The 57671-nt window shown below is 72.0% G+C and carries 48 protein-coding genes and 1 tRNA gene (1 of these 49 running past the window's edge); 33 read left to right on the forward strand and 16 right to left on the reverse strand.

Annotation, left to right across the window (positions count from 1 at the left end; all coding sequences use genetic code 11):
- The 8 genes from EAO73_RS23805 to EAO73_RS23840 all read left to right on the forward strand — a co-directional run.
- A partial coding sequence (locus tag EAO73_RS23805) for an ArsR/SmtB family transcription factor (RefSeq protein WP_147973615.1) occupies window positions 1-300 on the forward strand: 300 nt, incomplete at its 5' end.
- A gap of 149 nt (window positions 301-449) precedes the next feature.
- Window positions 450-1163: a C39 family peptidase gene (locus EAO73_RS23810; protein WP_147973616.1), complete on the forward strand. Its 714-nt coding sequence runs from the start codon at window positions 450-452 to the stop codon at window positions 1161-1163.
- The gene (locus tag EAO73_RS23815; RefSeq protein ID WP_147973617.1) at window positions 1160-2158 is read left to right on the forward strand and encodes an alpha/beta hydrolase; all 999 of its coding nucleotides are present in this window, start codon (window positions 1160-1162) and stop codon (window positions 2156-2158) included. The genes EAO73_RS23810 and EAO73_RS23815 overlap by 4 nt, the downstream gene beginning before the upstream one ends.
- Before the next feature lie 322 nt (window positions 2159-2480).
- The gene (locus EAO73_RS23820; RefSeq protein ID WP_224756423.1) at window positions 2481-4373 is read left to right on the forward strand and encodes a sensor histidine kinase; all 1893 of its coding nucleotides are present in this window, start codon (window positions 2481-2483) and stop codon (window positions 4371-4373) included.
- Between the two features lie 7 nt (window positions 4374-4380).
- On the forward strand, window positions 4381-4815 hold the full coding sequence (locus EAO73_RS23825; RefSeq protein WP_147973618.1) for a roadblock/LC7 domain-containing protein: 435 nt from the start codon (window positions 4381-4383) through the stop codon (window positions 4813-4815).
- Window positions 4816-4817: 2 nt separating this feature from the next.
- Window positions 4818-5189 carry a DUF742 domain-containing protein gene (locus EAO73_RS23830; protein WP_147973619.1) on the forward strand — a complete coding sequence of 124 codons (372 nt, stop codon included), beginning with the start codon at window positions 4818-4820 and terminating at the stop codon, window positions 5187-5189.
- Window positions 5167-5910 (forward strand): GTP-binding protein, encoded by a 744-nt coding sequence (locus tag EAO73_RS23835; protein WP_147973620.1) that lies wholly within the window; start codon window positions 5167-5169, stop codon window positions 5908-5910. The genes EAO73_RS23830 and EAO73_RS23835 overlap by 23 nt, the downstream gene beginning before the upstream one ends.
- Complete coding sequence (locus EAO73_RS23840; protein WP_147973621.1) at window positions 5907-6494, forward strand: GAF domain-containing protein; 588 nt, start codon at window positions 5907-5909, stop codon at window positions 6492-6494. The genes EAO73_RS23835 and EAO73_RS23840 overlap by 4 nt, the downstream gene beginning before the upstream one ends.
- On the opposite strand, the gene EAO73_RS23845 is transcribed toward EAO73_RS23840, so the two are convergent.
- The 5 genes from EAO73_RS23845 to EAO73_RS23865 all read right to left on the reverse strand — a co-directional run bounded on the left by EAO73_RS23845 (window position 6495) and on the right by EAO73_RS23865 (window position 14635).
- On the reverse strand, window positions 6495-8417 hold the full coding sequence (locus EAO73_RS23845; protein WP_147973622.1) for a DUF2264 domain-containing protein: 1923 nt from the start codon (window positions 8415-8417) through the stop codon (window positions 6495-6497).
- A gap of 28 nt (window positions 8418-8445) precedes the next feature.
- Window positions 8446-10854: a polysaccharide lyase 8 family protein gene (locus tag EAO73_RS23850; protein ID WP_147973623.1), complete on the reverse strand. Its 2409-nt coding sequence runs from the start codon at window positions 10852-10854 to the stop codon at window positions 8446-8448.
- 49 nt (window positions 10855-10903) lie between these two features.
- Window positions 10904-12298 carry a M60 family metallopeptidase gene (locus EAO73_RS23855; RefSeq protein ID WP_147973624.1) on the reverse strand — a complete coding sequence of 465 codons (1395 nt, stop codon included), beginning with the start codon at window positions 12296-12298 and terminating at the stop codon, window positions 10904-10906.
- A gap of 157 nt (window positions 12299-12455) precedes the next feature.
- Window positions 12456-13550: a LacI family DNA-binding transcriptional regulator gene (locus EAO73_RS23860; protein ID WP_147973625.1), complete on the reverse strand. Its 1095-nt coding sequence runs from the start codon at window positions 13548-13550 to the stop codon at window positions 12456-12458.
- A 95-nt stretch (window positions 13551-13645) separates the two neighbouring features.
- Window positions 13646-14635, reverse strand: a complete 990-nt coding sequence (locus tag EAO73_RS23865; RefSeq protein ID WP_147973626.1) for a hydroxyacid dehydrogenase — start codon at window positions 14633-14635, stop codon at window positions 13646-13648.
- A gap of 340 nt (window positions 14636-14975) precedes the next feature.
- Here EAO73_RS23865 and EAO73_RS23870 point away from each other — a divergent pair, with 340 nt between their 5' ends.
- From EAO73_RS23870 to EAO73_RS23905, 8 genes are all read left to right on the forward strand, one after another.
- Window positions 14976-15995 (forward strand): ABC transporter permease, encoded by a 1020-nt coding sequence (locus EAO73_RS23870; RefSeq protein WP_147973627.1) that lies wholly within the window; start codon window positions 14976-14978, stop codon window positions 15993-15995.
- Window positions 15996-16077: 82 nt separating this feature from the next.
- Entirely contained in the window at window positions 16078-16938 is an 861-nt protein-coding gene (locus EAO73_RS23875; RefSeq protein WP_147973882.1) for a carbohydrate ABC transporter permease, read from the forward strand.
- A gap of 48 nt (window positions 16939-16986) precedes the next feature.
- Window positions 16987-18660 carry an extracellular solute-binding protein gene (locus EAO73_RS23880; RefSeq protein ID WP_147973628.1) on the forward strand — a complete coding sequence of 558 codons (1674 nt, stop codon included), beginning with the start codon at window positions 16987-16989 and terminating at the stop codon, window positions 18658-18660.
- Entirely contained in the window at window positions 18657-20123 is a 1467-nt protein-coding gene (locus tag EAO73_RS23885; RefSeq protein WP_147973629.1) for a M1 family metallopeptidase, read from the forward strand. The genes EAO73_RS23880 and EAO73_RS23885 overlap by 4 nt, the downstream gene beginning before the upstream one ends.
- The gene (locus EAO73_RS23890; RefSeq protein ID WP_147973630.1) at window positions 20120-22315 is read left to right on the forward strand and encodes a right-handed parallel beta-helix repeat-containing protein; all 2196 of its coding nucleotides are present in this window, start codon (window positions 20120-20122) and stop codon (window positions 22313-22315) included. Before EAO73_RS23885 ends, EAO73_RS23890 begins: the two co-directional genes overlap by 4 nt.
- A 119-nt stretch (window positions 22316-22434) precedes the next feature.
- Window positions 22435-22508, forward strand: a tRNA-Pro gene (locus EAO73_RS23895).
- 215 nt (window positions 22509-22723) lie between these two features.
- Window positions 22724-24205, forward strand: coding sequence for a DHA2 family efflux MFS transporter permease subunit (locus EAO73_RS23900; protein ID WP_147973631.1), 1482 nt, complete (start codon window positions 22724-22726; stop codon window positions 24203-24205).
- Window positions 24206-24313: 108 nt separating this feature from the next.
- Window positions 24314-24916, forward strand: coding sequence for an HAD family hydrolase (locus EAO73_RS23905; RefSeq protein ID WP_224756424.1), 603 nt, complete (start codon window positions 24314-24316; stop codon window positions 24914-24916).
- A 10-nt stretch (window positions 24917-24926) separates the two neighbouring features.
- Here EAO73_RS23905 and EAO73_RS23910 read toward each other — a convergent pair whose 3' ends face one another.
- A complete protein-coding gene (locus EAO73_RS23910) occupies window positions 24927-25985 on the reverse strand; it encodes a LacI family DNA-binding transcriptional regulator (protein WP_147973632.1) in 1059 nt (352 codons plus the stop codon).
- A gap of 254 nt (window positions 25986-26239) precedes the next feature.
- Between EAO73_RS23910 and EAO73_RS23915 the strand changes: the two genes are divergently transcribed.
- The 4 genes from EAO73_RS23915 (at window position 26240) to EAO73_RS23930 (ending at window position 31368) form a co-directional block, all read left to right on the forward strand.
- On the forward strand, window positions 26240-27613 hold the full coding sequence (locus EAO73_RS23915; protein ID WP_147973633.1) for an extracellular solute-binding protein: 1374 nt from the start codon (window positions 26240-26242) through the stop codon (window positions 27611-27613).
- A 22-nt stretch (window positions 27614-27635) separates the two neighbouring features.
- A complete protein-coding gene (locus EAO73_RS23920) occupies window positions 27636-28571 on the forward strand; it encodes a carbohydrate ABC transporter permease (protein WP_147973634.1) in 936 nt (311 codons plus the stop codon).
- A gap of 2 nt (window positions 28572-28573) precedes the next feature.
- Complete coding sequence (locus EAO73_RS23925; protein WP_147973635.1) at window positions 28574-29473, forward strand: carbohydrate ABC transporter permease; 900 nt, start codon at window positions 28574-28576, stop codon at window positions 29471-29473.
- Between the two features lie 71 nt (window positions 29474-29544).
- A complete protein-coding gene (locus tag EAO73_RS23930; RefSeq protein ID WP_147973636.1) occupies window positions 29545-31368 on the forward strand; it encodes a glycoside hydrolase family 2 protein in 1824 nt (607 codons plus the stop codon).
- Window positions 31369-31428: 60 nt separating this feature from the next.
- On the opposite strand, the gene EAO73_RS23935 is transcribed toward EAO73_RS23930, so the two are convergent.
- Both EAO73_RS23935 and EAO73_RS23940 read right to left on the reverse strand, forming a co-directional pair.
- Entirely contained in the window at window positions 31429-33156 is a 1728-nt protein-coding gene (locus EAO73_RS23935) for an RICIN domain-containing protein (RefSeq protein ID WP_147973637.1), read from the reverse strand.
- A gap of 144 nt (window positions 33157-33300) precedes the next feature.
- On the reverse strand, window positions 33301-34041 hold the full coding sequence (locus tag EAO73_RS23940) for a GntR family transcriptional regulator (protein ID WP_147973884.1): 741 nt from the start codon (window positions 34039-34041) through the stop codon (window positions 33301-33303).
- A gap of 167 nt (window positions 34042-34208) precedes the next feature.
- Between EAO73_RS23940 and EAO73_RS23945 the strand changes: the two genes are divergently transcribed.
- Complete coding sequence (locus EAO73_RS23945; RefSeq protein WP_147973638.1) at window positions 34209-35198, forward strand: Gfo/Idh/MocA family oxidoreductase; 990 nt, start codon at window positions 34209-34211, stop codon at window positions 35196-35198.
- 81 nt (window positions 35199-35279) lie between these two features.
- Window positions 35280-36725, forward strand: a complete 1446-nt coding sequence (locus EAO73_RS23950) for a glyceraldehyde-3-phosphate dehydrogenase (RefSeq protein ID WP_147973639.1) — start codon at window positions 35280-35282, stop codon at window positions 36723-36725.
- A gap of 57 nt (window positions 36726-36782) precedes the next feature.
- Here the strand turns inward: EAO73_RS23950 and fusA are convergent, their stop codons facing one another.
- From fusA to EAO73_RS23965, 3 genes are all read right to left on the reverse strand, one after another.
- Window positions 36783-38864 carry an elongation factor G gene (gene fusA, locus EAO73_RS23955; RefSeq protein ID WP_147973640.1) on the reverse strand — a complete coding sequence of 694 codons (2082 nt, stop codon included), beginning with the start codon at window positions 38862-38864 and terminating at the stop codon, window positions 36783-36785.
- Window positions 38865-39166: 302 nt separating this feature from the next.
- Complete coding sequence (locus EAO73_RS23960) at window positions 39167-39481, reverse strand: hypothetical protein (protein ID WP_147973641.1); 315 nt, start codon at window positions 39479-39481, stop codon at window positions 39167-39169.
- A gap of 103 nt (window positions 39482-39584) precedes the next feature.
- Complete coding sequence (locus tag EAO73_RS23965) at window positions 39585-40511, reverse strand: DUF2510 domain-containing protein (protein WP_147973642.1); 927 nt, start codon at window positions 40509-40511, stop codon at window positions 39585-39587.
- 189 nt (window positions 40512-40700) lie between these two features.
- On the opposite strand from EAO73_RS23965, the gene EAO73_RS23970 reads away from it, so the two are divergent.
- The 4 genes from EAO73_RS23970 to EAO73_RS23985 all read left to right on the forward strand — a co-directional run bounded on the left by EAO73_RS23970 (window position 40701) and on the right by EAO73_RS23985 (window position 43808).
- Window positions 40701-41462 (forward strand): class I SAM-dependent methyltransferase, encoded by a 762-nt coding sequence (locus EAO73_RS23970; RefSeq protein WP_147973643.1) that lies wholly within the window; start codon window positions 40701-40703, stop codon window positions 41460-41462.
- An 11-nt stretch (window positions 41463-41473) separates the two neighbouring features.
- A complete protein-coding gene (locus EAO73_RS23975) occupies window positions 41474-41869 on the forward strand; it encodes a DUF4440 domain-containing protein (RefSeq protein ID WP_147973644.1) in 396 nt (131 codons plus the stop codon).
- Between the two features lie 40 nt (window positions 41870-41909).
- Window positions 41910-42950, forward strand: coding sequence for a S66 peptidase family protein (locus tag EAO73_RS23980; RefSeq protein ID WP_147973645.1), 1041 nt, complete (start codon window positions 41910-41912; stop codon window positions 42948-42950).
- 108 nt (window positions 42951-43058) lie between these two features.
- A complete protein-coding gene (locus EAO73_RS23985) occupies window positions 43059-43808 on the forward strand; it encodes a FadR/GntR family transcriptional regulator (protein ID WP_147973646.1) in 750 nt (249 codons plus the stop codon).
- Between the two features lie 28 nt (window positions 43809-43836).
- Here the strand turns inward: EAO73_RS23985 and EAO73_RS23990 are convergent, their stop codons facing one another.
- A complete protein-coding gene (locus tag EAO73_RS23990) occupies window positions 43837-45513 on the reverse strand; it encodes an L-lactate permease (protein WP_147973647.1) in 1677 nt (558 codons plus the stop codon).
- A 198-nt stretch (window positions 45514-45711) separates the two neighbouring features.
- Between EAO73_RS23990 and EAO73_RS23995 the strand changes: the two genes are divergently transcribed.
- From EAO73_RS23995 to EAO73_RS24005, 3 genes are read left to right on the forward strand one after another with little or no spacing between them, the layout of a single operon-like run.
- On the forward strand, window positions 45712-46479 hold the full coding sequence (locus EAO73_RS23995; protein WP_147973648.1) for a (Fe-S)-binding protein: 768 nt from the start codon (window positions 45712-45714) through the stop codon (window positions 46477-46479).
- On the forward strand, window positions 46476-48014 hold the full coding sequence (locus EAO73_RS24000; protein WP_147973649.1) for a LutB/LldF family L-lactate oxidation iron-sulfur protein: 1539 nt from the start codon (window positions 46476-46478) through the stop codon (window positions 48012-48014). Before EAO73_RS23995 ends, EAO73_RS24000 begins: the two co-directional genes overlap by 4 nt.
- Window positions 48011-48643: a LutC/YkgG family protein gene (locus tag EAO73_RS24005; RefSeq protein ID WP_147973650.1), complete on the forward strand. Its 633-nt coding sequence runs from the start codon at window positions 48011-48013 to the stop codon at window positions 48641-48643. The genes EAO73_RS24000 and EAO73_RS24005 overlap by 4 nt, the downstream gene beginning before the upstream one ends.
- A gap of 66 nt (window positions 48644-48709) precedes the next feature.
- Here EAO73_RS24005 and EAO73_RS24010 read toward each other — a convergent pair whose 3' ends face one another.
- A complete protein-coding gene (locus tag EAO73_RS24010) occupies window positions 48710-50239 on the reverse strand; it encodes an amino acid permease (RefSeq protein ID WP_147973651.1) in 1530 nt (509 codons plus the stop codon).
- Between the two features lie 58 nt (window positions 50240-50297).
- On the reverse strand, window positions 50298-51284 hold the full coding sequence (locus EAO73_RS24015; RefSeq protein WP_147973652.1) for a hypothetical protein: 987 nt from the start codon (window positions 51282-51284) through the stop codon (window positions 50298-50300).
- A 330-nt stretch (window positions 51285-51614) separates the two neighbouring features.
- On the opposite strand from EAO73_RS24015, the gene EAO73_RS24020 reads away from it, so the two are divergent.
- The 3 genes from EAO73_RS24020 to EAO73_RS24030 are packed head-to-tail and all read left to right on the forward strand — an operon-like array spanning window position 51615 to window position 55688.
- Complete coding sequence (locus EAO73_RS24020; protein ID WP_147973653.1) at window positions 51615-53048, forward strand: FGGY family carbohydrate kinase; 1434 nt, start codon at window positions 51615-51617, stop codon at window positions 53046-53048.
- 7 nt (window positions 53049-53055) lie between these two features.
- Window positions 53056-54480 carry an NAD(P)/FAD-dependent oxidoreductase gene (locus tag EAO73_RS24025; protein ID WP_147973654.1) on the forward strand — a complete coding sequence of 475 codons (1425 nt, stop codon included), beginning with the start codon at window positions 53056-53058 and terminating at the stop codon, window positions 54478-54480.
- Complete coding sequence (locus EAO73_RS24030) at window positions 54477-55688, forward strand: NAD(P)/FAD-dependent oxidoreductase (protein WP_147973655.1); 1212 nt, start codon at window positions 54477-54479, stop codon at window positions 55686-55688. Before EAO73_RS24025 ends, EAO73_RS24030 begins: the two co-directional genes overlap by 4 nt.
- A gap of 12 nt (window positions 55689-55700) precedes the next feature.
- Here EAO73_RS24030 and EAO73_RS24035 read toward each other — a convergent pair whose 3' ends face one another.
- Both EAO73_RS24035 and EAO73_RS24040 read right to left on the reverse strand, forming a co-directional pair.
- On the reverse strand, window positions 55701-56096 hold the full coding sequence (locus EAO73_RS24035; protein ID WP_147973656.1) for a hypothetical protein: 396 nt from the start codon (window positions 56094-56096) through the stop codon (window positions 55701-55703).
- Window positions 56097-56183: 87 nt separating this feature from the next.
- Window positions 56184-56672 carry a DUF309 domain-containing protein gene (locus EAO73_RS24040; protein ID WP_147973657.1) on the reverse strand — a complete coding sequence of 163 codons (489 nt, stop codon included), beginning with the start codon at window positions 56670-56672 and terminating at the stop codon, window positions 56184-56186.
- 110 nt (window positions 56673-56782) lie between these two features.
- Here EAO73_RS24040 and EAO73_RS24045 point away from each other — a divergent pair, with 110 nt between their 5' ends.
- Window positions 56783-57671, forward strand: the 5' portion of a protein-coding gene (locus tag EAO73_RS24045) for an ATP-binding protein (protein ID WP_147973658.1). Its footprint extends 1745 nt past the window's final position; 889 of the gene's 2634 nt are visible here — the first part of the coding sequence; the start codon lies at window positions 56783-56785; its stop codon lies beyond the right edge, outside the window.

Here is a 57671-nt window from a genome sequence, read left to right on the forward strand (position 1 = left end):
CACCACACCCCCGACTGGTGCCTCCCCGCCCGTGGCGTCCGCCCCGCGACCGGGTCCGGCCCCCTCGGACCGCTGCTCGGCCACACCCGCGCCGGTGTCCTGCGTGCGACCCGCACCGGCTGCTCGACCCTGGAGGCGGCGCGGCTCCTCGATGTGACCCACCCCGCCGTCAGCCAGCACCTGAACGTGCTCCGGGCGGCGGGCCTCGTGACCACCGTGCGCCGGGCCGGTCGGTCCTTCCACGTCGCGACCGCCGAAGGGCGCGCCCTGCTGGCCGCCGAGGACCCGCCCGCGGTATGACGGCACGTCACCTGCGGTCGTAAGCCTGGGCTTTCGTTCCTTGCGGGCTCCACGGTGACGGCACCACGCTGGGGCCGGAAACACGGCCGCGCGCCCAACCGCGCGGCCGCTTCGCACCCAAGGCCCGTCCCCCACCCTCAGGAGCCTTCATGCGCAGGAGACTTGTGTCCGCCGCCGTCGCCGCGGTCGCCCTCGGAGCCCTCGTCCAGCCCGGCACCGCCTTCGCCTCGTCCACCCCGCACATCAGCCCGGCCGCCGTCACCGCCCACGGATCATCGTCCGGAACGGCCGTCGTCAGCGGGCACAACAGGCCCGGCACCCGGCTCACGGTCGACGCAGGATCCACCGCCACCGCGCACTGGCTGGACATCGACTACCAGGTCCAGCAGACCGGTTACTGGTGCGGTCCGGCCGCCACCCGTATCGCGCTCTCCGCCCGCATCGCCCCGCCCAGCCAGTCCGACCTCGCCTGGCAGCTCGGCACCACCGTGAACGGCACCGACCACATATCCCAGGTCACCGGCGTACTCAACGCCAACCTCGGCGGCGGCTGGTACGAGACCAAGGAGATGCCGAACGACCCGCCGACCCAGGCCCAGCGCGACCTGCTCTGGTACGACATCGTCTTCGACATCGACCGCAACTACCCGCTCGTCACCAACATCGTGGCCCCGCCCGGCAACCAGCCGCCCGGCTACCCGTCGAACCAGACGATCTACCACTACTTCACGGTCATCGGCTACGACGACGCCGACCGCACCGTCCTCATCGCCGACCCCGCCTCCTTCAGTGGCAACCAGATCTACTGGCTCTCCTTCGACCAGCTCGCCACCCTGATCCCGCCGAAGGGCTACTCCGCATGACCCCCCGAGCGAACGACCGCCCCAGCCGCAGGAACGTCCTCAGGGCAGTCGGCGGACTCTCCGCCGCGACGGCCCTGGGCGCCGCCGGCCTCCTCGCCTCCGCCTCGCCGGCCGCCGCGGCTGGCGACGGATTCGGCCTGCGCATCGTGGACCGCAACGAGAGCGACCCGCGCATGCGGTACTACCGCTTCGCGACCGACGCCATCGGCTGGAACCCGGGCGTCAACGTCCTGCTTCCCGACGGCTACCACACCAGTGGCCGCACCTACCCGGTGCTCTACCTGTTCCACGGCGGCGGCACCGACCAGGACTTCATCACCTTCGACCGCATGGGCATCCGCGCCTGGACGGCCGGCAAGCCGATCATCGTCGTGATGCCCGACGGCGGACACGCGGGCTGGTACTCGAACCCGGTCAGCTCCAACACCGGCCCCCGCAACTGGGAGACCTTCCACATCGCCCAGCTGCTCCCGTGGATCGACGCCAACTTCCGTACGTACGCCGAATACAACGGCCGGGCCGTCTCCGGGTTCTCCATGGGTGGGTTCGGCGCGCTGAAGTACGCGGCCAAGTACTACGGGCACTTCGCGTCCGTGAGCGCGCACTCCGGCCCGGCCAGCCTGCGCCGGGACGCCGGACTCGTCACGCACTGGGCGAACGTCTCGTCCGCCGCGCTCGACCTGGCCGGCGGCTCGGTCTACGGCGTTCCGCTGTGGGACGAGGCCCGGGTCAGCGCCGACAATCCCGTCCAGCGCATCGAGAGCTATCGCAACAAGCGGGTGTTCCTGGTCGCCGGCACCAGCCCCGACCCGGTCAACTGGTTCGACCAGGCCAACGAGACCCAGGTGCTCGCCGGGCAGCGCGAGTTCAGGTCCCTGCTCGGCAAGGCCGGGATCCCGCACGAGTGGCACGAGGAACCGGGCGGGCACTTCGTACGCCCCGCCCTCTTCCGGAGCGATCTCGACGGAATCATCGCCCGGCTCCGCAAGGCGTAGCGCCTGCGCACCACGGCGGACGAGCCCCCTCGACCCACGTCGAGGGGGCTCGTCCGCGTACGGGGGCCGCGGTCGCCCCGGAATCGGGTCCGTGGGAATCGGTCGCCCGTACGAGTGCTCATACCAGAGCGGGACGGATGGCGGGCAAGTTCCACAACTGCCCATCACGGCCACACTTCTCGCGACTACCGTGTGTGGCCGGTGATCAACGGTGGGCTCATATTCTCCGGGCCTGCCCGGCCGATGACCCGAGAATGCCCGACCACCGTAGGCGCCACCACATGAACGCAGATGCCTGGGGCCCCACGTACCGAGGACGCTGATGTCTCAACTTCGCGCACCCGACGCGCGACCGGAACGACGAGAGGGCGGGCGGCACGGCCGACCGGGCGCCCGTTCCCACTCGGCCGCGGCCAGACCGCGCGCCGCCCGCCCGTCCCCCGAGGCGCGCATACGCCCCCAACTCCTGCGCACCGCCGTGCTGCCGGCCCTCGCGGTCGCCCTCGCCGGCGCCGCGGCCGTCATCTTCACCGCCCGCGCGGGCCACGCCCGGCCGTCCACGGAACTCTGGATCGCCCTGGGCGCCGCCGGCGCGCTGGCGGCCGCCGCGGTCGTCGCCGCCTTCCTGGCCGCCAACCGGGCCGCCACCACCGTGTTCGGCCGCTGCCTCGCGCTCCGCCGGACCAGCGCCCAGGGCCAGGCCGAACTGCAGCGCGTCGTGGAACAGCTGCGCAACGGCGAGCCCGTGCCCGCCCGGCGCGCCCCGCAGCCCACGCCGCCCGGTGGCGACCCCTTCGAACTGCTGGCCCAGGAGCTGGGCCGCCAGCAGGAGGCGGCCGTGGCCGCCGTCGTCGACGCCTCCCGGCTCTCCGAGGACGGCGGCGGCGGCGAGGACCAGAAGGTCGAGGTCTTCGTCAACCTCGCCCGCCGCCTCCAGTCGCTCGTGCACCGGGAGATCCAGCTGCTCGACGAGCTGGAGCACGAGGTCGAGGATCCGGACCTGCTCAAGGGCCTCTTCCACGTCGACCACCTGGCCACCCGCATCCGCCGCCACGCCGAGAACCTCGCCGTGCTCGGCGGCGCGGTCTCGCGCCGCCAGTGGAGCAACCCCGTCACCATGACCGAGGTGCTGCGCTCCGCGATCGCCGAGGTCGAGCAGTACCCCCGGGTCAAGCTCGTCCCCCCGATCGACGGCACCCTGCGCGGGCACGCCGTGGCCGACGTCATCCACCTCCTCGCCGAACTCGTCGAGAACGCCACGGTGTTCTCCGCCCCGCACACCCAGGTGCTCCTGCGCGCCCAGCACGTCACCGCCGGACTCGCCCTGGAGGTGGAGGACCGCGGACTCGGCATGCCCGGGGACGAGCAGAAGCGGATGAACGCCCTGCTCACCGACCCCGACCAGGTCAATGTCTCCCGCCTCCTCCAGGACGGCAGGATCGGCCTGTTCGTGGTCGCCTCGCTGGCCCGCCGGCACGGCATCGCCGTACGGCTGCAGAGCAACATCTACGGAGGCACCCAGGCCGTCCTGGTCCTCCCGCAGACCCTGCTCGGCGCCGACGACGACGCCTCCGCCCGCACCGGCGAGACACCGGTCCCGCCCACCGGGCCCGTACACCGCCCGCCGCCCCTGGAGGAGGGCCCGGCACCGCGCGACCAGGCGCCCGCCCCCGAGCCGGAGCGCCGCCCCTACGTCCCCAGCCAGCAGCCCCGCCCGCACCGGGCGCCGCAGCAGCCGTCCCGGCAGGACGAGGCACCGCCCCTTCCCCTGCGCGCCGAACGCGTGGACCGGCCGGCCGAAGACGCGCCGCCCGCGATCCGGCCGGGGGAAGGCACCGCACCGCAGCCCGTACCGGAGGCCGCCGCGGACCGGCCGCTGCTCCCCAAGCGCGCCAACCAGGAACACCTGGTCCCGCAGCTCAGGGAGGCGCCCGCCCCGAGGTCCGAGGACGAGCCCGTCCTGCACGACCCCGGGCTCGTCGCCGCGTTCCGGCGCGGCATCGACCTCGCCGAGGCGCGCGCCGAGTCCGAGGCCGAGCCGGAGACCGCGCCCGACGCGCCGGCCGGTGCCACCCGCACGACGACGGCCGCGCAGCTGGGAGCACCGCCCCGGCCGCTCCCGGTCCGCGGTCCGGCCGCGCCCGTGCAACTGCACGGAGCCGGGGCGTACCCCGGCGACCACGACCCACTCGCAGCGAACCCCACCAAGGAGTAGATGCACCATGGCGACCGATATGCCGTCCGGTCAGGTCTCCGACCTCGACTGGCTGCTGAGCGGCCTGGTACAGCGCGTGCCGTACACCCGCAGCGCGGTCCTGCTCTCCGCCGACGGGCTGGTGAAGTCCCTCCATGGCATGGATGACGACAGCGCCGACCACATGGCGGCGCTGGCGGCCGGCCTCTACTCGCTGGGCCGCAGCGCCGGTGCGAGGTTCGGGGACAACGGAGAGGTCCGCCAGGTGGTCGTCGAGCTCGACTCGACGCTGCTGTTCGTCGCCACCGCCGGCTCCGGGACATGTCTGGCGGTACTGGCCGGCCGCAACGCCGACGCCGCCGTGCTCGGCTACGAGATGGCCATGCTGGTCAAGAGCGTGCGGCCCTATCTCATGACCCCGGTGAGACAGGCGGCCGGGACGCCGGGCGCCGTGGGGCTGTGAGCATGGCGCTCACCCAGGACGGGCCGCTGCTCGACGACGCGGCGGGCCGCCTCATCCGCCCCTACACGGTGAGCAACGGCCGTACCCGTCCCACGGCCGTGCTCGACCTGCTCTCCCTGGTGATGGCCACCGGCTCCGTCCCGCAGGCCCATCTCGGCCCCGAGCACTCGGTGGCCCTGGGGCTGTGCGAGGGCCCCACATCGGTGGCCGAGATCGCCGCACACCTGAGGCTGCCCGCCGTCGTGACCAAGGTCCTTGTCTCCGACCTGGTCGACTGCGGCGCCGTCACCGCCCACGCGCCCGCCTTCCATGACACGCCCACCGACCGACATCTGCTGGAGGCAGTGCTCGATGGCTTACGACGACAGCTCTGACGGCTACGGCCACGGGGACGGCACCGGCTATGGCTACGGCTACGCGGACGACGGCTCCGGCGGCGGGCACGCACAGGAGACCGCCACCGCCGAGTACGCCGCCGCCCCGGCCGCGGCCGTCCCGTCGGAGGGCTTCCCCGTCGCGCTCAAGGTGCTGGTGGCGGGCGGCTTCGGTGTCGGCAAGACGACGTTCGTCGGCGCCGTCAGCGAGATCGCGCCCCTGAGCACGGAAGAGCTGCTGACCCAGGCGAGCGCCGCGACCGACAGCCTGGAGGGCGTCGAGTCGAAGACCTCCACCACCGTGGCGATGGACTTCGGCCGCATCACGCTCGACGACCAGCACGTGCTGTACCTGTTCGGCACACCGGGCCAGGAACGCTTCTGGTTCATGTGGGACGAACTCTCGCAGGGCGCGCTGGGAGCGGTGGTCATCGCCGACACCCGCAGACTGGAGGAGTGCTTCGCGGCCGTCGACTTCTTCGAACGGCGCGGCATCGGATTCGTCGTGGCCGTCAACGAGTTCGACGGTGCCTTCCGCTACGGCCCCGAGGAGGTACGTGCCGCGCTCGACCTGTCCCCCGAGGTGCCGGTCGTGCTGTGCGACGCCCGCATGGCCAGCTCCGGCACCGGCACCCTCGTGACCCTGGTCCAGCACCTCATCAACGCCACCGACGCCGCCGTGCCGCTGTCCGGTCACGCCGGATACGGGGTCCGGCCGTGATCCCGCACGCCGCCGGGCGGCTGCTGCTGACCCCGGTCGACAGCGAGGCGCCCGTGCGTACGCGGCGGCTGCGCAGCCTTGACCTGGGGGAGCGGGACGACGCCTCGTTCGACGACTTCGACGCCTTCGCCGACAGGGTGGCCGAAGTGACCGACGTGCCGTTCTCGATGGTCAACTTCATCGACGGGAACCGGCAGTTCTACGCGGGACTGCACACCCCCGCCGGTACCCGAAGGGGCGCGGACCTGGGCGCCACCGCCGCGGGCAGCGGCCGCAGCGGGCGGTACGTGGCCCTCGACCACGGCTACTGCCCGCACGTGGTCGTCCGGCGCAAGGCGCTGGTGCTGGAGGACGTCTGCGACTACCCCCGGTTCGCGGGCAACCCGGTCGTCGACGACATAGGCATCCGCTCCTATCTGGGGGCACCGCTCATCGACCGCACCGGCATCGCGCTGGGCGCCGTCTGCGCCGTCGACACCGTGCCCCGCCCCTGGGGAAGGGCGGGGCTCGACACCATCAAGTCCCTGGCGCAGGAGCTCGTCGGGCACCTTCACCTCAGGGAGGACAACGCCTTCCGGTTCTGATCACACCTCGACCGTGCGGCCGTCCAGGAAGCCCAGCGCCACCGCGTCGCCGTCCACCCGCACCCGTACGACGGTGCGCAGCGCCTCCGGGTGGACGGCGTCGCGGGACAGCACCACGAGCGTGACATGGACGCTCCGGCCACCCCGGTGGGGAGCGCCACGCAGATACGGGACGGCCGAGTGCGGTCCGTACGCGTTGGACTCGACGTCGCGCGCCACCGCGGCGTCCTCGGGCCCGCCGTCCCAGCCGTACAGCCCCACCACCGCGCTGGACAGTCCCTCGGCGGTACGGGCGAGTGCCCAGCCGGGGCCCGACGAGGCGAACGGACTCGTTCCGTGCGCGACCGCGTGACCGCCCTCGCGGACCACCGCGCCCTCGGGCGCCTCGACCCGGTGCACCCGGATCTCCCACGGCCCGTGCAGCACGCTCGTCGTCCCGATCCTGTACGTGTGCTCGTCGCCCGGCAGCCGTGCCGTCGACCAGGAGGCGGCGACGCGGTCCTCGCAGCGCACGGGGTGGATGCGGCGGCGCCGGGACGGGGTGCCGTCCGGGGCCAGCAGCGCCAGATGGTTGTCGATGTTCCGGGCGAAGGCGTGCGGCGCGGACTCCGGGGCGGTCGCCGTCGAGTACGCCAGCTTCGCGTAGTGCGGGTCGTCCTCGCCCGCCCCCGCGTCCGGGTCGGTGTCGCCCGCTTCCGGGAGCGGGTTGTGGTCGCTGCCGTGGTTGACCAGCCGGACGATCCCGTCGTGCCGGGTTCCGTGCAGCAGCCAGCCGGGCGCGGGCAGCGCGGTGTACGTGTCGGACTCCTCGACGGGCAGCGGGAGTTCGCGCGCCGTCCACACCGCGTGGTCGGCCGGGAGCAGCAGCCCGAGGAAACCCTTGCTCGCCCAGTACGGCGACGCGGGACCGGAGTACGGCTGCGTGGCGGGCAGGAACGTGTCGTACCAGCCGAGCGTCAGCAGCCCCCGCTCGTCGGGCACCCCGCGCTCCGCGAAGTGCCGCAGCGCCCCGGAGGCGAGGCGTCGGGTGAGCCCCGGCGCGAGCGGGGTGCAGTCCGCGAGCGCGCCCATCCAGACCGGGGCCAGCGAGGCGAAGCGGTAGCAGAGCGACCGGCCCTGGTGGACCGGGGAGCCGTCGGCCCCGAAGAAGTGCGGGTAGTCCTCCAGGAAGCGGCTCAGGCGCTCCCGGTAGACGGCGGCCCGGCCGCCGTCGTTGTCCGGGCCCGCGATCCGCGCCCACAGCAGCGGGTACAGATGCATGGCCCAGCCGATGTAGTAGTCGAAGTTGCGCCCGCTCCCGTCCGTGTACCAGCCGTCACCGACGTACCAGTCCTCGATCCGGTCGAGTCCGCCCTCGATGTCCGACCGGCTGTGCGGGGCGCCGACCGACGCCAGGAACTGTTCCGAAACCACCTGGAACAGACGCCAGTTGTTGTCCCAGGTCCTCCCGCCGACGAAGCCCGATAGCCAGTCGACGACCCGCTCCTGGACCCGGGCGTCGAGCCGGTCCCAGATCCACGGCCGGGTCTCGTGCAGCGCGACCGCGACGGACGCCGCCTCCACCATCTGCTGCGAACAGTCCGTCAGCCGCGGCCACGCCTCGCCGCTCGCCTGGTCGGTGCCGGCGGCGAGCCCCGCCGCGTACCGTTCGGTCAGGGCGGGGTCGACCGCCCCGCCGGCGCCCGCGATCCGGCAGGCGGCGAGCAGGAACGACCGGGCGAAACCCTCCAGCCCGTCGGACACGACACCGGACCAGCTGTTCCGGCCGGGCAGCCGGTACTGGGCGAAGCCCGGTGTCGCGTACGGCGTCAGCGCCTCCAGCATCCGGTCGGCGGTCGCCTCCCAGTGCGCCCGGGTCCAGCCCGTGCGGGACGACAGGATCCGGTCGGTGGGCGGCAGGTGCAGATGCGGGGCGACGGACATGTTGGTGCTGCTCCTGTGTTCGGTGGTTCTACTGGACGAGTTCGGCGTGGTGGGTGTGGCCCCGGGTGCCGTCGACGGCGACGGTGAGCAACGGCCTGCGGCCCGGGGTGAGTTCGACGGAATCGTCGGTCTCGGTCGCCTCGCGGACGGCGAACGGCAGGCCGACCGTGACCGAGGTCCCCGTGCGGCCCGGGTCGGCGACCGCCACGGAGACCCGGCCGCCGCGCCGCCGCACCAGGACCGTCGCGGGACCGGAGGCGGTGATGCCCGCGGCCGTACCGGCGGCCCAGAAGTGCACAGCGGTCAGACCGGTCCTGCGGTCCTCCACGGCTTGGGCGGTGGCGTCGTTGGCGACGATCCGCACCGGCCGGGACGCCGACCACACCGCGGTCGCGGCGGCCGAGGCACCGGGCAGCAGCACATAGGCGTACCCGGCGCCGGCGGGGGAGGTGCCGTGGTCGAGCCAGAGGGTGAGGTAGCGGCGGGTGACGGGGTCGGTGCTGCCGCCGGTGTCCGCGCCCGTGTCGATGGCCCGCCAGGTGCCGGTGCGCTCCTCGCGCAGGGTGCGCAGGGCTGCGCCGCCGGGCAGCACATAGCCGCCGACGCCCTCGATATGCGCCCACCGGGCATGGCCGGCGGTGCCGTTACGGCCGGGGATGCCGTCCACGAGCAGCCGGTTGCGGCCGTCCGCGCCCAGGTTGCGGTTCTCGATGACGGTCTCGACCGGGCGGCCGTCGCCCGAGGTGATGCCCGCGCCGAGCGCGACGACCGTGTTGTCGAGCAGAAACCACGTCTTCCTGGCCCGCAGGGTGCTGCCCGGGGCGCCGATCAGCTCCATCGCGGCGGCGCTGTAGCGGCCGTCCAGCGTTGCGCCGCCCGCCACAGCGTTCGACGGCCGGTAGGTGGAGGTGCCGGCGCCGGTGCCGAGGTCCTCGCGCGGTCGGGTGTCGACCGTGGTGCCCGGGAGGCGGTACGGGTCCACGGTCGGCCAGAAGCCGTCGTTGTACTGCCCGAGGTCGTCGCCGTCGTAGAGGTACGTCATGCCGTCGCCGGTGTACCAGCCGTGCAGGTTCTCGCCGTTGCCCGCCTCGTACGCGGAGATGCGCTTGGAGGACAGCGAGAGGGTGCAGGCCCAGCCGGAGCGGCGGTGCACGACTCGGTCCATGTCGGCGAAGACGAAGCTGCCCGTGGTGCGGGGTGCGGGGCGGATGCCGCCCTCGGCCAGGACCGCCTTCGCCAGGGCGAGTTGGGGCAGGGTGGCCAGCGAGGTGAACGGGGTGGTGCGGTTGCGGGTGAGCCAGCCCTTGACCAGCGAGCGCCAGCGCTCCGCCAGACCCTCGGGGGCCCCGGTCGCCAGGAGCAGGATCGCCGCCACGGCAGAGGCCCCGTCGCGGTGGTCGCCGGCCCGCTCCCGGGAGATCGCCCGGCCGCGCACCGCGTCCATCATCAGCCCGTCGAAGATCACCGGAACGAAGCTGCGCTCCACGGCCTCGTACATCACCGACACCTTGGGGTCCGTCACGGCCCACGGGGAGCCGGCGAGGAGAGAGAGCAGCCAGGCGCCGCCGCCGAGCAGGACGGTGCCGTAGGAGCCGGTGTACGCCACCTCGGAGTGCTGGACGAACGAGCCGTCCTCGTAGAAGCCGTCACCCGAAGTCGTATGGCGGAAGAGGCTGTTGCGGCCGGAGTCGCGTACGTCGGAGAGGGCGTCGCGCGCCGACGCCACCTTGTCCGCGTCCTTGCCGAGAAGTCCGCGCAGCGCCACGATCACCGCCTTGTCGGTGCGGTTGGCACCGGTCTCGGGCAGCGTGGGGGAGTTGGTGCGGCGGTCCGCGTCGGGGCAGAACCGGTCGACGACCGCCAGGTAGTCCGCGAGATCGGCGGCCGGCAGCCGCTCGCGCAGCAGCACGCAGCAGTCCATCAGCGCGCGCGGCGCCCCGATCTCCCAGAACCACCAGTTCCCGGTCTCACGGGCCGAGGGGTGGTAGGCCGTGTCGTACGCGAAGCGCAGCGCTCCGAGCAGTGCTTCTGCGGTCTCCGCCTGTCCGGAGAGGGCGGTCCCGGGGGTGGCCCAGGCGACGGCGATGGTGCGCAGCCGGGTGTAGCTCTGGCCGAAGTTGCCCGGATCGGTGAGCGGCGAGAGGTCGGACCACAGGGCGGTCCGCCCGGCGCCGCGGTCCAGGCTCTCCCACAGCGCCCCCGCGGTGCTGTCCAGGGCGGCGACACCGGCGGCGAAATCGGGATCCGCCGGGTCGAACGCGCCTCCGGTGAGCAGCGTCCCCGCCCGGCCGAGGAGCCCGTCGAAGTCGTCGCCGGTGATCTGCCCCGACTCCTGTGTTCCGTTCCCCGCCGCCGCCCGTGCCGGGGCCGCCGCCAGGACCGCGGACGCGGTGGCACCGCCGCTCGCGGCGAGAAGGGTCCTTCTGCTCACCTGCATGATGACTCCTCTTCCTTGCTCTCGTCTTCCTCGTCCGGTCGTCGCGTGCTCAGTCGGAGAGTGTGCTCGGGTCGACGGGCGGCTGGGGGAGGTTCAGCGCGGCGAGCTCGTCCCGGCCCGTGGCGTCGATGGGGAACGCCCAGGTGTTCACGAAGAAGTCGCTCAGGTCGTACCCGGCGATCCGGCTGGAGTAGGTGGCCAGGGCCCGGTAGCGCTTCGCGTCCTCGGTGTAGTCGGACTGCGGGTTCTCCTCGCGGACCAGCTTGTGCAGGCGCGGCCAGAAGTCCTCCCCGAACGCCAGCTCCAGCTGACGCAGCGGCACCAGCTTCTCGTACGCCCCGAAGGACTTCTCGTAGGTGAGTCCGGGTGTGCCGAACTTGGCCCGCGAGGTCTGGAATACGGTCAGACCGGTCGCGGGATCGACCGTGAGCAGGTTCGACGGCTGCTTCAGGGTGCGCTGCGCGGCCAGCGAGTAGATGTTCACGGTGACCTCGGTGAGGCCGCCCGGCTTGTACGCCATCTGCTGATGGAGGTGGCCGAGCTCGTGGTAGAGCCCCCAGCCCCGGGTGCGCAGGCCCTCGACGGTGGTGGCCCGGTCCAGGTAGGCACGCGGGAAGCCGTTGTAGCCGTGCGTGGCGTAGGCGCCGACACCGGAGGGCACCTTGCTGACCTCGGTGAAGTGATACGGCCCCGCCTTGCGCCGGTGCACCGGCTTCGAGCCGTCGAGACCGCTGATCCGGGCGTGCGAGTCCACGATGGTCTCGACCAGCCGGAGCAGCGCCCCGTGGTCCTCGTCGCGGTACAGCAGGGCGCCCTCGCGCGTCAGCGTCATGATCGTGTGAGGGGCGTGCAGCTCCACCCAGGGCGACACGGTCAGCGTGTCCAGCTGGTGCTGGTAGTCCGCGTCGCTGGTGCGGCCCAGAGTGAAGACCGGCATCGGGACCGCGCCGGACCGGAACAGCACGCCGGCCCGCTCGCCGCGCCCGGTGAGCGTCAGGTAGACCGGGCCGCCGTGCGGGTCGGTCACCGTGTTGGCGCCGGCGGTCAGCGGATAGCTGCGGGGTTCGGTGACCTCGCCGTAGTAGTCCCAGGCCCCGATCCACAGCGTGGGCACCAGGCCGTCGTGCGGCTGGACGGTCAGCGAGAGCGCGGTCCCGGCGGGTACGTACAGGCCGGTCGGCTGGAACTCCGAACCGCGCAACGCCTGGGCGAGCCGCAGCCGTTCCGCCTCGGCGGCGGGGCATCCGGTGACGGTCACGGACACGGGGCGTCCGACGGGCCGGCCGGTCGCTGGCCCGGCGTGTGCGGTGGTCGCGGTGACGCCGAGGGCCACCGCCGCTCCCGCGCCCGCCGCCGCGGCGAGGACGGCGCGGCGGCCCACGGAGGAGGCGGCTTCGTCGGTGGGGGAGGCGGCCGGGGCGACGGAGTGGCTGGGCTTACGCATGCGGAACTCTCCCTGCAGTCATGAACGAGGGGCGAAGGCGTGCGGAACGGTGGGGGTGCTCCGTCAGCATGTAAGCGGTTGCTGTCAGCTCGCAAGGGGAGTCGGGAAGTTACTGTGATTTTCTATGGCCAACTGCGGACAGGCGGGAAGTAACCGGTCACCTACGGCTGGTTCTGCCGGAGCGGGGGGCCACGGAATCGCGTACCACGATGTGGGTGCCGAGTCGCAGCGCCCCGGTGGTCGGCTCCCGCCAGTCGTCCTCGTCCCCGCCGGACACGGCGAGCCGCACCGCCTGGCGGCCCATCTCCTCCAGCGGGACATGGACGGTGGTCAGCCGCGGGCGCAGTTCCTGGGCGACCGGGATGTCGTCGTACCCCACCAGCGAGATGTCCTTGGGCACGCGCAGACCGGCCTCCTCCAGGGCCTGGGCTGCGCCGGCGGCGACCATGTCGTTGGCCGCGAACACGGCAGTGAACTCCGGTCCGTCCCGCAGCAGTTCGGCCATCCGCCGGTAGCCGAAGTTGCGGCTGAAGGCGCCGGGCTGGGCCAGCTCGGGATCGACTGCCACGCCCCGCAGCTCCAGGGCGCGGCGGTGGCCGGCGAGCCGGTCGCGGGTGGTGGAGAGCTTGGGCGGGCCGCCGAGGTAGAGGATGCGCTCGTGCCCCTGCATCAGCAGATGGTCGGTGATGGCGAAGGCGCCGCCCTCGTTGTCGTACTCCACGGCGGCGGTCGGCGCGGCCTCGCCCAGCGGTGGCCGGCCGCACAGGACCAGCTTCGAGCCGCCCGCGTCCAGCTCGCGCGCCCGGCGGGCCAGTTCGGAGGTGTAGCCGCGGTCCGCGATGGAGCCGCCGACCACCACGACCGCGTCGGCCCGGCGCTCGTGCATCAGGTCGATGAAGGCCAGCTCGCGCTGCGGGTCGCCCTGGGTGCAGCAGACCAGGCAGAGCCGCCCGCCGAGCGCGGCCTCCCGCTCCACCCCGCGCGCGATGTAGGCGTAGAAGGGGTCGATGACCTCGTTGACGATGATGCCGACGGTGCGGTTGGAGACGCCGGCCAGGGCGCGGGCATGCGCGTTGACCACGTAGCCGAGCTCGCGCATGGCCGACTCGACGCGTTCCCGGGTCGCCTCGGCGACGGGGTAGTTCCGGTTCAGGACGCGTGAGACGGTGGCGGTCGAGACGCCCGCGCGCCGGGCGACATCGGTGACCGTCGCGCGCCGCTGTCCGTCCCCGGCCGTGCTCTGCCGGCGCATCCGGCTCACCCCCTGATGGCTGTTGTGTGACGACGAGCCTAGTGCCGGGGCGGGCGGTGTCCGCCGCGGCACCGGAGCCCGCGGCGGAAGCGTGGTCACGCGATCCTCCCCAGGTCCGCCCGGTGCACGGGATGCCCGAAGGGCTCGCCCCGCGCGTACCGTGCCAGCTCGTCGACCGCTAGCGCGCCGAGCCGGCCCACCTCGTTGCCCTGGGCGCCCGCCAGGTGCGGGGTCAGGAACACGTTGGGCAGGTCCCACAGCGGGTGGCCGGGCGGCAGCGGCTCCGGTGAGGTCACGTCGAGGACCGCGTCGAGCCGGCCGCTCACCAGGTGGGGGGTGAGCGCCTCGGTGTCCACCAGCGGGCCGCGCGCCGTGTTGACGAGCAGGGTCCCGGGGCGCATCAGGCCGATCCTGCGGGCGTCGATGATCCCCCGGGTCTCGGGCGTGTCCGGGGCGTGCAGGCTGACCACGTCGCTGGTGGCCACAAGCGTGTCCAGGTCGACCGGGGTCACGCCGAGCAGGGCGGCCTCGGCGGCGCTCACGTAGGGGTCGTGGAGCAGCACGTCCGCGTCCAGCGCGTCGCGCAGCAGCTCGATCACGCGGCGGCCGATCCGGGAGGCGCCGACCACGCCTACGGTCAGACCATGGGTGCCGAGCCAGTGGTGGCGGTCCAGGTCGGCGGCGGTGCGGTGGGTGCGGCGGGCACGGTAGAGCCCCGCGAGCGGGAAGACGCGCTTGGCGCCCATGATGATCGCGGCCAGGGTGAACTCGGCCACCGGTACGGCGTTGGCCGCGGCGGCCGAGGAGACGACGATCCCGCGGTCGAAGGCGGCCGGCGACAGAAACGTCTTCACCGTCCCGGCCGCGTGGACGACGGCCCGCAGTCCGGGTGCCCGGTCCAGCAGCGCCGTGTCCACCGGGGGACAGCCCCAGCCGGTCAGCAGCACCTCCGCCCCGGACAGTGCCCGGACGGCGGCGGGGGAGTCGAACTCGCTGATCACCGAGGGTTCGAGCAGCTCGGCGGTCTCTTCGAGCCGGGACCGGACGGCGGGCGGGAAGACGTCGTCCAGCAGACCCGTGCTCATGACCAGGACCGTGCGCGGCCGCCTCCCGGGAGGGCCCGCTGCATCGGTGCCGGGACGGGCCGGTGCCTCTTCGGTGGTTCGCACCCTGCCTCCGGGTAGTAATCGCGTTCTATGGAATGACCGGCACGCTAGGGAGGTCGACGGCCGACCGTCAAGCGCGCTGCCTGCCCGATTGGCTTGTTCATTACGGTATTTACCGCTTCGGGCGCCCGGATTTGGCCTCGGTGTATGCGGGTCGGTGAAGTCATCCGCCCGAATCCCTTGACGCTTGGGTTAACCGCTTACTAACTTGCCGCCGCAGAAGGCACACCACGCGCCACCCAGCCGAACAGGACCCACCATGGCTGACACAGCACCCCCGCTGCCGCGCGAGAAGCGGCGAACGCGGCGAAGGCGGGGCGAAGAACCCGCCCCGCCCGTCCCGGACATCGCCGCCCCGCACCGGCTCACGCTCGGACAGCGCCTCAAACGCGACCGGGTGATGCTGCTGCTCACCCTGCCCGGCCTGCTCTACTTCGTCGTCTTCCACTACGTGCCGCTGCTCGGCTACGTGGTGGCGTTCCAGGACTACCAGCCCTATCTCGGCTACATGCACAGCGTCTGGGTGGGCTTCGCCAACTTCACCGCGGCGTTCAGCGAACCCGCCTTCTGGAGCGCGACGTTCAACACCCTGGAGATCGCCCTCGTCCAGCTGGTGTTCTTCTTCCCGGTGCCCATCGCCCTGGCCCTGCTGCTCAACAGCATCGCCAGCGACCGCATCCGGCGCTTCGTGCAGAGCGTCGTCTATCTGCCGCACTTCATCGGCTGGGTCATCATCGTCTCGATCTTCCAGCAGATCCTGGGCGGCGCCGGCGTCCTGCCCGACGTCCTGGGCGGTATGGGCCTGCCCCGCTACGACATGATGAGCGACCCGGACGCCTTCCCCTGGCTGCTCACCCTCCAGGTCGCCTGGAAGGACGCCGGCTGGGGCACGATCATCATCCTCGCGGCCCTCCTCAACATCGACCGGCAGCAGTACGAGGCCGCCGCGATCGACGGAGCGGGGCCCCGGCGCCGGCTGTGGCACGTGACCCTGCCGGGCATCGCCCCCGTTCTCATCCTGCTGCTCATCCTGAACCTCGGGCAGATCCTCTCCGTCGGCTTCGAGCAGATCCTGCTCCAGCGCGACGCGGTCGGACCGGACGCCGGCGAGGTGCTCGACACCTACGTCTACTACCACGGCATCAAGGACAACGACTGGGGCGTCGCCGCCGCCGTCGGACTCGTCAAGGCGGTCATCGGCACCGCACTCGTGCTGGGCGCCAACAAGTTCGCCCACCGACTCGGCCACGAAGGGGTGTACCGCGGTGCTGACCGCTGAGAAGACACGCGCCACGGCCCGGACCGCCGCACCGGCGCCCCGCCCGGCCCCCGTACGCAAGTCCGACGGCCGCCCGCCGTGGATGGAGCGCCCGACCCGCATCGGTCAGACCGCGAAGGCCGTCGCCGTCGTCGTGGTCGTCCTCGCCGTCGCGTACCCGCTGGTCGGCGTCATCGGGACGAGCTTCGCCTCGCAGACCGACATCATCAAGAGCTCCGGCCTCGTCCTGTGGCCGGACCACCCCACCCTCGACGCCTACCGCACGATCTTCACCGGAGGCGTCGTCACCCGTGCGCTGATCGTCTCGCTCGGCATCACCGTGTTCGGGACCCTCGCCAGCCTCCTCGTCACCGTCGGCATGGCGTACGGGCTCTCCCGCCGCGAGGTCACCGGCTCCCGGTTCATCCTGATGACCGCCCTGTTCACCATGCTGTTCAACGCGGGCATCATCCCGAACTTCCTGCTGGTCAAGGGACTCGGCCTGTACGACACCTACGCGGCGCTCGTCATGCCCACCCTGGTGAGCGCCTTCAACCTGGTCGTCCTGCGGTCGTTCTTCATGAACCTGCCGGAGGAGCTGTACGACGCGGCCAAGGTGGACGGCGCCGGGGACTTCCGCATCCTGGTCCGCGTCGTCCTGCCGCTGTCCAAGGCCGTCCTCGCCGTCATCAGCCTCTTCTACGCGGTGACGTACTGGAACGCCTTCTTCAACTCGCTCCTGTACCTCAACGACTCCGACAAGTGGCCGCTGCCCATGGTGCTGCGGACCTACGTCCTCCAGGGCCAGAGCCTCGACTCCGCATCGGCCGGCGAAGTGCTCGCCCCGCAGCAGGCCGTGCAGATGGCGGTCCTGGTCATCGCCGTCGTCCCGATCCTCTGCGTCTACCCCTTCCTCCAGCGCTACTTCACCAAGGGCGTGCTCACCGGCGCCATCAAGGGCTGAACGCCGCCGTCCCCCACTCCTTCCCTTCCCTCTTCCAAGGAGATCCAGGTGTCGAGCTCCACCCCCATCAACCGCAGAGCACTCTTCCGCCTGGGTGCCGGCGTCGGTCTCGGACTGGCCGCCGCCCCGCTGCTCGCTGCCTGCGGCGACGGCGGTGCGACCGCGAAGGCCGAGGCCAAGAGCGCGTCCCTGCTCCCGCGCAGCGCCGTCCGCAACATCGGGCTCAAGCCTGACCTGGAGGGCACCGCGGCCGGCGTCCCGCAGGGCTTCTTCCGCTACCCGGCCAAGCCGCTGCGGGCCACGAAGACCACCCCGCTCAAGGGGGCGAAGCCGATCAGCGCGGCCATGGAGACCTTCTCCCCGCCGCCGCCCTCGCGCGGCAAGAACGCCGCCTGGCAGGAGATCGAGAAGCTCCTCGGCGGCCAGGTGAACATCACGGCCGTCCCCGCCGACGACTACGGCACCAAGTTCTCCACGATGGTCGCCAGCGACAGCCTGCCCGACCTCTTCATGTACCCGGAGAGCGGCGGCGTCGACAACAAGGCCGCCTTCCTCCAGGCCAAGTGCGCCGACCTCACCCCGCACCTCGCCGGGGACGCGGTCAAGGACTACCCCAACCTCGCCGCCATCCCGGAGGGCGCCTGGCAGGGCGCGATCTTCGGCGGCAAGCTCTACGGCATCCCCATCGCCCGCACCGGCACCGCGGGCGCCGGCGTCTACCGCCACGACCTGTTCGAGGAGGTCGGTGTCACCAGCCTGGACCAGATCACGGACCTGGACCGGTTCGTCGAGGTCTGCAAGGAGCTGACCCGCCCCAAGGAGGACCGGTACGCCATCATCGCGGGCGTCACCACCATGCTCGCCATGTCCGCCGGTGCGCCCAACTTCTGGCGCCTGGACGAGAAGACGGGCAAGTTCACTCTCGACCTGGAGACCCCGGAGTACCGCAAGGCGGTCGAGACGGCCCGCCTGCTGTACAAGGCCGGCTGCTACTACCCGGGCACCCTCCAGATGTCCGGGGCGCAGAAGGCCCAGTACACGGACATGTTCAAGAACGGCAAGGGCGCGTACGTCTACGACGGCATGCCCACGTACCTCGCGCCGGGCGTCGGCTACATCGCCGCGATGAAGGCCATCGACAAGAAGTTCGACCCGCGCCCCTTCGTGCCGGTCGGCAAGGACGCCGTCGCCTGGATGGACAACGTCGCCCTGCAGAACACCCACATCAGCAAGGCGTCCGGGGACCGCGTCAAGGAGATCCTGCGGTTCGCCGACTTCGCGGCATCGCCGTTCGGCAGCCTGGAGTACACCCTCATCAACTACGGCGTCGAGGGCAAGGACTTCACCCGCGACGACCAGGGCAACCCGGCCCTCACCAAGCAGGGCACCCAGGACGTCACCGTCCCCTGGAAGTTCGCCGCCTCCGCGGTGCCCGCGATCTTCAGCGCCGACTCCGAGCAGGGCGTGCGCCACGTCCACGACACCTTCACCAAGATGATCCCGATGATGGTGCCGGACCCGACGCTCCGGTACTCCTCGCCCACCTGGGACTCCAAGAGCGCCGGCAGCCTCGGCACCCTCAAGGGCGACGTGCTCAAGGACATCATCTCCGGCCGCAAGCCCATGTCCGCCTACGACCAGCTGGTCAAGGACTACCTGGCCAAGGGCGGCGAGCAGGCCCGCGGCGAGTTCGAGGAAGCCTTCCAGAAGGGGAAGAAGTGACCACCCGACGCTCGGTCCTCGCACTCGGCACCGCCGCCGCGGCGGCAGCCGCCACCGTCCCCGCCCTCTCCACCCCGGCCGCCGCCCGGCCGCACGGCTTCCACCCGGAGCCCGGCTCCGACGGCGTCGGCGACCCGCTCTTCCCGACCCTCGGCAACGGCGGCTACCAGGTCACCCACTACGACCTCACCTTCGACTTCACCCCGGTGACGTACGACTTCACCGCCACGGTGAGGATCAGCGCCAGGGCCACCCAGGACCTGTCCGCCTTCAACCTGGACACCGACGGCCACACCATCGACGCCGTCACCGTCGCCGGCCGCCCCGCCACCTGGCAGCTCACCGCGGGCCAGAGCGGCCAGGAGCTGACCGTCACCCCGGCCCGCCCGCTCCGCGACCGCCAGGCGTTCACCGTCGAGATCCGCTACCGGGGCAACGGCAAGGCACCCCGGCTCGGCCTCACCGGCTGGCGGTTCGGCAGCGACGGCGGCTTCGCATCGGCCGCCCAGTCCTCCCGCGCCGACACCTTCCTGCCCTGCAACGACACCCCCTCCGACAAGGCGACGTGGACCTTCCACATCAGCGCCCCCGAGGGCTTCGTCGCCACCGCCAACGGCGAGCTGACCCATCGCACCCGGCGCGCCGACGGCTCCACCGTCTGGCACTTCGCCCTCCGCGAGCGCATGGCCACCGAACTCATCGGCATCGCCGTCGTCAAGGGCACCTACCTCTACGGCAACAGCCACCGCGGCCTGCCCCTGCGCCACATCGTCCCCCAGGGCAAGGAGGACACGTACGCCCCGGTCGTGGCCCGCACCGCCGACCATCTCGCCTGGCTGGAGGCGAGGTTCGGCCGCTACCCGTTCTCCGTCTACGGGGTGCACATCTACGACGGCTACACCGACGCGCTGGAGAACCAGACCCTCTCGCTCTTCGGCACCAACTGGTTCAAGCCCGACGCCCAGGGCAGGCCCGGCTACGAGACCACCATGGTCCACGAGCTCGTCCACCAGTGGTTCGGCGACTCCGTGACCCCGAACGACTGGCAGCAGGCCTGGCTCAACGAGGGCCCCGCCGTCTACTACGCCGGGCTGTACGGCGAGGAGCGCGGCTGGTCCGTCCTCGCCGACAAGATGAAGGCGGTCTACGAGAAGCTCGACGCCGTCCGCGCCGCCGACGGCCCGCCCGGACTCCCCAAGGCGCTCGGCGGCACCAACATCTACGACGGCGGCGCCCTCGTCCTCTATGCCCTCGACCAGCGCATCGGCGGGCGGTCCTTCGACACCGTCATGCGCGAGTGGGTCAAGCGTTTCAAGGACTCCACGTACACCTCCGAGCAGTTCATCCGGCACACCGTCGACGTCACCCGTGACCGCTCCCTCGACCCGTTCCTGCGCGACTGGCTCTTCGGGGCCGTCAACCCGCCCATGCCCGGCCACCCCGACTGGAAGGCCACCGCGTGAACCGCACCCCGAACGTCGTACGAGCCACCGTCGCATCCGCCACCGCGGCACTCCTGACCGCACTTCTCGCCGCCCCGGCCGGGGCCGCGCCCGGCACCACCCGCACCCTGTACGCCGCCCCGGACGGCCGCGGCTCCTCCTGTACCGCGGCCCGCCCCTGCACCCTCGACGGCGCCCGCGACCTGGCCCGCACCGAGACCCGCCGAGCCGTCCGCGTACTCCTCAAGGACGGCACGTACCGGCTCGACGCGCCCCTGGAGCTCGGCGCCGCCGACTCCGGCACCACCTGGGCCGCCGCGCCCGGCGCCCACCCCGTCCTCTCCGGCGGCCGGGACCTCACCGGCTGGCGGAAGAACACCGACGGCACCTGGACCGCCACCGTTCCCGAGGGCACCACCCCGCGCCAGCTCTTCGTGGACGGCCACCGTGCCACGCGCGCCCGGGGCGAGGCGTGCTCCGCCGCCACCTGCGACGCCACCGCCACCGGCATGACCGGCGCCACCGCGACCGGCATCGACCACTGGGCGCACCCCACGGACGCCGAGGCCGTCATCCGTATCCGCTGGCGCAACTACCACTGCCGGATCGCGGGCGTCAGCGGTGACACCCTCACCTTCGCCCAGCCCTGCTGGACCAACTCCGCGAGCGGCACCGACCGCACCGGACCCGCCTGGGACACCACCGCCGTCGACTCCACCCGCTACAGCGGTGTCGCGTTCTTCGAGAACGCCGCCGAACTCCTCGACGAGCCGGGCGAGTTCGTGTGGAACTCCGCCGACCGCACCATCACCTACCTCCCGCGCGAGGGCGAGGACATGCGCCACGCGCGGGCCGTCACCCCGCACACCGAACAGCTGCTCACCGTCGACGGCGCCCACGACCTCACGGTCAGCGGCATCGGCTTCGCGTACGCGGCCTACCGGCAGCCCGACACCGACGAGGGCTACGCGGGGATGCAGGCCGGTCTCACCCTGACCGGAGCCACCGGCCCCGTCGACCACGCGGGCCGTTACTACACCAAACCGGCCGCCGCCGTCACCGTGCGCGGCGGCCGGCAGGTCACGATCGACAGCGGCCGCTTCACCCACCTCGGCGGCGCCGGAGCGGTCCTGGAGGCCGGTACCAAGGACAGCGCGGTCATCCGCTCCACGTTCACCGACCTCTCCTCCGGCGCGGTCTACGTAGGCGACACCGAGCCCCTGCCGGAGGCCGCGCTCGCCGGGGAACGCAACACCGTCGCGTACAACACCATCAGCCGCGCCGGCGTCGAGTACACCGACGCGGTCGGCATCTGGGCCGGGTACGAGGCAGGCCTGACCGTCGACCACAACAGCCTGGACCACCTCCCGTACTCGGCGATCTCCGTCGGCTGGGGCTGGAACCAGCCCGAGGCGCGGCAGTCCGTGCTCCGTGACAACAAGGTGACGGACAACCGCATCACCGACGTCATGGAGGTCGCCCGCCAGCAGCACGACGGCGGCGCCATCTACACCCAGGGCGCCCAGCCCGGCACGGTCGTCAGCGGCAACTACATCAACCGCTCCGCGTACGGCAACACCGAGCGCGACGGCAACGGCATCTACCTCGACGAGCAGTCCTCGTACATCACGGTCGAGAAGAACGTCATCACCCGCATCGGCTACAAGTGGGTGTCCAACTGGGCCGACTACGGCATCCGGAATACCGCGCACGGCAACTGGACCGACACCGCCGCCCCCGCGCTCGGCGGCACCGGTTCCGTCATGACCGGCAACCACACCGGCCTCGACCGCCTCCCGGCCGCCGCCCTCGCCGTCGCCGCCCGCGCCGGCGCCCACGGTGGCCCGGTCGAGCAGCTGCGCACCGACCTGGCCCGCACCGGCACGGCCACCCAGTCCTCGACCGACGGCACCGCCACCGCCGACCGTGCGCTGGACGCGGACACCAACACCGACACCCGCACGCTCGCCGAGGACGGCGCCTGGTGGCAGGTGGACCTCGGAGCCGTCCGGAACATCCGCCAGGTCGAGGTCTGGAACGACGCCTCCACCACCACGGCCGACTTCGACATCGTCACCGACGACGGCACCGTCCACGTCAGCGGCAAGGCCCTGCGCCCCACCCTCGTGGACCTGGACAGCCGGACCCGCACGGTACGGATCGTGAAGACCGGCGCGGGCCGGGTCGCCCTCTCCCAGGTGCTGATCCACTGAGGGTGTCCGGACGGACACGCAACGCGTCCTCGGGGAAAGGCGTTCGTGACCACCCGATGAAGTGCGGTATTGTTCTCATGCACGTTCGGCCACGGGGAAACCCCAGGTCAGGCGGGCATCGGGACGTGGCGCAGCTTGGTAGCGCACTTGACTGGGGGTCAAGGGGTCGCAGGTTCAAATCCTGTCGTCCCGACTGGTGACAGTCGCAGACAGAGGGCCGGTCTCGGAGTAATCCGAGACCGGCCCTCCGTTATGAGCCCACCCCGGTCGAGTCGGGGCCGCCCTGTGGGCGCACAATTCGTCTCACGTCACATTTGCCGGAGCGCTTCGCCGCCGGCCGGGGGGTTGCATGAGTCGACCGGTCAAGCGACATGGGGCAGTTCCGTCTCTTCTCCGAAAGGTTGAGTCATGACCACGTCGCAACGGATCGAGGCGAGCCCTCCAGGGGGTTCGCCCAGCGACAAACTCGACAGCAAGGTCCTCCTCGTCGCCGGCGTCGTCGTGCTCGGCGGGATCATGTCCATCCTGGACATCACCGTGGTCTCGGTGGGGCTCCAGACGTTCCAGAAGACGTTCGACGCGACCTCGGCCCAGGTGGCCTGGACGATGACGGGCTACACGCTGGCCCTGGCGAGCGTCATCCCGCTGACCGGCTGGGCCGCGGACAGGTTCGGGACAAAACGGCTCTATCTGCTCGCGGTCGTGCTGTTCGCGGCCGGGTCCGCGCTCTGTGCCGCTGCCAATTCCCTTGAGATGCTGGTCGCGTTCCGGGTCATCCAGGGCCTGGGCGGCGGCATGCTGATGCCGCTCGGCATGACGATCCTGACGCGCGCCGCCGGCCCCGAGCGGGTCGGCCGCGTGATGGCCGTTCTCGGTATCCCCATGCTGCTCGGTCCGATCTTCGGTCCCATCCTGGGCGGTTGGCTGATCGACCACGCCTCCTGGCACTGGATCTTCCTGATCAACCTGCCGATCGGCGCGATAGCCCTGGTGTACGCGGTGCTCGTGCTCCCCAAGGACAACGTGGAGCCGTCCGAGACGTTCGACTGGGTGGGCGTCCTGCTGCTCTCGCCCGGCCTGGCGACCTTCCTGTACGGCGTCTCGTCCATCCCGGAGACCGGCACCGTCTGGGCCGCCAAGGTCCTGGTGCCCGCGGCCATCGGCCTGGTGCTGCTCGTCGCATTCGTCCCCTGGGCGCTGCGGCCGGCCAACATCCACCCGCTGATCGATCTGCGGCTCTTCCAGAACCGCGACCTCAGCGTCTCGGTGATCGCCATGTCGCTGTTCGCCATGGCGTTCTTCGGCGCCAGCCTGCTGTTCCCGCTCTACTTCCAGCAGGTGCGCGGGGAGTCGGCGTTCGACGCCGGGCTGCTTCTCGCTCCGCAGGGTATCGGCGCGATGATCACCATGCCGATCGCCGGTATGCTCGCCGACCGCATCGGCCCCGGCAAGATCGTCATCACCGGCATCGCGGTCATCACGGTCGGTATGGGCATGTTCACCCAGCTCACCGCCGACACGTCCTACGCCTACATCATCACCGCGCTCGCCATCATGGGTCTCGGCATGGGTGCCTCGATGATGCCGATCATGGCGTCGGCGCTGGCCACCCTGCGGGAGCACACGGTGGCCCGCGGCTCGACCCTGATGAACATCGTCCAGCAGGTGGCCGCCTCGATCGGTACCGCCCTGTTCTCGGTGCTCCTCACCAACGGCATCAAGGACATCACCGCGACCACCCCCGCCGGCATCAAGGACCAGATGGGCGACGCCTTCGCCTCGGTGTTCCTGGTGGCGGCGATCCTGGTCGCCGTGTGCCTCGTCCCCGCGCTGCTGCTGCCGCGCAAGAAGGTCAAGGCCGCGGACCCGAGCGCCATGATGGGCCACTGAGCCCCGGGTCGGTCGTGTGACCGAGGGCCGGTCGCGGAGCAATCCGGGACCGGCCCTTCGCCGTTCCCGGGCGGGGCCGGCCGGGTGCGATGGGCTAGGTTGCCGCGCATGAAGCCACGCGTGTTCCTCTTCGATCTCGGCGGTGTCGTCTGCCGCTTCCACCGTGAGCGGCGGCTGGAACTCCTCGCAGCCGCGTGTGGGCATTCCGCGCGCCGCGTCGAGGCGGAGCTCTACGCCTCCGGGCTGATCCGGGCCTGGGACCGCGGGCAGGGGAGCGCCGAGGACGTGGAGGCGGAGATCCGGCGCTGCCTCGGCTTCACCGGTACGTCCGAGGAGCTGCGCCGCATCTGGTGCGGGGCGTTCGAGCCCGATCCGGAGGTTCTCGCCGCGGTCGACGTCGTGCGGGCGCACCCGACGGCGCTGTTCACGGACAACGACGCGTTGCTGCGCGCCGGACTGCGCGGCCGGCTGCCCGAGGTGGACGCCCGCTTCGACGTGCTGGCGTTCTCGTGCGTGCTGGGCGCCACCAAGCCCGCCGAGGAGGCCTTCGCGGGGGCGCTCGGCCTGCTCGGCGCCACCGCCGGCGAGGCGTTCTTCGTGGACGACCGCGAGGCCAATGTCCGGGCGGCGCGCGAGCTGGGGATGACCGCCGTACTCTTCGAGGGCGGCGCCGCACTCCGGCGGACCCTGGAGCGGCTGCTCGCGGACTGAGGCCCGCCGCTCACCACACCCCGTCGCGCTCGCCCGCCCCCTCCGTGGACTCGCGCAGGACGAGCCGGTGCGCCACGACGCGGTCCTGCGGGGACACCGGCGAGGGGGCGTCCGCCCCCTCGGGCCGTGTGGCCTCGTCGATGCGGTGCAGGAGCAGGTCCACCGCGACCCGGGCCACCGCCTCCTTGTCCGGCGCGACGGTGCTCAGGGACGGTACGCCGAACCGGCCGCCCTCCACATCGTCGAAGCCGATCACCGCCACGTCCTCGGGAACCCGTGCCCCGTACCCGTGCAGCGCGCGCAGCGCACCCAGCGCCAGCTGGTCGTTGAGGCAGAGGAGGGCGTCCGGCCGGACGCCCGCGGCCAGCACCCGGCGCACCGCGTCGGCCCCGTCGCCCATGTGGAACGCCTCGACCGGCAGCAGCGACGCCGGGTCGTACGGGACGCCCGCCCCGGCCAGGGCGAGGCGGAAGCCGCGGGTGCGGGCCTGGGCCGTGCCGACGCCGTCGTCGTCCTGGCCGCCGACGGTCAGGATGCGCCGGCGGCCCAGCGCGAGCAGGTGCTCGGTGGCCTCGCGGGCCGCGCGTTCGTTGTCGATCGCCACATGGTCGGCGCCCTCGTTGAGCAGCTCGCCCAGCAGGACGGTCGGCGGCGGCCCCGTGTGGGCGCGCAGGTCCTCCGGTGCGAGGGCGAGCGGGCTGAGGATGACGCCGTCCACGAAGTCCGAGCCGAAGCCGGCCAGGGCTGCCCTCTCCCGTTCCCGGTCGCCGCCCGACTGGTGGATCAGCACGGTCAGGGAGCGCTTCTCGGCCTCCCGGACGACGTGCCGGGCCAGCTCCGCGAAGTACGGGACGTCGAGTTCGGGTACGACGAGGGCGATGATGCCGCTGCGTCCGCTGCGCAGATGGCGGCCGGCGAGGTTGATGCGGTAGCCGAGGTGGTCGATGGCCTCCTGCACCACGCGCCGCGTCCGGTCGGAGACGTGCACGTAGTCGTTGAGCACATTGGAGACCGTCTTCTCCGACACCCCCGCGTGCCGTGCGACGTCCTTGATCCTCGGTCGTGCCACCCGCAACTCCCCACCTTCGGTCCGCGCCGAGTCTATGCCGGGCGCCTCCGGGCGTTCGGGGGCGGATTGTGCGGTGCATCCGGCACAGGTCGTGACACAGCTCTTTACAGCCAATGTACATCGATGTAAAAACAGGTCACCGCATCGGGAGACCGGCGCGGATCACCCCCGATGTGCACGGGCGGCCACCGGCTGCCGTGCCGATGGCGCCTGCCGTCGGCCGGGCACGTCGTCCGGCCGTCGAAAGGTCAGTGATGAACCCCGCACCTCCCGCCCGAGGGCTGCCCGGAGCCCGGCACCCGGACCCGTCGCCCGGCATCGGCCGCCGTGAGCTGCTGCGATACGGCACCGCCGGGGCGGCCGCGCTGCTGGCGGCGGGCCCGCTCACCGGCTGCGCCTCGCCCGCCCGTGCCGGTGAGGCGTCCGCGCTGAAGGTCTGGGATCTCTTCCAGGGCGGCGACGGCATGCTCATGGACGAGATGATCGCGGCCGTCTCGAAGGGGGCCGACGGCTTCGACGTGGACCGCACGATCCTGGACTGGGGCCCTTCGTACTACACGAAACTGGCCATGTCGGCGGCCGGCGGCCGGGCCTCCGACGTCGCCGTGCTCCACCTGTCACGGCTGGCCGGATACGCCCCCGGCGGACTGCTCGACCCGCTCGACCTGGACGTCCTCGCCGAATTCGGCGTGAGCGAGAAGGACTTCGCGCCCGCCGTCTGGAAGCGCGCCCAGCACCGGGGCACGGTCTACGCGGTCCCGCTGGACGTCCACCCCTTCATCGTCTTCTACGACAAGGACGTGGCCGACAAGGCCGGACTGCTGGACTCCTCCGGCCACCTGGCGCCGATGGGCTCGCCCGAAGCCTTCCTGGACGCCGGCAAGAAGCTCGCCGAGATCACCGGCAAGTCCGGCGTGCTCTTCGGGCACGTCACCGACACCGCCCAGAGCTGGCGCCAGTTCGCCGCGCTGTACGCCCAGACCGGGGCCTCCTTCACACTGCCCGACGGCGGACCGCCGAAGATCGACATCGACGCCGCGGTGAAGGTCGTCACCTTCATGAAACAGCTCTTCGACGGGCGCACCAACCCCAACAACCTCGACTACAACGGCGCGATGGCCGCCTTCATGGACGGTCGCGGCGGCATGATCATGGCGGGGGAGTGGGAGCTGCCCACGTTCCGCAAGTCCGGCATCAAGCACCTCGGCGCCGCCCCCTTCCCGCAGGTCTTCGCCCGCCCGGCCGTCTACGCCGACTCGCACAGCTTCGTCCTGCCGCACCAGGACGACCCGGACCCGGCCCGCCGCCGCCAGGCCCACCGCTACATCGCCGAGATCGTCAAACAGAGCCTGACCTGGGCGAGCGCCGGCCACATCCCCGCCTATCTGCCGGTGCAGGCCCGCCCCGAGTACGCGAAGCTCGACCCCCAGTCGTCCTACGCGGCCGCCGGCGAGATCGCCGTGCTCGACCCGCCGAACTGGTTCGCCGGAGCCGGCGGCAACTTCCAGAACCGCATGTGCCAGCCGCTGCAGTCGGCGCTGCTGGGCAATACCTCCGCCGAGAGCGCGGTACGGCAGATGGTCCGTGAGGCGGACACCCTGCTGCGACAGCCCAACCCGGTCGCCTGACGACAGCCGAAGGAGCCGCATCGTGACCACCACCGCGCCCGCCGGAGCAGCGGCGCCCCCGCAGCCACCCTCCGCGACGACGGCCGCTCCCCGGCGCCGCCGCTCACTGACCCGGGGCGGTGGGCTGTTCGTCCTGCCGTTCCTGGTCGTCTTCGCGCTCTTCCTGGTCTGGCCCGTCGTCCAGGGCCTCTGGATGAGCCTCACCGACGCCTCGCTCAGCCTGCGCGGCACCGAGTTCGTCGGGTTCGCCAACTACACCGAGGCGTTCGGGGACCCGGACGTCTGGAGCAGCCTCGGCAACACCGTCTTCTTCACCGTCATCTCCTGCGTACCGCTCGTCCTGGTCGCCCTGGCCATGGCGCTGCTCGTCCACAGCGGGCTGGCCGGGCAATGGGTGTGGCGGCTGGCCTACTTCGCCCCGTACCTGCTGCCCGTCACCGTGGTCACGCTCATCTGGACGTGGCTCTACCAGCCGGACATCGGCCTCGGCAACCAGCTGCTGACCTCGCTCGGCATGGAGCCCGTCGGCTGGCTCTCCGACGAGTCGGTGGCCATGTGGTCGGTCGCCGCGCTCACCGTCTGGTGGACCGTCGGCTTCAACTTCCTGCTCTACCTGGCCGCCCTGCAGTCCCTGCCGGTCACCTACGACGAGGCCGCAGCGCTCGACGGCGCGGGCGCCTGGCGGCGGCTGTGGTCCGTCACCCTGCCGCAGCTGCGCCACACCACCGTGCTGGTCGCGATGCTCCAAGTCCTGGCGTCCCTGAAGGTGTTCGACCAGATCTACATCCTCACCAAGGGCGGTCCCAACGGCTCGACCCGCCCGATCCTGGAGTACGTCTACGACGTCGGGTTCACCGGATACCGGCTCGGCTACGCCTCCGCGGTCAGCTACATCTTCTTCGCCATCGTCATCGTCGTCTCCGTCCTGCAACTCCGCTTCTTCCGTCAGGAGGGCTGACCGTGTCCGCCATCTCCACCCCCGTGCGCCGGCCGCGCCGGCCACACCGCGAGGAGTCCGGCTCGCCCCTGCTGCTCGGCCACGGACGCCTGCCGAAGGTGCTCGCCGGGAGCACGCTGACCGTCCTGGCCGCCGTCTGGCTGCTGCCCTTCCTGTGGGCGGTCGCCACCTCGCTGCAGAGCGAGCAGGACGTGATGAAGTCCGGGCTCTCGCCGTTCAAGGGCGCCTTCACACTCTCTGCCTACCGGCAGATCCTCGACCGGGGGAACGTGCCGACCTGGGCGTTCAACAGCCTGCTCATCTCCGTCCTGGTCACCGTGCTCACCACGGCCGTCTCGACGCTCGCCGCCTACGGCTTCTCGCGGGGCACCTTCCGAGGCCGCCGGACCCTGCTCGCGATCACCGTCGCCGCGATCATGGTGCCGCCGCAGCTGCTCATCGTGCCGCTCTTCGAGCAGATGACGATGTTCCACCTCGTCGACACGTACACGGCGGTCATCCTGCCGCAGGTCGTCGCGCCCATGATGGTGTTCATCCTGAAGCGCTTCTTCGACGGGATACCCCGCGAACTCGAGGACGCCGCGCGCATCGACGGCGCCTCCGAACTGCGGGTCTTCACGTCCATCGTGCTCCCGCTGTCCCGCCCGATCGTCGCGGCCGTCGCGATCTTCGTGTTCATCGGCGCCTGGAACAACTTCATGTGGCCGTTCATCGTCACCAACGACCCGGACCTGATGACGCTCCCGGTGGGCCTCGCCACCGTCAAGGACGCGTACGGCATCCAGTACGCCCAGTCCATGGCGTCCGCCCTGCTGGCCGCGCTCCCGCTGATCGTGATGTTCCTGCTCTTCCAGCGGCGCATCGTCAACTCCGTGGCCACCACCGGCCTCGGCGGCGGCTGACCTCCACCGACTGTCCCTGCCCCGGCGCCGGTCTCCCGGCCGGCCGCCACCACGATCCACCTGGAGTACCTGTGCACACCCCCTCCGTTCCCCGTTCGGAGTACCCGCGCCCGCAGTTCGTACGGCGCGACTGGCTCAACCTCAACGGGACCTGGCAGTTCGAGACCGACCAGGGTGACAGCGGTCTCGAACGGGGCCTCCTCGACCGCGACCTGGCCGGCGAGATCCTCGTACCCTTCGCCCCCGAGTCCGAGCTGTCCGGCGTCGGCGACACCGACTTCCTGGAGGCCGTCTGGTACCGGCGGCGGTTCACCCCGCCCGCCGACTGGGCCGGCCGCCGGGTCCTGCTGCACTTCGGCGCCGTCGACCACGACACCACCGTCTGGGTGGACGGCACCGAAGTCGTACGCCACCGGGGCGGGTTCACCCCCTTCACCGCCGACCTCGGCGAACTCGCCCCGGCAGGCCGCGAGGTGGAGATCACCGTCCGCGCCCGGGACCCGAAGTCCGGCCCGCAGGCCCGTGGCAAGCAGGCCGTGAAGTACGCCAACCACGACTGCAACTACACGCGCACCACCGGCATCTGGCAGACCGTCTGGGCCGAGCCGGTCCCCGACGCCCATCTGCGCCGCCCGCGCATCACCCCCGACCTGGCGGGCAGCGCCTTCCACCTCGAACTGCCCCTGTCCGCCAACCGCCCCGGCCACCACGTGCGCGCCGTCCTCAGCGACGGCACCGGCGAGATCTGCCGCGCCGAGGCCCGCGCCGACCTCGACCTTGCACCCCGGCTGCACCTGCCCGTCCCGCGGGACCGGCGCCGCGAGTGGAGCCCCGAGGACCCCCACCTGTACGGGCTGCGCCTCGAACTCCTCGGCCCCGACGGCGAACCCGTCGACACCGTCGAGAGCTACGCGGGTCTGCGCGCCGTCTCCATCCGGGGCAAGGCCGTCCTCCTCAACGGCCGGCCCCGCTTCCAGCGCCTCGTCCTCGACCAGGGCTGGTACCCGGACGGGCTGATGACCGCCCCCACCGACGAGGCCCTGGTCCGGGACATCGAACTGGCCATGGAGGCAGGCTTCAACGGGGCCCGGCTGCACCAGAAGGTGTTCGAGGAGCGCTTCCTCTATCACGCGGACCGGCTCGGCTACCTGGTCTGGGGCGAGTTCGGCGACTGGGGCTGCGAGACCGGCGGCTCCTCCGGCGACAACCAGCGGCCCGACGCCTCGTTCGTCGCCCAGTGGCTCGAAGCCGTGGAACGCGACTACTCCCACCCCTCGATCGTCGGCTGGTGCCCGCTCAACGAGACGTATCAGAAGCTCCACGACCGGATCACCCAGCTCGACGACGTGACCCGGGCGATGTTCCTCGCCACCAAGGCCCTGGACACCTCCCGCCCGGTGATCGACGCGTCCGGCTACTCCCACCGGGTGCTGGAGACCGACATCTACGACTCCCACACCTACGAGCAGGACCCGGCCGCCTTCCGGCAGCTGGTCTCCGGGCTCGCCAAGGGGGAGCCGTTCGTCAACGCCTACGAGAACGGCGCCGCGTACTCGCAGCCGTACCGGGGGCAGCCGTACTTCGTCAGCGAGTTCGGCGGGGTCTGGTGGGACCCGGCGGCCGCGGCGGACCAGTCCGGCAACGACCCCACGGTCTCCTGGGGCTACGGCGACCGGGTGCGCACCGAGGACGAGTTCCACGAGCGGTTCGCCGGTCTGACCGGGGCGCTGCTGGAGGACCCGGACATGTTCGGCTACTGCTACACCCAGCTGACCGATGTCTTCCAGGAGCAGAACGGCGTCTACCGCTTCGACCGGGGCACCAAGCTGGACATCGCCCGCATCCGGGAGGCCCAGCTGCGGCCCGCCGCGATCGAGGGGCCGGACGCCGGCTGACGGCCGCACACGCCGGTGCCCGCCCCCTCCCGGCCGGGAGGGGGCGGGCACCGGCGGTTGTCAGAGGCGTTCGAGCCGCCAGAGCTGCGGCTGCTGGCCGTTGCACGTCCACTGCTGGACGTTGGCCCCCGCCGTCCGGGAGCCCTGGGAGACGTCCAGACACTGCCCGGAGGACTTCACCACCAGGCGGTAGTAGCCGCGCCCGGCGTTCTGCATGCGCCAGTCCTGGGCCGCTGCCGCGTTGCAGTACCACTGCCGGACGTTGGCGCCGGGTGTGGCGGAGCCGTTCTCCACGTCCAGGCAGAAGCCGCTGTTGACACCGGTGAGCGTGAAGGCGTCGCCGTGTGCCCGCAGCGTCCATGCCTGCGGACCGAGTCCGTTGCAGGTCCACTGCTGTACGTTGCCGCCGGCGGCCCGTGAGTCGGCGGCCACGTCCAGGCAGTGGCCGCTGTTGGCGTTCACCAGGCGGTACCGTGCTCCGTCCACGACCCCGGCGGCGTCACCGCTGCCGGTGACCGGTCCGGTGGCCACGTACGGGCGGCAGACCCCGCCGTCCCAGTCCGTCGCGATCTCCAGCACGGTGCGGCCGTCCGCCGAGGGCAGCAGCGGGGAGCTGTAGTTCGGGCAGTAGGTGGCGGTCGGTGCCGCGACGCGTACAGGCGCCTCGATCTCGTACCAGGGGCCGGTGCCGTTCTCCGTGTTGGCGAGGATCGTGCGCCCGCTGTCGGCGGCGGGGGTGCCGTCGCGGTTCAGGAGCTGCTGGCCGATGAGGAGGAGCCGGCCGTTCGCCCCGCCGCCCGGCGCGGGGGCCCAGGCGATGGTGGGCGCGGCGCGGAAGTACTTGCCGTCCACGGTCTCGGGGCGGTAGCCGAGCGAGGCGGGGTCGCCCCAGTTCCAGCCGTCCGGTGAGGTCCGGTAGTGCACGACGCACTGGTACTGGCCGCCCGGATTGCAGATCTCGTAGCTCATGAAGTACGAGCCGTCGGGCAGCCGGCGCACCATCGGCATGCCCGGCCGGTCGGGCTCCCAGGAACTGGCGACCGTGTTGCGGCGGTCCTGCCAGGTGACCCCGTCGTAACTGCGGGCGGCGGCGAGCTTCTGGTTGTGCGCCGGGTCCGTCTCGTCGGCGTAGTGGCAGACGAGCGCCCCGTCGGCGGCGACGGAGAACTCCGGCTCCCAGAGACCGCCCGTACCGGTCGCGGTGGCGCAGGTGGAAAGGTAGGACCAGGTCCGGCCCACGTCGTTGCTCCGCCAGACGCGCAGGGCCATGCGCCGGTTCTGCTCGTCCGCACCGGAAGAGGCGGCCCACAGCAGGGTCCCGGGCGCCAACGTGCCGACCTGCCGCGGCAGTTCGAACAGGGTGGAGCAGCACAGGCCCTGTCCGCCGGCCGACTCCGGGTCGGCCACGCCGCCCACCTGGCGGAAGGTGGCCCCGCCGTCGGTGCTCTCGTGGATGGCGCCGATGCCGTTGTTGCCGTTGAAGGTCACGACGCTCGCGAGCACCCGGCCGTTGGCGGCGCCGTTGTGCTCCAGCCGGATGACCCGGGGGTAGAGGCCGGTCCCGCTGCCCAGCGGGGTGCCGTTGGCCAGGATGCCGACGGTGGCGGATGCGGCGGTGGCGGAGGGCACGGACGGTGTCACGGGCGCGGCCGAAGCCGGGGTGAAGGTCAGGCCGATGGTCGCGGCCAGGACCGGTGCGGCGGCACGAGCCGCCCAGCGGGCGAGGCGGCGGGACGGTGCGGGGGAGCGGTGACATGCGGGTCTGGGGGGTCGGCGCAAGGAGAGCACAGGCTTCCTTCCTCGGGGCACGGAGGCGTGGGGGGTGGCCGAGTGGGGCTGCTGACGGCGAAACAGTAGAGCCGCATGTACATCGATGTAAACAGGCGTGCAGGCTTCCGCTTCAATGCACGTGTCCGGTGAGCCCGGCCCGGATCAGGAGGCCGTCAGCGTCATCTCGAACGAGTACCGGGACGCCCGGTAGAGGTGGGAGCCGAATTCCACCGGACGGCCCCCGTCGCCCAGGACGGTGCGCTCCATGGTGAGCAGGGTGCCGCCGCGCACCTCTGCCAGCAGGCGGGACTCGGCCGCCGTGGCCCGGCGGGCGCCGATGGTCTGCTCGGCGGAGCGTAGGGTGACCCCGGCCCGGCGGAGCAGGGCGTAGAGGCCGTGCGCGACCAGATCCTCCTCGGCCGGATCCAGCAGCCCGGCCGGCAGATGGTTCTCCAGGAGCGCCACCGGCTCGTCGTCCGCGTACCGCAGCCTGCGCAACACCAGGGTGTCCGCGCCCGGTTCGAGCCGCAGGGCCGAGGCGATCCGCCCCTCGGCCGGCCGGGTGCGCATCGACAGGACCTCGGTGCGCGGGTGGCGCCCCTCGCGTCGCAGATCCTCGTGGAGGCTGGTCAGCTCCATCCGCCGGATCCGGTCGGTGACGACCTGGGTGCCCACCCCGCGCTTGCGCGACAGCAGGCCCTTGTCCACCAGATGCTGCATGGCCTGACGCATCGTCGGGCGGGAGAGCCCGAAGCGGTCCGCCAGGGAGATCTCGTTCTCCAGGCGGGTTCCGGGCGTCAACGCCCCCGATTCGATGAGGTGTTGGAGCTGCTGCGCGAACTGGAAGTACAGCGGAACGGGGCTGGACCGGTCGATGGTGATCAGCCTGGTGAGCGGTTCCACGTCGGGCTCCTCGGAACGTCGTGCCACGCGCTCAGTATGCCGCACCTCCGGGTCAAGCTCAGTACGTCTATATGTCCCGACAAATGCTTGACCCTCTGTGATCGGCGAGGATACAAAGACGAAGATCAGGGGCGCCCGGCCCCCTTCCGACCCGGAGGCACCCGCGCATGCGCATCGGACTCATCGGAACCGGCCGCATCGGCGCGTTCCACGCCGGCACCCTCGCCGCCCTGCCCGCGGTCGGCCGGCTCGTCCTGCACGACGCAGCCGAGCGGCAGGCCCGCGAGCTGGCCGGGAAGCTCGGTGCCGACTGGGCGGGGGACGTGGACGGGCTGCTCGGCTCAGGGCTGGACGGTGTCGTGATCGCCGCCCCCACCGCCGTCCACGACACGCTCCTGCGCGCGGCGGCCGTCGCCGGGGTGCCCGTCTTCTGCGAGAAGCCGGTCGCCGCCACCCTCGAAGGGACGCGGGCCCTGCTCGCCGAGTTCGCCGGTTCGGGTGTGCCGCTCCAGGTCGGCTTCCAGCGCCGTTTCGACGCCGGCTACACCGCCCTGCGCGACGCGGTCGCCGCCGGTGACCTGGGCTGGCTGCACACCGTACGGGCCTGCACCGCCGACCCCGCGCCGCCGCCGGCCGGGTACCTTCCGCTGTCCGGCGGGATCTTCCGCGACTGCGCCGTGCACGACTTCGACAGCGTGCGATGGGTCACCGGACGCGAGGTCGTCGAGGTCAGCGCCACCGGCGCCAACCGGGGCGACTCGGCGTTCGCCGCGGCGGGTGACGTGGACACCGCCGTCACCGTCCTCACGCTCGACGACTCCACCCTGGTCAGCTGCACCGCCACCCGCTACAACGGCGCCGGCTACGACGTACGCATGGAGGTCGCCGGCTCCCGGTCCACCCTGGCCACCGGGTACGGCGACCGCTCCCCGCTGCGGACCACCACCGGCGGGCAGCCCTCGCCCGCCGCCCCGTACGACGGTTTCCTCAGCCGCTTCCACGATGCGTACGTGGCCGAGATGGCCGCGTTCACCGGGGTGGCGGCCGGGCTGCGGCCCAGTCCCTGCACGGGCGAGGACGCCCTGGCCGCGCTGCTGATCGCCGAGGCCGCCGACCGCTCGATGCGTACGGGACGGCCGGTCCGCGTCGAGGGGTGAGGGCGAACGGCCGGACCGGGTGAGTGCTCGAATGAAGGTCCGGTTACCATATGAGCGCCGCCTAGCTCGAAAGATAAACCTGTGACTGTCAATGACGACGCGTTCACCAACTGGAAAAACCGCGAGGAAATCGCGGAGTCGATGATTCCGATCATCGGCAAGCTGCACCGCGAGCGGGACGTCACCGTCCTCCTGCACAGCCGCTCGCTGGTGAACAAATCGGTGGTGAGCATCCTCAAGACCCACCGATTCGCCCGGCAGATCGACGGCGCGGAGCTCTCGGTCACCGAGACCCTGCCCTTCCTGCAGGCCCTCACCACGCTGGACCTGGGCCCCTCGCAGATCGACATCGGCATGCTCGCGGCCCTGCACAAGGCCGACGACCGCGGACTCACCGCCGCCGAGTTCACCGCGGAGGCCGTCGCCGGCGCCACGGGGGACAGCAAGATCGAGCGCCGCGAGGCGCGCGACGTCGTGCTCTACGGATTCGGCCGCATCGGCCGCCTCCTGGCCCGGCTGCTCATCGAGAAGGCGGGTTCCGGCAACGGCCTGCGGCTGCGCGCCATCGTGGTCCGCAAGGGCGCGGGCCAGGACATCGTCAAGCGTGCCTCGCTGCTGCGCCGCGACTCCATCCACGGCCAGTTCCAGGGCACGATCACCGTGGACGAGGCCAACAACCGGATCGTCGCCAACGGCAACGAGATCCAGGTCATCTACTCGGACGACCCGACCTCGGTCGACTACACCGCGTACGGCATCGACGACGCCATCCTCATCGACAACACGGGCAAGTGGCGCGACCGCGAGGGGCTTTCGAAGCACCTGCGGCCGGGCATCGCCAAGGTCGTCCTGACCGCGCCCGGCAAGGGCGACGTCCTCAACGTCGTGCACGGCGTCAACCACGACATGATCAAGCCGGACGAGCAGATCATCTCCTGCGCGTCCTGCACCACCAACGCGATCGTGCCGCCGCTGAAGGCGATGGCCGACGAGTACGGGGTGCTGCGCGGACACGTGGAGACCATCCACTCGTTCACCAACGACCAGAACCTGCTGGACAATTACCACGGCTCCGACCGCCGTGGCCGCTCCGCGCCGCTCAACATGGTCATCACCGAGACGGGTGCCGCCTCCGCCGTCGCGAAGGCGCTGCCCGGCCTGGAGGCGACGATCACGGGCAGCTCGATCCGCGTCCCGGTGCCGGACGTCTCGATCGCGATCCTCAGCCTGAAGCTGGGCCGCGAGGCCACTCGCGAGGAGGTCCTCGACTACCTCCGCGAGGTGTCGCTCACCTCACCGCTGAAGCGACAGATCGACTTCACGACCGCCCCGGACGCGGTGTCGAGCGACTTCATCGGCTCGCGCCACGCCTCCATCGTCGACGCAGGACCCACCCAGGTCGACGGCGACAACGCGATCCTCTACCTCTGGTACGACAACGAGTTCGGCTACTCGTGCCAGGTCATCCGGGTCGTGCAGTACGTCTCCGGCGTCGAGTACCCGACCTTCCCGGTCCCGGTCGCCTGACCCCGGCCCCGACGACGACAGGTCCCGCCCGCCGCGATGGCGGGCGGGACCTGTCCGTCAGCCGGTGGAGGCCGTGACGGCCGGCGCCGGAGCGTACCCCGTGGCCCGGGTGGTGAACGTCCCCCGGCCCTGCGTACGGCTCCGCAGCCGCGTCGCGTAACCGAACAGCTCGGCCAGCGGCACGGTCGCCGTCACCACCGCCGCGCCGCCCCGCGTGGTGGAGCCGGAGACCCGGCCGCGCCGGGCGGCCAGATCGCCGAGCACCCCGCCGACGGCGTCACCGGGCACGGTGACCGTGACTTCCACGACCGGCTCCAGCAGCACCATCGCGCTCGCCCGCAGCGCCTCGCGCAGCGCGAACCGCCCGGCTGTGCGGAACGCCATCTCCGAGGAGTCCTTGGGATGGGTGGCGCCGTCGGTCAGCGTCACCCGCACCCCGGTCACCGGATGCCCGCCGAGCGGACCCTCCGCCAGCGCGTCCCGGCAGCCCGCCTCGACCGCACGGACGTACTCCTGCGGCACCCGGCCGCCGACGACCGCCGAACGGAACGCGAACTCCGCCGCTTCCTCCTCCCCGCCCGCATCCAGCGGTTCGACGTCGATGACGACATGTGCGAACTGCCCGGCCCCGCCGTCCTGCTTGACGTGCCGGTAGACCAGCCCCGACACCCCGCGCACCAGCGTCTCCCGGTGCGCGACCTGCGGCCGGCCGACCCGTACGTCCAGACCGTGGTCACGGCGGATCTTCTCCGCGGCCACCTCCAGATGCAGTTCGCCCATGCCCGAGAGAACGGTCTGACCGGTCTCGGGGTCCGTACGCACCACGAGCGACGGGTCCTCCTCGGCCAGCCGGACCAGGGCCGCCATAAGCCGCTCCGTGTCCGTGCTCCGTTTCGCCTCCACCGCCACCGACACGACCGGTTCGGCCACCGAGGGCGGTTCGAGGACCAGCGGGGCATCGGGCGCGCACAGGGTGGCGCCCGGACGGACGGTCTTGGGGCCGATGACCGCCACGATGTCTCCGGCCACCGCTGTGTCCACATCCACATGCCGGTCCGCCTGGACCCGCAGGATGCGGCCGACGCGTTCGCTGCGCCGGGTCCCCGCGTCCAGCACCGTCTCCCCCTTCCCGAGCGTTCCCGAATACACACGCAGATACGTCAGCCGGCCGGTCGCGGTCGCGTTCACCTTGAACGCCAGCGCGGCGAACGGCCCCGCCGGATCGGCGGCCCGCTCCTGCTCCGCCCCGTCGAGCACCCCGCGTACCGGCGGCACATCGGCGGGGGAGGGCAGATACGCGACGACCGCCTCCAGCAACGGTTCGACACCCCGGTTGCGGTACGCCGAACCGCACAGCACCACGACCCCCTCGCCGGTGCGCGTCAGATCGCGCAGCGCCCCGGCCAGGGTCTCCTCCGAGAGTGCGGAGCGTACGCAGAACTCCTCCAGCGCCACCGGGTGCAACTCCGCCACCGCCTCCTCCAGTTGACGACGGCGCAGGACCGCCTCCTGCCGCAGCTCGCCGGGCACCTCGGCCTCCTCGTAGGTGTCGGCGCCGTCCGCCCACACCAGGGCGCGCATGCGCAGCAGGTCGACGACTCCGCGGAAGGCGTCCTCCCGCCCGATGGGCAGCTGGACGACGAGCGGGACCGTGTGCAGCCGCTCGCGGATGGAGGCGACCGCGGTGTCCAGGTCGGCGCCCGCCCGGTCGAGTTTGTTGACGAAGGCGATACGCGGAACGGAGTGCCGGTCCGCCTGGTGCCACACCGACTCGCTCTGCGGTTCCACCCCGGCCACCGCGTCGAACACCGCGATGGCGCCGTCGAGCACCCGCAGCGAACGCTCGACCTCGTCGGCGAAGTCGACGTGCCCCGGGGTGTCGATGAGGTTGACGCGGTGACCGGCCCAGGTGCAGCTGACGGCCGCGGCGAAGATGGTGATGCCCCGGTCGCGTTCCTGGGAGTCGAAGTCCGTGATGGTCGTCCCGTCGTGCACCTCACCGCGCTTGTGGGTGGTGCCGGTGGTGAAGAGGATGCGCTCGGTGACGGTCGTCTTGCCGGCGTCGACATGGGCGAGGATGCCCAGGTTGCGGACGGTGTCGAGCGCGGCGACGGGAGAACGGTGCTGGTGGGTACGCATGGCCGGTGGCCTTTCGGGATGATCCGGAAGAAGACGGCGCGATACCCCCGGACGAAATGGCCCGGATGCGGGCCTGCGGGCCCACCCGACATGACTGGATGTCAGAAAACGTGCGGGGCTCGGGTGTTCGTCACGGGGTCCGGGGCCGGCCGCGCAGCCGGCTCCGGGCGGCGCGAGACACCAGGATCACCTCGAACCGCGACGGGGGGACGACGGCGGCGGTGCGCTCACGCACGGCGGTCTCCCCTCAACGGTCACGGCGGACGCGCCGGCGGAGGGCCGGCGCGCGGTGTGGGGCGAGTCTAGGGAAAGCGGGGCGCGCGGGGGAACCGGTTTTCCGGCCGGGTGCGTCCCGGACCCGGCAGGACCCCCTCCAGGGGCCGGCAGGCCCGGCGGCACCGGCGAAGGGCGCTCCGGCCGCAGCCGCGCCACTCGGCGGGCGACGGACCCACACCCCGGCCACCCCGGGTGATCAGGGCGTTCACCGGTGTGTGCGGGTCCAGCGCCATCGTGCGCGCGAACAGCACGCCGATCACGAGCGGGGCGAGAGAGAGGGCCAGAGAGGTGCCGGCGCTGGTGACGTGCCGCACGCGGAGGTGCTTCGGGTCGGGAGCCATGACCCCATTTCAGCGGCGGCGCCCCGGCCCGGGATCGGGGAACGTACTCAGACCGCACGGCCCGGATACTCATCCGGACCGTGCGGCGCGCCCCGCCGGACCCTCAGGCGTTGGTGCCGGAGCCCCCGCCCGACGCCGCCTTGATGCCCTTGGTGATCTCGTCCAGGACGGACAGCGCGGGGGCCTTGGCGTTGATGTCGAAGCCGGAGCGGACCACGATCAGCGTGTCCTTGGCGAGCGGGGACGGGAAGGCCAGCGACTCGACGTAGCCGTCGTCGCCCTTCTTGGTCACCACCTTCCAGCGGACCCGGTAGCCCTGTTGTCCGGCCACCGTGACCGCCTCGGACTTCAGTTCCTCGTGCGAGGTGATGCCGCCGTAGATCTTCTCCCCGTAGGACTCGTCGGCATTGGTCCCGATGTCCTTCTCGGCGGTGGCCTTCGCCGTCTTTGTGCTGAGCTTGAGGGCCTCGGCGGGGGCGGAGAACACCCCGCCGCGCACGCACTTCTGGCCGGTGTCGCCGGGGCAGGCGTACGTGCCGGTGGTCACCCCGGCTCCCATGCCCGACTCGCCCTTCCAGCCGTCCGGGACCGGGATGCTGATGCCGCTGGCCAGGTCCGTCGCGTACCCGTCCTCGATCTCCGGCTGCCCCTGCTCCGGCTGCTCGCTCCCGCCGCCGCTGCCGCCGTTGTTCCCGCTGCCGCCGTTTCCGCCGTTCCCGCGGGTGTCACCGTTTCCGCCGCGTTGCCGATCGGGTCCGGGGGTGGGGGGCGCGGACGGTGTGGAGGCCGTGGTGTCGCTCTTGCCGCCCGAATCGTCCGCCAGCAGATAGACACCGCCTCCGATGGCGGCCAGCACCACGACGGCGGCGGTGATGCCGGCGCCGACGCGTATGCGTCTGCTGCGGACGGCCGCCGGCGGTACGCGCAGGTGGTCGGTCCACTGGGTGCCGTCCCACCAGCGCTCCTGGCGGGGGCCAAATCCTGTATACCCGGGGTCTGGATGCCAGCCGGGCGGGCTCGTCTGGGTCACGCCGACACCGTAGCCGGATTGCCTGAGAATCCTATGAACTGGGTGGCCCGACTTTCGTGGATGCGCCTGCGGCGACTGATGTCATCGCTGGTCTAGACAACTGGTGGGGTGGTCGCTAGCATCCGGCGACGAAGGCGCGGCGCACGTGTCGGCCCGCCGTCCGCCCGATCGCGCCAGAAGTGAGGGCCCATGGAAGCGACCGCTCCCGACCGTCGTTTCGCCGAGGACTACCGCCTCGCCCGGGAGATCCCACGCGACGGGCTGACCGCATGGCGGGCCGCCGTCGCCGCCGAGGTGGACCTCGCACCCGGCGCCACCGTCCTGGACGTGGGCGCCGGCACGGGCGCCTTCGCCTCGGCGTTCGCCGACTGGTTCGGTGTCCGGGTACTGGCCGTGGAACCGGCCCCCGCCATGCGGGCACTGATCCCCCGGACCCGGCTGATCGAGGCGCTGGACGGACGGGCCGAGCGGCTGCCGGTGCCGGACGGCTGCGCGGACGCGGCCTGGCTGGGCTCGGTCGTCCACCACATCGGTGATCTGCCCGCCGCAGCGCGGGAGTTGGGCAGGGCGCTGAAGCCCGGCGCCCCGGTGCTCATCCGCAACTCCTTCCCGGGGCGGTGCGCGCGGGACCTGCGGGTGCGCTTCTTCCCCGGCGCCGAGCGCATCGTCGACGGCTACCCGACCGTGGAACAGACCTGCGCCGCGTTCGCCGGGGCCGGATTCACCCGTGTCGCGCTGCATGCGGTGCCGCAGGAGAGCGCGCCGAGCCTCGCGGAGTTCGCTGACCGGATCAGACGGGACACCGACGCCAAACTGCGTGGCCTGGACGACGAGGAGTTCGAGCGGGGGATGCGCCGGCTGCGGACCGCCGCGCAGCAGGAGCCGGACCGGCCCGCCGTCAGCTGGATGGACCTGCTGGTCCTGGTCCGGCACCACGGGCCACCGACGTAGAGTCGGGCCGCATGAAACTCAGCGACGAGGAAGGGCGAGCCGTACGGGCCGCCATGGCGGGCGAAGTGCGGCTGCTCGACCCGGCGGTGCGAGCGTCGCCCGAGGCGGTCACGGAACTGCTCGACCCGGAGTTCACCGAATTCGGCGCGTCCGGGCGCCGCTACGACCGGGCCTCCGTCCTCGCCGTCACCTCCGCCGTCGACGACGAGAGCGACCCGGACCAGGGCCTCGCCATGGACCTGTCCGGGGTACTGCTGGCTCCGGACCTGGTCCACCTCACGTACGTCACCGTGCGCGACGGACAGCTGTTCAGGCGCAGTTCGCTGTGGCGCCGGACGGACGGGCGGTGGCGGATGTACTTCCATCAGGGCACTCCGGCCGGCCCGGTGGGAGCCGCCGGAGAATAACTTGCGGGCGCCCCGGGGAAACGTTCCGTAGCCTCACCGGATGACGTCCTCGTACCCCCGTAAACCCCGGCCCGGCGACCGCGTCGCCGTGCTCTCCCCGTCCTCCGGCCTGCCCGGCATCCTCCCGCTGCCCTACGAACTGGGACTGCGCAGGCTCCGCGAGGACTTCGGACTGGAGCCGGTGGAGTACCCCGGCACCCGGACGATGGGCTCCACCCCGCAGGAGCGCGCCGCCGACCTCCACGCGGCGTTCGCCGACCCGGAGATCAAGGCCGTCATAGCCAGCATCGGCGGCGACGACCAGATCACCGTGCTGCCCCACCTGGACCGGGACCTGCTGCGGGCCAACCCCAAGCCGTTCTTCGGCTACAGCGACAACACCAACCTGCTGGTGTTCCTCGACAACCTCGGCATCGTCGGCTACCACGGCGGTTCGGTCATGGTCGAGTTCGGCCGGCCCGGCGCACTGCACCCGCAGACGGCCGAGTCCCTGCGCGCCGCGCTCTTCATCCACGGCGAGTACGAGCTGAGCCCGGCGAAGGAGAGCGGCAGTGTCAACCGGCCCTGGGAGGACCCGCGCACCTTCGACGACGAGCCCGAGCTGCTCCCCGCCGACGGCTGGACCTGGCACAACGCCGACCGGACCGTCGAAGGGGCGAGCTGGGGCGGCAACCTGGAGATCCTGGCCTGGATGCTGATGGCCGACCGGGAGATCCTGCCCCCGGAGGCGTACGAGGGCCGGGTGCTGTTCCTGGAGACCTCCGAGGAGATGCCCGGTGCCGACGAGGTGTACCGCATCCTGCGCAATATGGGGGAGCGGGGACTGCTGCGGCGCTTCCCGGCCCTGCTGATGGCGCGCGCCAAGAACTGGTCCTTCGAGCAGCCGCTCGACGCCGATGCCGGTGCGCTGTACGGGCGGCAGCAGCGGGAGGCGGTGCTGCGGGCCCTCGCGGAGTACGCCCCCGACACCATGGCCGTCTTCGACGTCGACTGTGGCCACACGGACCCGCAGGTGATCATTCCGTTCGGCGGCCGGATCCGGGTGGACGGTACGGCCCGCCGTATCACCGTCACCTACTGAGCCGATCACCTGCCAAGTCGTGGGACTCCTCGTTTGTGGTCCGACCACATGGCGTGTGTGACATAGTCGGGATGTACGCATACGCCCGAACGGGGAGTGGAGAAGCGGATGCCTGTCGAGTGGCAGCCCGTGCGGCAGGCCCGGACCCATGAACTCGTGCTCCAGAGCATCGAGGAGCAGGTCTTTGCCGGGAAGCTGAGGGCCGGGGACCGGCTGCCGCCCGAGCGCGAGCTCGCCCCCGTGTTCGGGGTGAGCCGGTCCGCGCTCCGGGAGGCGCTGCGGGTGCTGGAGACGATCGGCGTGCTGGTCGCGCAGCCCGGCCGGGGGCACGACTCCGGGGCCCGGATCGTGCGCAACCCCGACGACGCGCTCGGCCGGCTGCTGCGCCTGCACTTCGCCCTCGGCAGCTACAGCCTCCACGATGTGATGGAGGCCCGGGTCGCCCTGGAGCGCTCCAGCTTCGCGGCCGCCGCGGAGCACGCGTCCGACGAGGACCTGGACGCGGCGGGTGCCGTGGTCCACCGGATGTCGCGGGAGGGCATCGGGCCGGAGGAGTTCAACGAGCTCGACACGCAGTTCCACGTCAAGGTGGCGACCAGCTCGGGCAATGCGCTCACCTCCACCCTGACCGCCGCCGTGCGGGAGTCCGTACGGCCCCTCATCCTGCGGGCCCTCGAAGAGGTGGACGACTGGCCCGCGACGCAGGCCCGGCTGAACGCCGAGCACACGGAGATGCTGAGGCTGGTGCGCACCGGTCACGGCGAGGAGGCGGCCGACCTCGCCGAGAGCCACATCCGCGGCTTCCACGGCACGCTGGTCGACGAGGACCGGACCGACGCCGGCGGGGGCGCCGAGTAGCGGCCCCCGCCGCAGTACACGGTCGCCGCTACGGCAGCATCCATGAGAGCGCCGACGTGGACTGGAGGTAGACCAGGACACAGAGGACGGCCAGCATGGCCACGCTGTATCCGGCGACCTTGCGCAGCAGGATGCGTTCCGAGCCCGGCATCGCGACCGCGGTGGCGGCGATGGTCAGGTTCTGCGGGCTCACCAGCTTGGCGACCACACCGCCGGAGGTATTCGCGGCGACGAGCAGGGTCGGGTCGATGCCGGCGGTCTGACCCGCCGTCTGCTGGAGGTTGGCGAACAGCGCGTTGGCCGAGGTGTCGGAACCGGTCACGGCGGTGCCCAGCCAGCCGAGCACCGGCGAGAGCAGGGCGAAGAGACCGCCCGCCGTCGCCAGCCAGGTGCCGATGGCAACGGTCTGACCGGACTGGTTCATCACGTAGCTCAGCGCGAGCACCGTGGCGACCGTCGCGATGGCGGTCCGCATGTTCTTCAGGGTCCGGCCCGCCGCCGAGAGCGCCATGCCACCGGTCATCGGATAGACGTCGCGGTCCTTGGCGAAGCGGTAGATCAGCGTGACCAGGATGCCCGAGAGGATCAGCAGGGTGCCCGGGTTGCCCAGGACCTCCAGCGTGTAGACCGCACTGGACGACGGCGTACCGCTGGTGGTGAGTAGTTCGCCGTGGAGGCCCGGCCACTCGATCTTCAGGTTGGCGTGGCCCAGCACGTCGGGCATGTCGAGACCGCCCACGTTCAGCTTGGCGATGCCGAAGATCGCGATGACCAGGATGTACGGCAGGACGGCGTAGGTGACGCGGTGCCGGGTGAGCGGCTCGTTCTCCACCTGGGAGCGCTGGTCGTCTGGGGTGCGCGGCGTCCAGAAGCGCAGCATCAGCACGGCGACACCGAATCCGACGAGCGAGGCGACCACGTCGGTCAGCTCGTACGCGAAGTGGTTGGCGCACCAGAACTGGGTCAGGGCGAAGACACCACCGGTGACCAGCGCGATCGGCCACAGCTGACGGATGCCCCGGGTGCCGTCCACGACGAACAGCAGCAGCAGCGGCACGAAGATCGCGAGCAGGGGCGACTGGCGGCCGATGACCGAGGCGATGTCCTCGGCGGGGATGCCGGTGAGGTTGCCCGCGGTGGTGACGGGGATGGCCATGGCGCCGAACGCGACCGGCGCGGTGTTGGCGAGGAGTACGGTGACCGCCGCCTTGACCGGGGGCAGGCCGAGGGCCAGCAGCATCACGGCCGTGATGGCGACGGGCGCGCCGAAGCCGGCCAGCGCCTCCAGCAGGCCGCCGAAGCAGAACGCGATGAGCATCGCCTGCACGCGCAGGTCGCCCCGGCCGACGGCGCTGAACGACCGGCGGAGGTCCTCGAACCGGCCGCTGACGACCGTGAGTTCGTAGAACCAGATGGCCGCGACGACGATCAGCATCACCGGGAACAGGCCGAAGACAAGCCCCTGGGACGCCGAGAGCAGCCCCAGGCCGACCGGCATCCCGAACCCGGTCACCGCGACGAGCAGAGCCGTGACGACCGAGCCCAGCGCGGACACCAGCGCCGAGCGCTTGGCAGCCATCAGGAGCACGAAGAACACGGCGAGCGGGATCAGGCTCACCAGGGCGGTCGCCAGGAGGCTGCCCCCGATGGCGTGAACGTCCGGCGTGTACGAAGCCGGCACGGTGGCGGGTGGTGCGGAAGCCACGGAATTACTCCTCGCTGAGTGACGCAGCTGATTCAGCGATCAGTAGGACACCGTAGATGTCGTATGTCAATAAGGTCGGACCAAATGCTGGCCAGCTCACTTCTCGCCCCGGGTGGCTGCGGGGCGCGCGTGCGCCCCCTGCCCCAATCGGCCGGAGGGTAGTATGGTCGGACCACAACTTGCGATCGGGGAGGTCCCATGCGTATCGGACTCTTCGCCACCTGTCTGGGAGACACGCTCTTCCCCGAGGCGGTGAAATCCACCGCGGTGCTGCTGGCCCGCCTGGGCCACGACGTGGTGTTCCCGCCGGGCCAGACCTGCTGCGGCCAGATGCACGTCAACACCGGATACCAGCGCGAGCCGGTCCCGCTGGTGCGCAACTTCGCCGAGCAGTTCGGTGACGCCTCCATCGACGCCGTCGTCATGCCGTCGGGCTCCTGCGCCGGCTCGGTCCGCCATCAGCACGAGCTTGTCGCCGAGCGGTACGGCGACGCCGCCCTGCGCGCCGGCGTCGCCACCGTCAAGGCGAAGACGTACGAACTCTCCGAGCTGCTGGTCGACGTGCTGGACGTGACCGAAGTCGGCGCCTACTTCCCGCACCGGGTCACGTACCACCCCACCTGCCACTCGCTGCGCATGCTCCGCGTCGGCGACAAGCCCCTGCGGCTGCTGCGGGCCGTCGACTCGATCGACCTCGTCGAGCTGCCCGAGGCGGACTCCTGCTGCGGGTTCGGCGGCACCTTCGCCGTGAAGAACGCCGATACCTCCACGGCGATGCTCCAGGACAAGATGCGCAACGTCACCGCCACCGGCGCCGCCGTGTGCACCGCGGGCGACTCGTCCTGTCTGATGCACATCGGCGGCGGGCTCTCCCGCATCAAGGCCGGTACGCGCACCCTGCACCTGGCCCAGATCCTCTCCTCCACCCGCACCTCGCCGCACGTTCTGACGGAGGCCGCCCGATGAGCGCGACGTTTCTCGGCATGCCCGCGACCCCGCCGCGCTCCCCGTACGGCACGGGCAACCTGCGCGGCGACCGGAAGTTCCCCGCCGCCGCCCACGACGAACTGCGCAACGAGCAGCTGCGCAGCAACCTGGGCCGCGCCACGCGCACCATCCGCGCCAAGCGCCTGCACGTCACCGGCGAACTGCCCGACTGGGAGCAGCTGCGCGACGCCGGGTCGGCCATCAAGACCGACACCATGAACCGGCTCCCCGAACTCCTGGAGGAGCTGGAGCGCAACGTCATCGCGCGCGGCGGCACCGTCCACTGGGCGCGCGACGGCGTCGAGGCCAACGAGATCGTCGCCCGGCTGGTCCGGGAGACCGGCAGCGACGAGGTCATCAAGGTCAAGTCGATGGCCACCCAGGAGATCGGTCTCAACGAGCACCTGGAATCCCTCGGCATCACCGCGCACGAGACCGACCTCGCCGAGCTGATCGTGCAGCTCGCCCACGACAAGCCCTCGCACATCCTGGTCCCCGCGATCCACCGCAACCGGGACGAGATCCGGGAGATCTTCCTCAAGGAGATCCCGGGCGTCGACCCGTCCCTGGACAACGTCCCCGCGCACCTGGCCGCCGCCGCCCGCGCCTACCTGCGCGAGAAGTTCATGACCACCAAGGTGGCCGTGTCCGGGGCCAACTTCGGTGTCGCCGAGACCGGCACACTCTCCGTCGTCGAGTCCGAGGGCAACGGCCGGATGTGTCTGACCCTCCCCGACACCCTCATCACCGTCATGGGCATCGAGAAGGTCCTCCCGCGCTACCAGGACCTGGAGGTCTTCCTCCAGCTCCTGCCGCGCTCCTCCACGGGCGAGCGGATGAACCCGTACACCTCGATGTGGACCGGTGTCACTCCCGGGGACGGACCGCAGACTTTCCACCTGGTCCTTCTCGACAACGGCCGGACCGCGGCCCTCGCGGACCGCATCGGCCGCGAGGCGCTCAACTGCATCCGCTGCTCGGCCTGCCTCAATGTCTGCCCGGTGTACGAGCGGGCCGGAGGCCACGCCTACGGATCCACGTATCCCGGACCGATCGGGGCCGTGCTCACCCCGCAGCTCGCGGGTATGCACGCCGCCAAGGACGACCCCAACAGCTCGCTGCCGTACGCCTCCAGCCTCTGCGGCGCCTGCTTCGACGCCTGCCCCGTCAAGATCGACATCCCGTCGCTGCTGGTCGAGCTGCGCCACCAGCACACCGACCAGTCCGGCACCACGGCCGAGAAGCTGGCGATGAAGGCGGCGGGCGCGGTGATGAGCCGGCCCAAGGTGTACACGGCCGCGCAGAAGGCCTCGCGGCTCGGCCGGGTCCTGGCCCGGGACGGAAAGCTCCCCCCGCTGCCGCCCCCGCTCAACGGCTGGAGCGACAGCCGCGACACCCCCGCCCCGCCGAAGCAGACCTTCCGCGCCTGGCTCGCCTCGTCCGAGGGCGCGGCGGCCATGCGCGAGGCGTCCGCCGAGCACACCCGCGACCAGCAGCAGGAGGACGGCAAGTGACGACCGCCCGTGAGACCGTGCTCGGCCGCATCCGGGACGCGCTCGCCCTCGCACCCGCCGGCGACACCCCGGTACCGCGCGCCTACCGCACCGGACGCACCCTCCCCGACGAGGAACGCCTCGCGCTGTTCACCGACCGCCTCGTCGACTACAAGGCGCGGGTCCACCCCTGCACCGCCGACCGGACCGCCGAGGTCGTCGCCGAAGTGCTGCGGGAGCAGGGCGCCGCGCGGATCGGTGTGCCCCGGGGGCTCGATCCGCGGTGGCTGACCGCGTACGACGGCGAGGTGCGGCAGGACTCGGCCGGCATTCCGGCGCCGCGCCTGGACGCCCTCGACGGCGTTGTCACCGCCTCGGCGGTCAGCTGCGCCGAGACCGGCACCATCTTCCTGGACGGCTCGCCCGACCAGGGGCGCCGGGCGCTCTCCCTGGTGCCCGACCTCCATGTGTGCGTCGTCGATCTGTCGAGCGTGGAGGTGGGCGTACCGGAGGCGGTGGCCCGGCTGGTGCCGGAGCGCCCCACCACCCTGATCAGCGGTCCCTCGGCCACCTCCGACATCGAACTGGAACGGGTCGAGGGGGTCCACGGCCCGCGCACGCTGGCCGTCGTCATCCGCACGGACGTATAGAGGCGCACGACGCGCGCGGCCCCTGCGGACAGCTGTCCGCAGGGGCCGCGCGCGTCGGTGAGGGCTTCAGATGATGCCCTCCTCGATCTCCGCCTGCTCGCGCGCGTTCCCGTACGCCGACGGCGTGCCGTACGAGCGTCGCGCGACGAACCACCAGACGGTGGCCAGGACCAGCACCGCGACCAGGGCGATCGACGCGTAGTTCATCGAGTCGATGGTCACCGGGGACGACTGCGGCAGCAGGAACAGCACGGTCACGATCGCCACCCACACCACGGCGATCCAGCCGACCGGCTTCGACCAGCGGCCCAGGTGCCACGGCCCGCGCTGGAACCGGCTTCCCGCGCGCAGCTTCAGGAAGATCGGTATCGCGTACGCGGGCGTGATGCCGATGACGTTGATCGCGGTCACCGCGCCGTACGCGGTCGCCGAATACAGCGACGGCAGGGCGAGCACCCCGGCGACGATCACCGACAGCCACACGGCGGGCACCGGTGTCTGGGTCCGGGCGCTGACCTTGCGCCAGAGCGAGGAGCCGGGAAGCGCGTTGTCCCGGCTGAAGGCGAACACCATCCGGCTGGCGGCGGCCACCTCGGCGTTGCCGCAGAACAGCTGCGCCGCGATCACGATGAGCAGCATCGCCGTGGCGCCCGAGGTGCCGAGCGCGTCGATCAGGATCTGGGCGGGCGGCACACCGGTGGCGCTCTTCTGCGTACCCACGTAGTCCTGGATGGCGAAGGTGAGTCCCGCGAGCAGCACGAAGCCGGCCACCCACGACACCCAGATCGCCCGGACGATGCCGCGCGCCGCCGACACCGACGCGTTCGAGGTCTCCTCCGACAGGTGCGCGGAGGCGTCGTAGCCGCAGAACGTGTACTGGGCGAGGAGCAGCCCGATCGCCGCCACGTACAACGGGTTGTGCCAGCCGGTGTCGTTGACGAACTCGGTGAAGACGAACGAGGGCGACTGGTGGTGCGAGGGCACGATCGCCAGGACGGAGACGATCACCGCGACACCGGCCAGGTGCCACCACACGCTGATGGAGTTGAGGATGCTGACGAGCCGCACACCGAACAGGTTGAGCACGGCGTGCAGCAGCAGGATGCAGGCGAAGATGATCATCGTCTTGCCGGGGGTGGGGGTGAAGCCCCACTGGAGGTTCATCAGCGCGCCCGTGAACAGCGCGGCGCCGTAGTCGATGCCCGCGATGGCGCCGAGCAGCCCGAGCAGATTCAGCCAGCCGGTGTACCAGCCCCACTTCCGGCCGCCGAGCCGGTCCGCCATGTAGTACAGCGCCCCGGACGTCGGGTAAGCGCTCGTCACCTCCGCCAGGGCCATGCCGACGCAGAGCACGAACAGGCCGACCCCGGCCCAGCCCCACAGCATCACGGCCGGCCCGCCCGTCGACATGCCGAACCCGTACAGGGTCATGCACCCGGACAGGATCGAGATGACGGAGAAGCTGATGGCGAAGTTGCCGAACCCGCCCATGCGGCGGGCCAGGACCGGTTGGTAGCCGAGTTCGCGGAGCCGTTGCTCCTCGTCCTTCGGCGCGGGGGTCTCGGCACCCTTCCGGGGCGAGGCGGACACGGACATGGGGATCCTCCTGGGGGGTGGGTGGACACGAACGAAAGAGGGCGGCCGGGGGGCCTGTTCAGCCCGGGTCGGCCGCCAGCGCGCGGGCGCGGGCGCGCACGAACACTTCCTCGGCGCCGCCGGGGTCGTCCGGCGTACGGGAGCGGCTGGCCCAGGGCAGCGAGGTGAAGTACGGGCCCAGCTCCCTGAACACCGCGGCGGCCTCCACGAATCGGAGCGCCCCCCACAGCGCGTGCGCCAGGTGGTTGAGGTCGGGCAAGGCGCGGGTGGCGGCGGGGGCGCGCCGGTACCAGATCTCCAGTGCGCGCAGGGCCTCGCGCTCCGCGTCCTCGGTGACCCAGTGCAGGTCGAGGGCCTTGTCGTGGTCGTGCTCACGGCGGTAGCGCTCGACCCGTACGTACAGCGGGAGCACATGGAGGGCGGAGCCCTCGGGGGCCGTGGAGGACGCCCACTGGACGAAGTTGACCGCCTCGGAGAGCACGCTGCCGGCCTTGCGGGCGTACACGAACTGCAGCATCCGGTGGTAGGCCTCGCGGTTGTGCGGGTCGCGCCGGTCGGCCTCGGCCAGCAGCCCCCAGGGGGCGGGGAAGAGCATCGGTCCGGGCGGCGGCAGCCGGTGCTCGGCGAGGTGCTGGTCCTGGTCGAGCTGGGACAGGGCCAGCAGGCACACCCAGGGCACCGGGTCGGCCGGCGCGGCGTGGGCCGCTGACCGGCAGGCCTCCCAGGCCTCCTGCCAGAGTTCCCGGCCGCTGGGGTGCCCCGCGCGGTTGGCCCGTACCGCCCGCTCCACAGCGACCCGGGCGTGCATGACGAGGGCGGCGGCGCTCCCCGGTTCCTCGGTCAGCCAGGCCCGTACCGCGTCCGATCCCGCGGCGACCGCGCCGAGCACCTGGGTGCGCTGGGTCCACAGCGCCCAGTCCGGGGTGGCGGCCAGCAGGTCGCGCATGGCGAGCCAGCGGCCGGTGCGTAAGTCCTGTAACGCCGCTCGCAGTTCATTGTCGTGGCCGGCCGGATGGTAGACCGGCCGGAATTCACCGTTGGCCATGGACGCGCTCGGGACTGGCTGCTGAATTCATCGATCCTCAGGAGTATTGCTGCGGAGAAACTGTTGAAGTGCGAACTGCTTATCTGCGTCCGGTTGCTGCTCGGCGGTGAGTGTAGAGCCCTTTGCGCGGAACTCTCGAACGAATCATTGATTCTCCCCAAGTCGCTTGTCATTGACTCGTGTTGATGCTGCACAGAAGGCTTCGAAAGGTTCCGGACACATGGCCTGGCAACGCTTGACGTATCCGCTGGGCTGCACCACTCTGGGTGGCCGCGACCGAAGATCACGATTCCGTTCAGGCCCCAGGGCCCGCGTACCGCTGGAGAACCGATGACAGGCCCGGTGCTGGCGATCGACCAGGGCACATCGGGAACCAAAGCACTGGTGATCTGCCCCGAGCGAGGCGTGATCGGTTCCGGTTCCGCCCCCGTGCGGCCCCGGTACGGTCCCGCCGGAGCCGTGGAGACGGACCCGGCCGAATTACTCGCATCGGTCGTCGAAGCCGGGCAAAGGGCGCTGGCCGAATCGGGCGCCACCGTCGATGCCGTCGGGCTCGCCAACCAGGGCGAGACCGTACTCGCCTGGGACCCGGACACCGGGCGCCCGCTCACACCGGCGATCGTCTGGCAGGACCGCCGCGCCGTCGGCCTGTGCGCGGAACTCGCGGACCGCGGCGACGAGTTGAAACAGCTCACCGGGCTTCCCGTCGACCCGTACTTCGCCGCCCCGAAAATGGCGTGGATCCGCCGCGAACTGACCCGGGAAGGCGTCGTCACCACCAGCGACGCCTGGCTCGTCCACCAGCTCACCGGCGCCTTCGTCACGGACGCCGCGACCGCCGGACGCACCCAGCTCCTCGACTTGGACCGCGTCGCCTGGTCGCCGGCCGCACTGGACGTCTACGGCCTCGGCGACGAGCGGCTGCCGGACGTGGTCGACGCCGCCGGTGACTTCGGCACGACGGGCGCGTTCGGCGGCGGGCTCCCGCTCACCGGCCTCCTCGTCGACCAGCAGGCGGCCCTGCTCGCCCAGAGCGCCCTCGACCCGTCCGTCGCCAAGTGCACCTACGGGACGGGTGCGTTCCTCCTCGCCGGTACGGGCGCGACACCCTGCCGGGGCGCCGGCGGACTCGTCAGCTGCGTGGCCTGGCGGCTCGGCGGGCACACCAGCTACTGCCTGGACGGCCAGGTCTACACGGCGGCCTCCGCGGTGCGCTGGCTCACCGACCTCGGGGTGATCTCCGGGGCCGCCGACCTCGACCCGGTCGGCGCCACCGTCCCCGACGCCGGCGGCGTCACCTTCGTCCCCGCGCTCGCCGGCCTCGCCGCCCCCTGGTGGCGCGGCGACCTGCGCGGCTCGGTCACCGGACTCGGCCTGGACACCTCGGCCGGCCACCTGGTGCGCGCCCTGTGCGAGGGGATCGCCGCCCAGGTCGTCGAGCTGGCCGACGCGGTCGCCGCCGACCGGGGCGCGCCGCTGTCCGTCCTGCGCGTCGACGGCGGTCTGACCCGCTCCGCCCTCCTCATGCAGACCCAGGCCGACCTGCTGCAACGCCCCGTCGAGGTGTCCGCACTGCCCGATGTCACCGCGCTCGGCGTCGGTGCGGTGGCCCGCATGGGCGCCGACCCCGCACTCCCGCTCGACCGGGCCGTCCCCGACTGGAAACCGGCCGCCGTCTACGAACCCCGTATCGGTCCTGCCGAGGCGGCCGACCGCCTCGGCGTGTTCCGCGCGGCGGTGCGCACCCTGCTGGAGCGGTCGTGAGCCCCGCGTGGTAGCCGCGACGACACCCACCGTCACCCGGGCCGGACACCCGCTGCCCGAAGGTCCGCCGTACGACGTCACCGTCATCGGCGCCGGGGTCGTCGGCACCGCCCTCGCCCGCGAACTGGCCCGCCACCCCCTGCGTACCGCCCTCGTCGAGGCCACCGACGACATCGCCAACGGCACCTCCAAGGCCAACACCGCGATCCTGCACACCGGCTTCGACGCCGTCCCCGGCACCCTGGAGGCCCGCCTCGTCCGCGAGGGGCAGCGGCTGCTCTCCGGATACGCCGCCCGCACGGGCATCCCCGTCGAACGCGTCGGCGCCCTCCTCGTCGCCTGGGACCGCGAACAACTCGACGCCCTGCCCGCCCTGCTGGCCAAGGCCGAACGCAACGGCTACCACGCGGCCCGGCTGCTCGACGCCGAGGAGACCGCGGCACGCGAACCCCACCTCGGTCCCGGTGCGCTCGGCGCCCTGGAGATCCCCGACGAAGCCGTCATCTGCCCCTGGACCACCCCGCTCGCCTACGCCACCGAGGCGGTCCGGGCCGGGGTCCACCTCCACCTGGACTGCCCCGTCCGGGACCTCACGTACGCCGACGGCCTGCACACCCTCACCACCGGCCGGGGCACCCTGCGCAGCCGGCTGCTGATCAACGCCGCCGGGCTGCACGCCGACGCGATCGACCGCCTGCTGGGCCTCGACACCTTCACCGTGCGCCCGCGCCGGGGTCAGCTCATCGTCTTCGACAAGCTCGCCCGCGACCTGGTCCACCACATCCTGCTGCCCGTGCCCACCGCCGCCGGCAAGGGCGTCCTGGTGGCACCGACCGTCTTCGGCAACGTCCTCCTCGGCCCCACCGCCGAGGACCTCGACGACAAGGACGCCACCGAGTCCACCGCCGAAGGGCTCGCCCTGCTGCGCGAGAACGGGCGCCGCATCATGCCCCGGCTGCTCGACGAGGAGGTCACCGCCGTCTACGCCGGTCTGCGGGCGGCCACCGGCCAGGAGGACTACCGGATCACGGCCCACCCGGACCGGCGCCTCATCACCGTCGGCGGCATCCGCTCCACCGGGCTCACCGCCTCCCTGGCCATCGCCGCGTACGTGGTCTCCCTCCTGCCCGACGCCGGACTGGACCCCGGGGAGCCCGCCGAACCGGCCCCGCTCACCATGCCGAACCTCGGCGAGTCGGCCGGCCGCCCGTATCTCGACGCCGAGTCGATCGCCCGCGACCCCGCCTACGGCACCGTGGTCTGCCACTGCGAACGCGTCACGGACGGCGAGATCCGCGACGCCTTCGCCTCGGTGCTCCCGCCCCGCTCGGCCGAAGGGCTCGCGCGCAGGACCCGCGCGGGCAACGGGCGCTGCCAGGGCTTCCACTGCGGGGCCGCGCTCCGGGCCCGCATCGAGGAGGCCTGCCCATGACCCGCCGCGAACGCCGCGTGGACGTCCTCGTCGTCGGCGCCGGACCGGCCGGACTCGCCGCGGCCGCGGGCCTCGCCGCCGCGGGTGTGCCGGACGTGGAGGTCCTGGAGCGCGACCAGGAGGCGGGCGGCATCCCCCGGCACTGCGCCCACGGCGGATTCGGAACGCGCCGGACCGGCGACCTCGACGGCCCCGCATACGCACGGCACTGCGCGGCCGAGGCCACGGAGGCCGGCGCCACCCTCCGTACCGGCGTCACCGTCACCGGCTGGGCGGGGCCCCGCACCCTCGACATCACCGGCCCCGGCGGCCTCGAACGCCTCACCGCCCGCGCCGTCGTCCTCGCCACCGGCGCCCGTGAACGCCCCCGCGCCGCGCGGCTCGTCCCCGGCACCCGGCCGGCCGGCGTCTACACCACCGGAGAACTCCAGCAGGCCGTCCACCTCCACCACCAGCACATCGGCACCCGCGCGGTGGTCGTCGGCGACGAGCCGGTCTCCCTCGCGGCGGCCGACACCCTGCGCACCGCCGGAGTCCACCTCATCGCCCGCGTCACGGAGCACCCGCCCCGCCCCTTCGCGACCCTGCGGCCGGCCGGGGGCGCGCCCCTGCTCACCCGGACCACCGTCACCGCCCTGACCGGCCGCCCCCGCCTCACGGGCGTCCGGGTGCGCCACGAGGACGGCCGTACCACCACACTGGCCTGCGACACCGTGGTGTTCACGGCCGACTGGATCCCGGACCACGAACTCGCCCGGCGCGGCGGCCTGCCCCTGGACCCCGGCACCGGGGGACCCGCCCACGACCCCGCGTACCGCACCGGGCGGCCGGGGGTCTTCGCCGTCGGGAACCTCCTGCACGGCGGGGAGAGCGCGGCCACCGCCGCCCGCGAGGGCCGAGCCGTCACGGGACCCGTACTGAGCCACCTGGCCGCCGGTGCCTGGCCGGCGGGCGGACCGCCCCTCACCGTCGCGGCACCGCTGGAATGGATCGCGCCCAACCTCACGGGGCCGCACGGCAGCCGCTTCCTGCTGCGGACGGGCCGGCGGCTGACGGCACCCCGCCTCGTCGTCAGCCAGGACGGGGCGCTGCTGCACCGCCGGCGCCTGGCACGCTCGGTTCCGCCCGGCAGTTCCTTCACCCTCACTGCCCGCTGGCTGGAGGGGGCCGACCCGGAGGGCGGCGCGGTGCGCATCCGGGTCGTGTGACTCCCGTACCGCTCAGGGAATGAGCAGCCAGTCCGAGCCGATCGCGGCGACGAGCCCGATGGCCAGCAGCCAGCTGCCCAGCCGGGTGCGGCCGTTCCGGCTCAGCTCGATCACGATCCCGCAGAGGATCAGCGCCAGCCCGTACACGCCGACCACCAGGACGGACGCGCGGCTCGCGAGCCGCAGCCCGAGCACCACGGCCATCGCCACCATCCCGGCCGAGGAGAGGGCGATGCGCAGTCGTCTCGCCTGGCGCGGGGTCAGCCGCCGCTCGCCGGTGTCCTCACCCTCCGCGAGGTCGTCCGCGAGGTCGTCCGTCATGTCCTCGGCCGTTGCCCCGGCCGTGTCCTCGCCCGGGTCTTCGGCTATCGGTGCGTCCGGGGCCCGGTCCTGGTCAGAAGTGCTCATGACGCCGGATCGTAATGGCTCCGCACCGACCTGTTCGCCGTTGTCAACCAACACCGTCGAAACCAGGCCGAGTTCGATGTCCCGGAATCAGCCCTCCCGGAGCCTCGGTGCCTCCGCGGCCGCGTCGACCGGCCCCGCGTCCGGACGCTCGACCCGCGCCGCCAGCTCCCGCGCCCAGCCGGCCAGCTCCCCGAGGCCCATCCCGTGCGTCTCACCCGCCCCGTACGCCTCCAAGGCCACCGCGCCCCGCCGCAGCAGCCGCGCACCGCCCGTCGCGTTGCCCCGGGCGGAGTGCGTCAGGCCCACGGCCAGCTGGGCCAGCCCGCGCCACAACTCCCGTTCCCCGTCCGGGCCGGACTTCCAGGCGTCCTCGAAGACCTCGTGCGCGTGGAACGGCATTCCCGCGTCCAGCAGCCGCTGCGCCTCCCGGACGGTCTCCCCGGGGGTGCGCTCGACGCCCTCCGGCTGCCGCTCCACCCCGGGCGCCCCGTACGGCAAGGGGCGTCCCAGCCCGTCACGGGGGCGCGCGTTGTGCGCCCGTCCCTCGGAATCGCGGTCCCTGCGTGTCTCGTTCACACCCCCGATTGTGCCCCGCACCTGCGGCGAACTGTCCGAACCCCTGTCCGTGGAACGCCGCGCGCGACTAGGCTCGACCACCATGGTCACCACTTTGGGGGAGGGTAGGCATGAAGCCGTCCCGGCCGCTTTATGAGCGCGAACCGGAACTCGCCACTGCCGCACAAGCCATCGACGCGCTCTGCGGGGCGCAGGCCACCGGCGGGCTGCTCATCTACAGCGGCGAGGCAGGCATCGGCAAGACCGCACTCCTGGACGAGATCCGGGCCATGGCGGCGGACCGGTGCACCATCTGGTCGGCGCGCGGCGGTGAGACGGTCACCTCGGTGCCGTTCCACGTCGTACGGCAGCTGCTCCAGCCCGCACTGAACCAGTTCCCGGCGGACGACGTACGGGCCCTGTTCGGCCCCTGGTTCGACATCACCGCCCCGGCCCTCGGCCTCGCCGAACCCTCCGGCCCGCAAACCGATCCGCAGGGTGTGCGCGACGGACTCGATCACGTCGTCAAGCGGCTCGCCTCCCGGCTGAGCCACCGCCCGCTGCTCCTCATCATCGACGACGCCCACTGGGCCGACGGCGAATCCCTCGCCTGGCTCTCCTCGTTCACCGCCCGCCTCGGCGACCTGCGCGTCCTCGTCGTCCAGGCCCACCGCCCCGAGGAACTCGCCGCCCGAGAGGCTGCGCGCAACGCGGCGGGCGGCCACCCCGCGCAGATCCGCGTCGCCCTGCGCGCCCTGACCCCCGACGCCACCGCCGAACTGGTCCGCGCCACCCTCGGCGAGCACGCCGACGACCCGTTCTGCCGCGAGGTGTGGGCCGTCACCGGCGGCAACCCGTACGAGGCGGTCGAGCTGGTCGCCAAGGTCCAGGACAAGGAACTGGTCCCGCTGGAGGAGTCCGCCGGGCTCCTGCGCGAACTCGGCGCCTCCGCCCGGGGCAGCGGCCTCGTCGCCCGCCTGGAACGGCTCGGCACCAACGCCAACCGCTTCGCGTGGGCGG

This window comes from Streptomyces sp. col6 (genome assembly GCF_008042035.1).
GTDB lineage: Bacteria > Actinomycetota > Actinomycetes > Streptomycetales > Streptomycetaceae > Streptomyces.

Bases quoted from the DNA above. Each gene is read 5' to 3' on its own strand.
- EAO73_RS23810 (WP_147973616.1), top strand. From the start codon at position 450: ATGCGCAGGAGACTTGTGTCCGCCGCCGTCGCCGCGGTCGCCCTCGGA.
- EAO73_RS23815 (WP_147973617.1), top strand. From the start codon at position 1,160: ATGACCCCCCGAGCGAACGACCGCCCCAGCCGCAGGAACGTCCTCAGG.
- EAO73_RS23820 (WP_224756423.1), top strand. From the start codon at position 2,481: ATGTCTCAACTTCGCGCACCCGACGCGCGACCGGAACGACGAGAGGGC.
- EAO73_RS23825 (WP_147973618.1), top strand. From the start codon at position 4,381: ATGGCGACCGATATGCCGTCCGGTCAGGTCTCCGACCTCGACTGGCTG.
- EAO73_RS23830 (WP_147973619.1), top strand. From the start codon at position 4,818: ATGGCGCTCACCCAGGACGGGCCGCTGCTCGACGACGCGGCGGGCCGC.
- EAO73_RS23835 (WP_147973620.1), top strand. From the start codon at position 5,167: ATGGCTTACGACGACAGCTCTGACGGCTACGGCCACGGGGACGGCACC.
- EAO73_RS23845 (WP_147973622.1), bottom strand. From the start codon at position 8,417: ATGTCCGTCGCCCCGCATCTGCACCTGCCGCCCACCGACCGGATCCTG.
- EAO73_RS23850 (WP_147973623.1), bottom strand. From the start codon at position 10,854: ATGCAGGTGAGCAGAAGGACCCTTCTCGCCGCGAGCGGCGGTGCCACC.
- EAO73_RS23855 (WP_147973624.1), bottom strand. From the start codon at position 12,298: ATGCGTAAGCCCAGCCACTCCGTCGCCCCGGCCGCCTCCCCCACCGAC.
- EAO73_RS23860 (WP_147973625.1), bottom strand. From the start codon at position 13,550: ATGCGCCGGCAGAGCACGGCCGGGGACGGACAGCGGCGCGCGACGGTC.
- EAO73_RS23865 (WP_147973626.1), bottom strand. From the start codon at position 14,635: ATGAGCACGGGTCTGCTGGACGACGTCTTCCCGCCCGCCGTCCGGTCC.
- EAO73_RS23870 (WP_147973627.1), top strand. From the start codon at position 14,976: ATGGCTGACACAGCACCCCCGCTGCCGCGCGAGAAGCGGCGAACGCGG.
- EAO73_RS23875 (WP_147973882.1), top strand. From the start codon at position 16,078: ATGGAGCGCCCGACCCGCATCGGTCAGACCGCGAAGGCCGTCGCCGTC.
- EAO73_RS23900 (WP_147973631.1), top strand. From the start codon at position 22,724: ATGACCACGTCGCAACGGATCGAGGCGAGCCCTCCAGGGGGTTCGCCC.
- EAO73_RS23905 (WP_224756424.1), top strand. From the start codon at position 24,314: ATGAAGCCACGCGTGTTCCTCTTCGATCTCGGCGGTGTCGTCTGCCGC.
- EAO73_RS23915 (WP_147973633.1), top strand. From the start codon at position 26,240: ATGAACCCCGCACCTCCCGCCCGAGGGCTGCCCGGAGCCCGGCACCCG.
- EAO73_RS23945 (WP_147973638.1), top strand. From the start codon at position 34,209: ATGCGCATCGGACTCATCGGAACCGGCCGCATCGGCGCGTTCCACGCC.
- fusA (WP_147973640.1), bottom strand. From the start codon at position 38,864: ATGCGTACCCACCAGCACCGTTCTCCCGTCGCCGCGCTCGACACCGTC.
- EAO73_RS23960 (WP_147973641.1), bottom strand. From the start codon at position 39,481: ATGGCTCCCGACCCGAAGCACCTCCGCGTGCGGCACGTCACCAGCGCC.
- EAO73_RS23970 (WP_147973643.1), top strand. From the start codon at position 40,701: ATGGAAGCGACCGCTCCCGACCGTCGTTTCGCCGAGGACTACCGCCTC.
- EAO73_RS23975 (WP_147973644.1), top strand. From the start codon at position 41,474: ATGAAACTCAGCGACGAGGAAGGGCGAGCCGTACGGGCCGCCATGGCG.
- EAO73_RS23980 (WP_147973645.1), top strand. From the start codon at position 41,910: ATGACGTCCTCGTACCCCCGTAAACCCCGGCCCGGCGACCGCGTCGCC.
- EAO73_RS23985 (WP_147973646.1), top strand. From the start codon at position 43,059: ATGCCTGTCGAGTGGCAGCCCGTGCGGCAGGCCCGGACCCATGAACTC.
- EAO73_RS23995 (WP_147973648.1), top strand. From the start codon at position 45,712: ATGCGTATCGGACTCTTCGCCACCTGTCTGGGAGACACGCTCTTCCCC.
- EAO73_RS24000 (WP_147973649.1), top strand. From the start codon at position 46,476: ATGAGCGCGACGTTTCTCGGCATGCCCGCGACCCCGCCGCGCTCCCCG.
- EAO73_RS24010 (WP_147973651.1), bottom strand. From the start codon at position 50,239: ATGTCCGTGTCCGCCTCGCCCCGGAAGGGTGCCGAGACCCCCGCGCCG.
- EAO73_RS24015 (WP_147973652.1), bottom strand. From the start codon at position 51,284: ATGGCCAACGGTGAATTCCGGCCGGTCTACCATCCGGCCGGCCACGAC.
- EAO73_RS24020 (WP_147973653.1), top strand. From the start codon at position 51,615: ATGACAGGCCCGGTGCTGGCGATCGACCAGGGCACATCGGGAACCAAA.
- EAO73_RS24030 (WP_147973655.1), top strand. From the start codon at position 54,477: ATGACCCGCCGCGAACGCCGCGTGGACGTCCTCGTCGTCGGCGCCGGA.
- EAO73_RS24035 (WP_147973656.1), bottom strand. From the start codon at position 56,096: ATGAGCACTTCTGACCAGGACCGGGCCCCGGACGCACCGATAGCCGAA.